This window comes from Paenibacillus sp. J22P51 (assembly GCF_059692215.1).
The window spans coordinates 403700-461370 of sequence record NZ_JCAUAZ010000004.1 but is presented as its reverse complement, the minus strand read 5'-3'; the positions used below and the strand labels follow the sequence as shown (position 1 = coordinate 461370).

Here is a 57671-nt window from a genome sequence, read left to right as displayed (position 1 = left end):
TCGGCATCATCAGAGGCTAAATACAAATAGGCTTTGGCGATGTCCTGCGGCTGGCCAAGACGACGTAAGGGTACCTTCTCCACCATGGCTTGCAGTACCTTTTCTGGAACCTTGGCTACCATGCCGGTTTCAATATATCCCGGTGCGACGGCATTGACGGTAACACCCTTAAAGCCTAGCTCCTTGGCCCAGGTTTTGGTCATCCCGATGACTCCCGCCTTCGTTGCTGCGTAGTTCGTCTGACCGATGTTCCCGTTAACTCCGACAATAGAGGAGGTATTAATGATTTTGCCTTTCCCTTTTTGGACCATGTGCGGCGCTGCATATTTCGTACAGTAAAATACACCGTTCAGGTTCACGTCAATGACTTGATGCCACTGCTCGAGTGTCATTTTACTTAGCATGCTGTCGCGTGTAATGCCAGCGTTGTTGATTAGGATATCCAGCGTGCCGAACTGCTCAACCACGATGCTGACCATCCGCTCCACACTTTCCGCGTCGCTAACGTCGACCTTTACGAAGATCGCCCGCTCCGCACCAGAAGCTTCTCGCAGCTCCTTCAGCACTTCGGCCCCAGCTGTCTCATCGTAATCGGCTATAGCAACGAAGGCGCCTTCCAAGACGAATAACCGAGCTGTCTCACGACCGATCCCGTTAGCCCCTCCGGTAATTAATGCGACCTTATCCTTTAGTCTCATCGTTAAATCTCCTCCACCGTTTGTCTGAGCACTTCTGATTAGTGTCTTTCTGAGCCGAGTAAAAACCGCTCCACCTGCTGAGTTAATGATGGCAAAGCATCCACTAACGGTGAATGGCCGCAGTTCTCCAATACCACGAGCTCGGCGCGCGGGCTTAGATCTTCCATAATCTCGCGTGTCATCGACTCCGGAATGACAAGATCATTTGCCCCCCAAAGGACGAGAACAGGTGCTTCAATCCGCGGCACGTCCCCGCTTCCGGTTGCAGCTTCATTATCAATGCTGCTGATATTGAACGTATTTAAGCCATGATAAATATCAGCCAGATTGCATTGGGTCAAAATATCGTCCACATACTGCTCAAACTGCTCCTCAGCAGGTTTATTCAAGTTATAAACCGAAACATCAAACAACCAGCGCATGAAGGCCCGATCCTGCCGCTCTCCGGCACCAGAAATGAGCTTCGTCCGCGAAAGCGCGCTAATTTCATCAAATGTACGAAGCCGTCTCGTAAGATCAGGATTACCGTCAGCGCCCTCTGCATAAAACGGATATCCGCGCGTAGACATCGAGGAGAGTAATATCAAATGCTCCACCTGCTCCGGGTAATCCGCCGCAAACTTCATGGCAACTCCGCCGCCGGTGGACCAGCCCATCATGGCAAATTTCCTCAGAGAAAGCGCGTCAACAAATTGCTTAACCACGTCTGCATAATCGGGAAGGCCTTGGATGGGTTTATGATACGTAGAAATACCAAATCCAGGAAGATCGATAGCAACAAGATGAAGCTGAGGATCTAGGCTCTCCAGCAATACATCCCAATGCTTGGACGAGTTCATATTCCCGTGAACCAAAAGCAGCGTTGGCCCGGCACCTTCACTTCGTCTCTCACGATAACCGACGGTTTCACCGTTCGGAAGCTCCAAGCTTTTTAATACAACATCAGCCATTTACCCATTCCTCCCTTAACCCCATTGAATAGCCGTAGCGCCCCACGCATAACCGATACCGGCACTCACGAGCATGACACGATCACCGTTTTTAATTTTACCTTGCTCCACGCCCAGCTCTAAACTTAAAATTTGATCAAGCTGACCAACATGACCATAATCCTGCAGATAAACCGATTGCTCCTCTGTCAGCCCTATTTCCTGAAGTACAAAGTCATGAGCCGATTTCTTCATATGCAAAATGGCCAAATAGTCAATGTCGGACAGCTGCCAACCGCTCTTCTCCGCTGCCCTGCGAATCACTTCAACAAAACGTGCCATCGACGTACCGTCGAGACGCTGTTTCATCCCCTCGGGATCCGGCACATCCAAATAAAGTCCCTGTCCCTGACTCAGCAAATTGCTGGTTAACGGCGTCCTCGTCCCGCCAACAGGTACAATGACATCCTCCGCAAAAGCACCGTCGGTTATCAAATGACTGTCCAGCACGACATTGCTTGCGTGCCCTTTACGCAGCAGCATAGCGCCGCCGCCGGCAGCTAAATTAAACATAAACCGCGTTCGCGGGTTCTGATAATCGATAAGATCGACGTTCCGATATCCCCCGGCGAGCAGCACCGTACGGATGGATGCATCCGTCAACATTAAACTTTTTGCCACTTTAAGGGCCATGATCGTGGTTCCACAGCGAAGGGCAGCATCGAACGCCCAAGCGTTCACCGCACCAACTTCGTGTTGCAGCTTGAGTGCGGCTGTCCACACCGGATACTCCTTGTGCTCTTCACCGATATAAATGACCAGATCGATTTCCTTCGGATCGATTTCCGCTTTCCTGATCGCTTCCCGGGCAGCATGGATGCCCATTTCACAGCTGTGGTCATCCGGACCGGGAACACGCTTTTGTCGGATGCCGAGCTTATGCTCCACTACATCTTCGGGAAGCCCAGAAGCCTCGGCAATATCCTTAGCGGTCATAATCGATTGAGGCAGATACATACCTGTACTTAAAATACCTATGCTTTCATTTGAACCACTCATTCCACTTACTCACCCTTTTCTTAATGCCTGCTCGATATAGTCGAATGCTTCCTGCATGGTGCCGACCACAATTTCATCCTGATCCTGCACATGCGTAATGCGAATACGCCAACGACGCTCTTCAGGCAGCTCCTCTTCGCCTATGGAGCTGAATCGGAGTACAAAGGAGCTCACCATATTGGGCTCTAATGCCATTTTTTCTCCACCCGCCTTTCGAGTACTGGAGATCGCCATTTCATCCACCACATCTTGATCGTACCGGCAATACCTAGTGGAAACACCATGACAATAAGGATATATAGTAAGCCGAAGAAAATAATCCAACGGTCAAAGATAGCATACGTCTTGGCGAGGTTCGACAGTCCGTTATGGGCTAGCTCGATAATCGCTGAGCCGATGAGACCGCCGTACAGCGTGCCTACCCCACCGATAATCGTCATCAGCAGTGCGTCTAAAGTTATATCCGTAGCGAACACAGACGTATTTACAAAACGCAGCGTCACTGCATACATGGATCCTGCTAGTGCAGCCACCATACCGGCAACGACACTGGCAATCACCTTGTAGTGCACAAGATTAAAACCTAGCGAGCGTGTCCGCTGCTCATTCTCGCGGATCGCTTGCAGCACACGACCAAGTGGTGATACCGTGAAACGGCGCATCAGAAAGAACACAATAATCAGCACCGCAAGAGCAAGCCAATAAAAAGTGCGCCGGTCCATTAGGAGGTCAGGGATTGAGAAGGTAAAGCCCTCCCCGCCTTTCGTGAGCGTACGCCATTTCTCTGCAGCTACTTGAAACAAGCCTGCAAAGGCGAGCGTGAGCATCGCGTAATAGTGGCTTTTTAACCGAAGCGACAGCATCCCAACCAAATAACTGATGACAGCTGCAACCAAGAGGCCAATAAGAACGGCTAGCAGCAGTACCCCGATGGAATGGCCGTAATTATGCATCATAATACCGACGGCATAGGCCCCAATACCAAAAAACATGGCATGACCGAAAGATACAATTCCCGTGTAGCCCAGCAAAAGATCATAACTGATAGCAAATATCCCGAAAATAAAAATTTTCGTTACGAGGATCATCGCACTGCGCGAGTCGTTGATGAGCGGGTACAAGGCTAAAACAATACATAGCAGCCCGTATACAGAAATAGAGCCGGAAAAGCGTTTATTAAGTAGCGTTAGCATCCTCTCACCCTTTCGATCCGAGCAGACCGGATGGCTTGACCAAAAGCACAAGGACCATCAGCAGCATATTGACAGCAAGTGACAAGTCAGGAACATAATAAGCCATTAATGACCCTGTCAGCCCTACGATAACGGAAGCAAGTGCTGAGCCGTTAATATTTCCCATTCCACCAATAACAACGACGATAAACGCGAGAATCGCGAACTGCATGCCCATCTCTGCAAACACAATTCCAGAGTATGGTGCGAGCAGTACGCCCCCAAGGGCAGCCATCGCCGCTCCCAGCATGAATACCGCTGTAAACACGCGATGAATAGGAATGCCAAGAGCCTGCACCATTTCTTTGTTCTGTACACCGGCACGTACAATGAGACCGAGCCTCGTACGGTTCATCAGCAGTTGAAGTCCTAGCAGTACAAGGAAACCTACGCCAATAATAAATAACCTATATTTGATAAAAATGACGCCGCCTAAGCTCCAGCTGCCGTCAAGTAGCTTCGGTACAGGAGCAGCGATTGGATTTGGCCCCCACACGACCTTTAACAGCTCACTTAAGACAAGCATAACGCCGAGCGTGACGAGAATTTGCTGAACATGGTTGCCATACACAGGTCGAATGACGATACGTTCCATCACGAGGCCGAGAACAAGACCGGTGACGATCGCCCCGATGATAGCCAGTATAAAGCTGCCCGTGCGAGCAAATAACCAGACTCCGGAATAAGCTCCCCATGCAAATAAACCGCCATGTCCAAAATTAAGAACATCCATCAGTCCGAAAATCAAGGTTAGTCCAGCCGCCAGCAGGAATACGAGCATGCCGGTTGCGAGACCGTTAACGAGCAAGTTTGTTATTGTAGCCATAAGGATACGGCCTCCTCTGTAATGGGTCCCCAAAAAGTGTCCGGATAACACAGGTAAAGCCATCCTTGCTTCTTTGGGGTGGGATTTTAGGCAATCCCCAGAAACCGTTTGCGGGTTTCCGGGTCTTCCCTGAGCTCCTTCATCCGCCCGCCCAGGACGATTCGGCCTTCATCCACGATATAGTAGCGGTCCCCGATTCGGCTGGCCATGAAAAAGTTTTGCTCGACCAGGAGTACCGTCGTTTTCTTCTTTATTTGTTCGATTGACTGCATTAGCTTCTCAACCACGATGGGCGCAAGCCCCTTACTCGGCTCGTCAATCAAAAGCAGCTCATTCTCGCCGACATAAGCTCTAGCAATTGCCAGCATCTGTTTCTGCCCGCCGCTAAGATGACCGCTTTTGCGTTGCCAGAACGTCCGCAGGTCAGGAAAAAGCTCTAAAATCCATTCTTGGCGCTGCATCGCCGCGTCGTGTTGGACCCGCATCGCAACCTTCATATTCTCTTGGACGGTCAAATCAGCGAAAATGCCCTGATCTTCCGGCACATAGCCGATCCCCTTTCGGGCGATTGCGTACGTAGGCAATTTCTCAATACGTTCTCCCTTGAAGGTAATGCTGCCTTGGGAAATCGAATTTAAACCCATGATCGATCGGAGTGTTGTCGTCTTGCCGGCACCGTTACGCCCCAATAATACGGTAATCTCCCCCGGCGTTACTTCCAGTGTAATGCCTTGTAAAATGTGATACTGACCAATAAAAGTTTGGATGCCTTCGACTTTAAGAAGCGTCATCGTAAAAGCCCCCTAAGTAAGCGGATTGGACCAATTCATTGTTCATGATCTCTTGCGGTGAACCGTCCGCAAGCAGTTTGCCGTTAAACAGAACCGTCAACGAATCGGATAGATCGAGGACCATTTCCATCTTGTGCTCAATCAGTACAATCGAGCGATCGCCACGTTCTTTGATGCCGCGTATGACTTCTAAGATCGCAGGCACCTCTTCCATGGAAATGCCGGCTGTCGGCTCATCAAGCAGCAGCAGTTCAGCATTCAGAGCAAGCAGCATTGCAATCTCTAGCTTGCGCTTTTCTCCATGTGCCAGCATGCGTGCCGACGTGCCAGCCACATCGGACAACAACACGGTATGCAGCAGCTCTTTGGCTTCTTCTTCAAGACGACGGTAAGCACTGAAATGGCGGAAAAAGTTGTACCGAATGCCTTCTCGAGACTGGACGGCTAACCGGACATTTTCCAAAGCTGTCAGATTCGGAAATACGTTCGTAATTTGAAAGGACCGCCCGATGCCTAGCCGGGTTCTCGCATGCGGAGATAGCTGAGTCACATCCTCCCCGTTGAACCACACCGTTCCCCGGGTTGGCTTCAGCTCGCCGCTCAGTAAATTGAAAAAGGTCGTCTTCCCCGCTCCATTCGGCCCAATAATGGATTTAAAATGCCGGGGTGGCACCATAAGGTCCACCCCGTTCACCGCCGTATGTCCGCCGAACGCGATCGTCAGATCACGGGTTTCGAGAATCGGCTTCATTCGCACTCGCCCCTTGCTGGTTATCCTTATTTTTTATTACGAATCGGCGGAGCCGTTTCATCCATCTTCATTTCACGCAAAAGCTCAGGTACCGGATAATCGAAGCCATCTTTTTTTACCAGCTTGATCGCGTACATTGACTGCAGGGCCTGATGATCCTCTGCGCGGAACTTCATCGTTCCCTTTGGTGTTTCGAAGGACATGCCTTCCATCGCTTTGATGATCGTGTCGCTATTCATGTCGAAGCCTGCCTTCTTCACAGCTTCGGCAATAGCGAGCGCAGCGGACATGCCGCCCGGCGTAAACAGATCCGGAACTTCGTTGTTAAAACGCTTCTTGTTTTCATCGATCAACCATTTATTGATCTCATTATTAGGAAGCGTGTTGTAGTAGACGGAGAATCCTTCCATGCCGACTAGATCATTCATGGTTTTAAGCGCTACGATGTCGGGTGCTCCCGTGGAAATCTTGATGCCGCTAGCTTGTACTTTCATGTCCTGCAGCTGCTTCCATGGCGAGTTGGCGCCTGCCCACACAACGAACAGGTAGTCCGGCTTCGCTTCTAAGATTTTCTGAATGTTTGGTGTAAAATCAGTCGCTGTTGCACCTGGATATTGCTCCGTTACGAAGTTTGCGCCCAGCTTAACTGCCGCTTCCTTAAACGCCGCAATGCCATCTCGGCCGAAAGCGCTGTCCGGAGCAAGTGTAGCGATCTTCACGCCCGGCTTCGCAATGGCTGCTGCACCTGCCACAGCGTCCTGCGAGGAGTTGCGTCCTGTGCGGAAGATATATTTATTCCAGCTGGCTCCTGTAATACTGTCTGCCACCGCAGGTTCAACGACCATGACCTTCTTATACTCCAGCGCAAGAGGCAGAACAGCCAACGTATCGCCTGAACTGGATGATCCGACAAGGAAATCCACCTTATCCTTTTCAAGCAATTTTGTCGCTTTCTGTACCGCGACGTCCGGCTTCGTTTCCGTATCTTCTACAATGATTTGAATCGGGTGGCCATCGAGTACTTTCGTCCCTTTGGTTACGTAGTCTATTCCCATTTCAAACCCGCGAGTGGTCTGCTTCCCATAGCTTTCTAGTGCGCCTGTCATCGAAGCCAGTACCCCGATTTTGATAGGCGTTTTATTTGCGGGAGCGCTTTCAACTGGAGCTTTTGTAGCTGCCGTTGTTGCGGCTGCTGACGGTGACGCTGAGTTATTGCTGTTCGTTGTACTCGAGCATGCAGATGATAGAAGCAGTATGGTTGTTATCAGCGCTACACTTCCGCTGCGTCCCCATTTTTTTGTTGGCATGAAGAGAATCCCCCTCTTAGTTTAGAATGACTTCATCATAATCGGGTAGGGTTACAAATCAGTTACATCGAATTCCGACAACTGTTTATACAACTCCTGCGTAGCAGGCATTGGTTCAATCCCCATCTCTTCTACTAGAGCATGCTGGCATTTGTGATACCATCTAGCCGCCTGTCGGCGGTTCCCAAGCCTGAGGTGACACTGCATGAGGAGACGGTACGCCTCTTCCCAGCAGGAATCCTTCTGGACGATTGCTTCACACCAGTGGATGGCGCGATCATAGGATTCCGCTTTCAGCTGCAGTCGAGCCAGCCGCTCTGCTCCGCGCAGATAAAGCACCAACAATCGTTCACGCTCTTCAATGCACCAATCTTCGTAACGGCGGTCGGGCATATAGTCACCCTTGTACAGCTCAAGCCCTTTTTCTAATAGCGCCATGGCTTTAGCCGGATCCGAGTCCTCCAGGCCGCCTTTAAGGAACGCTTCGAATTCGATGGTGTCCAGCTCAAAGCCGGACGCCAGGTTGAGCCCATACGACGACCCATGCCGTTGGATAAAAAAAGGATTTGTACGAACACGCCGATGCGGCTCTAGCGCTGTATTGAGCGCGTTTAGCATCACTTTGAAATCCCGAGCAGCGGATTTGTCGTCGGACTGCGGGTATAAATGTGCTAGAATCGCTTCCTTGGGAAGCAACTGCTGGCGCTTCACAACTAGCAGCTGGAATAGCTCTTTGGCTTTCCCGCGCTGCCAATCCTTCTCTTCGAGTTCCCGGTCACCCAGCCTTACGCGGAAGCCTCCCAGTGTTTCGATGTGAAGGGTGTATCCCGGATGGTACGTCATATGCTCCATCCCCATACTCGTCAGCAGATGGGTGACATACCCGCTCTCGATCCTTTGCTTCTGCGCTTCAATGAGCAGCGGCGCCAAATGTTGTACATCCCTCGGGCCGAATAACGTACGTCTCTCGATAAGTGCATCGTACTCTCCGCCTTGCAGCATCTGGAGAAAGCGTTCCATCACATCGTGGAAGCGCTCATCCTGTTCGGTGCGGTAAGCAAGCATCGCTTGCCACAACAGCGCAATCGTCAGACCGTAACTATCGCCGCATAGCATGAACCGATCGTGACATTCCATGAACACCGTTGCCGCTTCCTCCCAGCGGTAAGCATAGAAAGAAGCAATCCCGCGGGATATGCGGATATAGGACGATAACCACTCATCGTTCACCTTCTCTGTCTCGGCTAGCGCCTCTTCGCCGAACTGAGCGGCAAGCTCGAAGGCTCCTTCACGGCCGTAGAGCAGGGCGAGACCCATGAGCGGCTCTGCCTTGCCGCGCGACACATCGAGCTGTTCCATCATTTCCTGGGCAGCGCGATAACATTTCACGGCAACAGTAGGATCATATTTCTGTAAAAGCTGCGCCGCATGGCCCATGCGCATCCAGCCGACAGCTTCCACGAAAGGAGCATGCAGTCGAATTCCGACCATCATTCCGGCTTCGGCCAATTGTTTCGCGACTTCCGGTTGACCTTGCATGGACGCAATAAGAGAAAGCAGCAGTTCAATCTCTCGGTGTGAGCGGGGAAGCTGAGAAGCAACAGATCTGCTTCGCTGCTGTACAATTCGTTCGGCCAATCGCTTAGCTTGCTTCAAGCGCCCCGTACGTAAATGCATCCGCGCTTCCAACCAGTCTTCATGGAAATCCGTGAGGTAGCGCCGACATTTATTAAACCAATCTTCGGCTTCCACCGCGCGCCCAGAGTTTATTAAATTTTCCGCCATCAGCCCATATAGGCGTACGCGGTGAGTATCCTCGGCATGGGCCGAAGCCTCAAGCAGATCAATAGAGCGTTCCAGCAGCTTTTGTGCTCTCCCGGGCTGGATGGTATCGAGATAAACGCGAACCTGCCCCTCAAGTGCCAGGGACTGGCCAATCGGGTCTGATGCTGCAGCTGCCAGCTTCTCCGCTTGTGCATAACAGCTCATGGCTTGCTCGTACATGCAGCGGTAGCGGTGAACGTCCCCTTCATAAATCCATAGCACAGCCCTCGCATTCTTCTCGGCTATCGGTGTTCGCCGGATGCGATCCATCAATGCTTCCAATTGGCCCGTTTCCATCAGCGTACGGCCGTGCATCTCCAGCATACGGGCCGCTTCTCCAGGATCGCCCGCCGCAGCGAACAGATTCATCGCTTGGCCGTACTGACCGGTCGCAGCCAAATACGCCGCAGCCAAATGAGCGAACCGGACGTATTCCGTATGCATTTTTTTAAATTGTCCCTGCAAAAAGTCCCGAAATAACGAATGATATCGAAATAATCCGTCTCCCTGATGCGTTAAAAACAGGCTTTGGCTGCATAGTTTGGCAAGAAGCTGATAAGAATCATCCCGCTCTAGGATTTGGTTGCAGGCATCAGCTGTGAGCTCCTCCAGCAAACTGGTTTGCAGCATAAACCACCCTATATCCGGTGTCTGCTTCTGAAACACTTCTAGGGCCAAAAAACGGAATAAATCATCCATAGTCTCGGCTTCGTCCGCCAATAAGGCTTTGACACCGCTACCAGTTAAAAGTAAGCGCTGCCATATTAGCTGAATGGCAATTGCCCAGCCTTCGGTCCTGCGATATATGAGCTGCGCCTCTTCAGGCTGCAGTGGGTAGTCATAGTAATCCGTAAAAAGCACCTCGATCTCTTCTTCGGAAAACACGAGGTCTTGCTCAGTAATCTCCAGCAGATCACCGTGGACTTTCATCGCTGCGAGCAGCTCCCAATCTGGACGGTTACGGCTTAATAAAACCATATGGATCCCCATAGGGATATGTTTCAAGGCGTATTGCATAAAAGCATCTACACCTTCGCAGTGCTGAATGAGGTGATAGTCATCCAGTACAAGCGTAAGCTCACCAGGTATCGTCGCAAGTTCATTCAGGAAAGCATCGAATAGTCGATGTAATTCTGTATCGCGTACATAATACTCACCCTGAGCCAACAGATTCAACAGCTCTTCCCCAAATGCGGGAAATTGCCCGCGAACGGCATGTGCGATGTAGGTTAGAAACAAATACAGATCATCGTCATGCTCGCTGATGCTGTACCAACAATAAGGGGATGACATCTCACGCATAAATGAGGCGACAGCCGTGCTTTTCCCATAACCCGGGCCGGAATGGACTAAGGTTAAAGGATGATCGTTCAGCCGCTTTAGTTTCTTGGTAAGAGCGGATCGTTTCAACATATGCGACTTTACCCTATGCGGAGTCAACTTCGTCTTGAGCACGATGCTTGTCTTCATCACCGCACCCCTTTCCCCTAAAGTCATGATTCGTTTCCATATTGTAACATAGTTGCTATTATTCGACTCTTATCAATTTTACCTACCGCTGTTTTCGGTAGTTCCACCATAAACAGAACTCTTTTAGGTACCTTATATCTACCGATGGAAGCAGAGCAGTATGCAATCAATTCGTCCTGCGTTACGGTACAGCCTTCAGCCATTACAACTGCTGCGGAGACAGCTTCTCCCCATTTCTCATCGGGAACTCCAACGACAGCTGCGTCACTAATGGCTGGATGCTGCCGGAGCTGATGCTCGACCTCAAGCGGGTAGACGTTCTCTCCACCGCTGATAATCATGTCTTTTTTGCGACCAATAATATAGTAAAAGCCATCGATGTCCCGTTTGCCGAGATCTCCCGTTTTTAGCCATCCGTCTGGACTCAACACTTCAACCGTTGCTTCCGGACGATTCCAGTAGGAGTGAAAGACATGTCCGCCACGCAGCCAAATCTCGCCTACCTCACCGATAGATACCTCACAACCCTCATCATCAGCCAGCAAGACGTCATTGTAAAGCATTGGGCGCCCTACGGAGCCACGCTTCTGCACTGCGTCCTGAGGGTCGATATAAAAGTTATTTGGACCAGCCTCGGTTAACCCATAACCCTCCTTGAAGGAGAGCCCCTTCGCCTCGAAGGCTTGATATACAGGAAGCGGGCAAGGAGCCCCCCCTGAGAGGAACGTATGCATTGTTGGAAATACCGCGTCTGTAAATGCGGGTAATTGTATCAGCATATGGTACATCGTAGGGACAAGCAGCGCGATCGTGCACTTCTCTCGGTTGAGCAGCTCTAACGTATGATCAGCATCGAATTGCCCAACAACGACAACGGTTCCCCCCGCATGCAAAACCGGCAGCGACAATGCGTTCAGCCCGCCGGTATGAAACATCGGCATATAGGTTGGTGTCACATCGCTTGCAGTCAAATTCCATGTGACTACGGTGTTCGCCGCATTCCAAAAAATAGACCGGTGACTAAGGACTACACCCTTCGGTTTGCCTGTGGTTCCCCCCGTATAAATCATCACATAGGGATCTTCAGGATTTACATCCATCGCTAAGTGATGGGTGATATCCTTCCCCTGGTCGTCTTCCTTTGTGCCGGCTTCGATATCCAGCGTCGCCGCAATGAATTCAAACGGCGCGTCATCTGATTTATCGAGAGGTAGAACCGCCATTGCTTGAGAAACCTGAAGTTCAGCGGCTAATGCGGCAAATCGGCTGTGAACGCCTAACACCTTGGGCGTGCAATCATCCAAAATACTGGCGAGTTCAGGAGGGGCTAAGCGCCAATTAAGCGGAACAAGCACTGCGCCGAGCAAACGGCATGCAAATAGCCATTCAAAATAAGCAACATGATTGGGAGCAAGCAGCGCGAGTCGATCTCCACGACAAATACCATGGGTTTGAAGCTTTACGGCCAGCCTTTTCACCATGGTGTTCAATTCGCTGTACGTAAAGCGCTCTCCCGTTTCTCCTTCAACTACTGCAATATGGTCTGGTGTAAGGAGGCAGCGTTTCTCCCACCAATTAACAATGTATTCTACCATGATGACATTCCTCCTGCTTGCTGCGTATGCAGCACCTTAACCTGTTTACTCTAAGTAAACAGGTTAAGGGTTACAAACGAGTTACACAGCTGCTGCCGCTAAACTTTTGTTCCAAGTTGTCTTGCGGTTTTATCCTCGCTCCACCAACATCGCAACGCCTTGTCCGCCGCCAATACATAACGCAGCCACACCCAGCTTGCCATCTCTCTTCTCCAGCTCATGCAGCAGCGTAACCAGAATGCGCGCTCCGCTTGCTCCAATCGGGTGTCCAAGGGCAATCGATCCGCCATTAACATTTAATTTCTCTTGGTCAACACCTAACTCCCGACCAACGGCTAAAGACTGCGAAGCAAAAGCTTCATTCAGCTCAAATAAATCAACACTGTCTAAGGAAACCCCTGTTTTACTGAGAAGTTTACGGACGGCATCAACAGGCCCCATGCCCATCATAGATGGATCTAAGGCTGCATTCGCATATCCCTTGATTCGAGCTAAAGGCTTTAACCCAAGCTCATTAGCTTTATCTGCAGACATGACAACCAGAGCTGCGGCTCCGTCATTAATGCCCGAAGCGTTACCAGCTGTAACCGTGCCTTCTTTTTTGAAAGCTGGACGAAGCTTGCCAAGCAACTCAGCCGTCGTACCTGCACGTGGAAACTCATCCTGCGCGAATAACACCGGATCACCTTTTCTTTGCGGGATGGCTACCGGCACAATTTCATCCTTGAATCTACTCGATGCGATGGCTTGTTTTGCCTTCTGCTGGCTCCACACAGCAAATTCATCCTGTTCTGTACGTGTAAGACGATGATGCTCCGCGATATTCTCAGCCGTAATTCCCATATGGATATCACACATTGCGCACCATAATCCATCCCGAATCATGGAATCCACCATAGTACTATCGCCCAATCGCAAGCCCGTACGTGCACCTGGCAGGAGGTAAGGGGCTTGTGTCATATTTTCCATACCGCCCGCTACTACGATCTCCGCATCTCCAAGGCTTACTGACTGTGCAGCAAGCATGACGGACTTCAGGCCTGAGCCGCACACTTTGTTAATCGTCAAGGCAGGAACGAATTGCGAATACCCCGCCTTGATCCAAGCCTGCCTGGCTGGGTTCTGCCCAAGCCCGGCCTGAAGTACGTTACCCATAATGACTTCATCTACTTGACTGTCAGTCAGATTAGCTCTCCTCAGAGCCTCTTGGATGACCGTACTGCCGAGCTGAGGAGCAGATATATCCGCCAGCGCGCCTTGAAAGCTGCCAATAGCTGTACGGACTGCACTAACAATAACCACTTCTCTATTCATAACGATCCCCTTTGCTCATCTGTAGATCACTTTGTAGAAGAGGGCTAATCGTAAATTGCGCCTCGGTATTGGCAACAACCTCTTCCATCGTAGCTCCCGGCTGAATGCTGGTTAACATCATGCCGCTTTCTGTAAAATCAAAAACAGCTAAATCCGTGATCAGACGATTCACCACACCTTTGCCTGTCAGAGGCAGGGTGCATGCCTTTTTAACCTTAGACTCCCCTGATTTATTCACATGCTCCATGATGACAATGATCCGTTTGGCACCATTGACCAAGTCCATAGCGCCGCCCATCCCCTTTACCATTTTCCCGGGAATCATCCAGTTGGCAAGGTCACCATTCTCCGCTACCTCCATACCGCCAAGAATCGCCAAATCAATATGGCCGCCTCGGATCATAGCGAACGATTCTGCGCTGTCAAAAAAAGAAGCGCCCGCCACAGCCGTTACCGTTTCCTTTCCCGCATTAATCAAATCTGGATCTTCTTCCCCCACATAAGGGTAGGCGCCGATGCCCAAAAGCCCATTTTCCGATTGCAGCATTACCGTCATTTCCGGGGGAATATAATTGGCGACCATCGTAGGCAGGCCAATGCCTAAATTCACATACATGCCCTCTTTAATTTCCTCAACGGCGCACTTTATTATGGTTAAACGGTCATTTTTCATACCGACACCTCCTTACTGCGAACTGTCAGACGCTCGATCCGTTTTTCATAGGACGCACCCTTCACAATCCGCTGTACATAAATACCTGGCGTATGAATTTCGTCCGGATTCAGTTCACCTAACTGTACAATTTCTTCTACCTCAACGATCGTCACTTTCCCGGCTGTTGCAGCCAGCGGATTAAAGTTACGCGAGGTTTTGCGGAAAACGAGATTACCAAGTGGGTCAGCTTTCCACGCTTTGATTAAGGCAAAATCGCCAACAATCCCTTTTTCCAGCAGGTAGGTACGTCCATCAAATACTTTGTGCTCTTTGCCTTCTGCAACCAAAGTGCCTACGCCTGAAGCTGTATAAAACCCTGGAATACCCGCACCGCCAGCGCGAATTCTCTCGGCAAGCGTTCCTTGAGGAACCAGCTCCACCTCGAGCTCCCCGCTTAAGAATTGCTGCTCAAATGTTTTGTTCTCACCCACGTAAGAGGAAATCATTTTCTTAATTTGTTTGTTGGCTAGCAGAAGTCCAAGGCCACAATCATCAACCCCGCAATTGTTACTAACTACACATAAATCTTTGGTTCCTTGCGCTCTAAGCGCCGCAATCAAATTCTCTGGAATTCCGCAAAGCCCAAAACCGCCAACGATTAACATGGCTCCGTCGCGTATATCCGCTACAGCTTCTTCTATAGAAGAACATATTTTGCTCATGCTGATTCATCTCCTCTTCCTATCCCTAGGTTGATTATCTGTCTCTACTGTGCCGTGTATCCGCCGTCGATTAACAGTGACGCTCCCGTTACACCGCGCAATTTATCACTAGCAATTAACATCGCGTAATCAGCAATTTCCTCTACTGCCAGAAGGCGTCTTTGTGGAACCAATGGGTAAATGACTTCTTCCAGAACACTTTCCAGAGGAACATTGCGTGTTTTGGCTAAATCCTGCAGCTGCCCTCTCACAAGAGGTGTATCTACATAACCCGGACATAGTGCGTTCACCGTAATGCCGTGGGCAGCACCTTCGAGTGCCGCTACCTTCGTTAAGCCAATCAATCCATGCTTCGCGCTGTTATAGGCAGCTTTGCCTGCAAATCCAATGACACCGTTGATCGAAGCCATATTAATGATCCGGCCAAAACCTTGATCCTTCATTATCGGGAAAGCATGCTTGATGCCGATAAAAGCACCTGTCAGCATAACCTGGAGCATGAAATTGAACTTCTCCACGGGGAATTCTTCGATGGGAGCCACGTGCTGCAGCCCCGCATTATTCACGAGAATGTCTAACCGCTGATACGTTTGAACGACGGTTTCAATCGCTTGGGCGAATTGCGGCTCCTGTGTAACATCGCATGTAATTCCTATGGCTTCATAGCCTTCTTGCTGTAAGTTATGCGCAGCCAGATTCGCTTGCTCCCCATTAATGTCGGAAATGACCACCTTGGCTCCCTCTCGTGCATAAGTGCGAGCGATCTCAAGACCGATACCGCTAGCAGCTCCCGTAATCAAAGCGACTCTATTTTCCAAGAATCTTGTCATTGCGCTTACCTCCAGCTTTCACTTTTAAAAAATCGATAATAGAATTGCGAGCGCTAATACAGTTACTGTTTTGATAACCGTAATGGCAAAGATATCCTTGTAGGATTGTCGATGTGTAAGTCCTGTAATAGCAAGGAGCGTAATGACGGCACCATTATGAGGAAGTGTATCCATTCCTCCTGATGCCATAGAAGCAATTCTGTGTAATAGCTCCGGACTAATTCCTGCTGCGTTTGCTGCTTCTAAATATTGTTTACCCATGACCTCTAAAGCGATGGACAGACCTCCAGATGCGGACCCTGTTACACCCGCCAAGACATTCACAGAAATAGCTTCAGAAATAAGCGGATGAGAACTTAAGCCTAAAATCCAACCCTGAATAGCTTTGAAGCCTGGCAATGTTTTCACCACATTACCGAAGCCTACTTCTGACGCTGTGTTGAAAATAGCTAGCAGCGCTCCCATCGCCGCAGCCGTTAAGCCTGCCGCCAATTTGCTATGTACAACGCGTGCATTAATACAAATCGCAGATAGAATCCCGATGAGCAGGGCCACGATCAATGCCCAGGATGACGAAACTGTTTTCACATTCGCGATATTAAACGTTTTCAAAAGTTCTGCAGAGTACCAGTTGTTTACCGTCAAGAAGCCTCTGCTAAGCAAATAGTTAAATACCAAAACCAGTACAAGCGGGATGATCGACACCCAAAGTTTCGGATATTTCTGATCGTCTAAAATTTCAGGCTCATTCTTATGTCCTTGACCATAACCTTCACCCGCAGCTTCCGCTTGCTTCCGCCGGCGCTCCAACCAGAACAGCCCTAACCCAAATACGAGCAGACCGCCGATAATACCAAGGATTGGAGCTGCATAGGAATCTGTTCCGAAATAGGTTGTAGGTATAATGTTCTGAATTTGCGGCGTACCTGGAAGCGCATCCATGGTGAAAGTGAAAGCACCCAAGGCGATCGTACCAGGTATCAATCTCTTCGGAATATTCGCTTCACGGAAGATCGACACCGCGAAGGGATATACTGCAAACGCTACCACGAATAATGAAACACCACCATACGTCAGGATGCCGCAGGCAAGAACAACAGAAAGCATGGCTCTTTTGGATCCCAGTGCTTTCACTAATGATTGGGCAATAGACGATGCCGCACCGTTCAATTCCATGACCTTACCAAACACGGCGCCTAACAAGAAAATAGGGAAAAAGTTCTTCACATAATTGGCTGCATTTAACATATACACTTCTGTATAGCTCGGCATTAAGGCAATACCCGAGATCAATACGGCCAGCAAGGTGAAAATAGGCGCGAACACGATAACAGGGTAACCTCTGTAAGCAAAAAACATCAGAAGGCCTAGGGATAATACAATCGCTACGATTTCAATAAACATAGTTCGGTCTCCTTTATGATCACATCTAAAGCGCTTTCACATTATGGAATTGTGACGAAATTGGTAACGTTCCATTTAGTTCTAGTTTACATGCAGATTCGCAAGAGGTAAAATTCATATTTGGAATCACATTGATGAAAAAAAGCTATAGGTCGGGGATGATCCTTTGGATTTACGCCAGTTACATTACCTGCTTGAGATTGCAAAACATTTGAACTTTACCAAAGCCGCTGAAGCCCTGCACCTTACCCAACCAACCCTCAGTAAAATGGTGAAAAATATAGAAGAGGAGCTTGGCGCCACTTTATTTGACCGTTCTGGGAAGTATGTTCAATTGACAGACTCGGGACAGGCCGCCGTACAGCAGATTCAAATCATCGTGCAGGCTGTCCATGACCTTCATCTCGTACTAGATGATGTGGCTAACCTAAAAAAAGGAACCATTACCATCGGGTTGCCCCCGGTAGTCGGCTCCGTTTTCTTTACGCGTGTCATAGCGAAGTTCCAAACGATACATCCAAGTATACACTTTCAAATTGTCGAAGATGGCGCTAAAAATGTGGAAGGCCTTGTACATAACCGTAAGGTGGATCTTGGTGTTGTCGTAGGACCTGTGGACATTTCTAACTTTGAAACCATGCCTTTTATCTATCAAAAATTAGCTCTGATTATCCATCGTGAACATCCACTAGCTAAGCAATCGAGCGTGTCCCTCTTGCAGCTTAGAAATGAACCCTTCATCTTGTTTCCAAGCGGCTATGCAGTCAGAAATCATGTGATTCATGCCTGTCGAACCGTTGGATTCGACCCCTCCATTGTTTATGAAAGCTCGCAGTGGGACCTTTTGGCCGAAATGGTTGCATCGAATGCAGGCATATCCATCATTCCTGAGACCATTTGCAATAAAATTACCTGTCCTGAGGTACTCACTTTGCCTCTAACGGAGCCCTCTATTCCTTGGAATTTAGTTATCATTTGGCCTAAGGATCACTATGTATCTTATGCCATGCGTGAGTTTCTTACGTTCAGCCAGCAGCTTTCGGCGAATGAGCCTTAAACGATGAAAAAACCACCCCCAAGTAGCTCATCTACTTGGGGGCAGCCCTATATGGCAATACTCCAATAACATATAGGAATATTGCCACATTCTACTTAGAACATTACATATACGCTTGCTTCATTTATTTCTTAAAAGTTGCGTACCAATCGTTTACTTCTTTATAGCTTGTGTCTCCGCCTGAGGATTTGAATTTTGCTTGGAAGGCTTCGATTCCCGTCATAAGTTCAGCACCAAAGATTAGCTTCGTTGTGTAGTCTCCAACCATCGTGTTCAATTGTGCATTATTCTTCGAGAACTCAGGTAAGTAAGGAGCAAAACCTAACGGATCTGGGATTCTAGTATTCGCTGGTTGAAGGGTATTCAAGAAGTTCCAACCATCGAATAAACGCATATCTTTACGTACACGTGCTTGCCAATAAGTCGGGTAGAGTTTATCGTCTGTTCCCATCAAGAAGTTATTAGCTTGATTCCGCTCGTCTGTAAAGATTGGTTGAATCGGCGTATAAGCACCATCTTTTAACGTGAAATGCTTATTTTCCTCACCAATTGCCATCGTTCTGAAGGTATTTTTCTCAAGCTTGGCGTTCATCCATTTGATCGCATCTTCAGGATGTTTGGAAGCTTTAGGGATAAAAGTGATACGGTCGAAACCTTGTGAAGCACCTAGACCAATTTTACCGTCTTTTCCTTTTAATGCTGGAATATAGTTAGCTTTAGCTGTAGGAATATTCTTGGTCAACGCATCCATAATCGTAGGGATATCAGCCCAATGAATCATAATCATGCCTGCTTTTCCGCTTGTGAATTTCTCTTTAGCTGTAGCATCTTTATTAGCTGCAAACTCTTTATCGAGCAAGCCCTGTTTGAATAGATCAGCAGTAAAGTTCACATAGTCTTTGTATCCTGGATCTAGAATTCGAGGGGTTAACTTGCCGTTCAAATCATTCCAAATATTCGGTATTCCGAACGCCCCGATAATATTAGGAATAAGCGGAGCATCTCCTTTTACTGTAAATGGAATGTTTTTATCTCCGTTTCCTCCAGGATCTTTCTCTTTGAAGGCTTTAAGAACAGCAACAAGCTCGTCTGTCGTTGTTGGCGCTTTCATTCCTACTTTATCAAGCCAATCTTGACGAATGAACAGACTCTCGCCTACTGTTGGGATCGTTGTAGTTGGTAACGCGTAAATTTTCCCGTCTACTTTTGCTGCTTCGAAGGCAGCAGGAGCTATCGCTGCTTTAATATTAGGTCCATATTTGTCAATCAGCGGACCTAAATCCGTTAAAGCACCTTTTTTCGCATAATCGGCATATAACGCTTTGAAGTCTGTTCCACCGACAGTTGTAACGGCATCATAGGGTTCACCGGAAGCAATTAATATGTTCAACTTGTCTTGCGGCTTGTCCTGTGGCAGCATATCATATTGCACTTTATACTCTGTTGCTTGTTCCAAGAATTTCGCTACCGGATATGTGTTATAGTCATCCTTTTGCCAAATTTGAAGCGATTTCAATTCTGGCTTTGGACCAGCTGATGCTGTTGCTACTGGAGCCGTTGTGTTGGCTGCAGCTGGAGCTGCACTGCTTTTTGTGTCAGTACCATTCGAACATGCGACGAGAGAAGTTACAGATAAGCTTGCTGCAACCGTTAGCATCATCATATTTTTGTGTTTTTTGAACATGTGTGAACCTCCCTAGTAATTATGTTTAATATATCATTAAACCCTTGATGTTAGCATCAAGGGCATTAATGCAAATTCACCCTTTTACTGATCCAATAAGTACGCCTTTGACAAAATGCTTTTGCAAATACGGATACACAAGCAACATCGGGATGATCGAAGCAATAACGGTTGCAGCCCGAATACCCTCCGGTGATACGTTCATCATATCGTCAACACTTTTGTTCACAGCACTAGAGCTGTCTGCATCCATCACAATATCACGCAAGTAGAGCTGCAACGGCTTAAGACCGGCGTCATTGATGTAAAGCATCGGATTGAAAAAGTCATTCCAGAAGTAGACCGCATAGAAAAGAGCAATTGTCGCAATAACTGGAACACTTAGAGGAATAACAATTCGAAATAGAATCGTAAAATTACGAGCACCATCCATTTTGGCGGATTCTTCAAGTGCCTCAGGCAAGGATTCATAATAACTTTTGATAACTAACATATTGAACACACTAATCAATGCAGGCAGCATTAGCGACCATAAGCTATTGATTAAATGCAGTTTCTTCATCAGTAAGTAATTCGGAATAATTCCGCCATTGAACATCATTGTGAAAATAAATAGAACCATAATAATAGAAATACCTGGAAGATGCCTTTTGGACAATGGAAACGCGGTTAGTACCGTTACTACAATCGCAAGTACCGTACCTACAACTGTAATTAGTAGAGATATCCCGATCGAGTGAAGGAACTGACTAGAGGACACTACATATTTCATCGTATCTAGCTGGAAGCCGACAGGGAAAATCCCTACTTTTCCGGATACAACAGCTGATTCGTCACTTATTGCTTTGGATAAAATATTTGCTAATGGCAGCAATGTCGCTAAGCCGCAGAGCAGTAGAACGAGATAGATACAGATGTCAAAAGTCCAATCGCTAAGTGTTTTTTTATGCATGTTCTACACCTCCTACCATATGCTTCGCTTAATCAGCTTTTTACTAAGTTCATTACCGCCAACGATGAGAATAAAGCCAACAAGAGAGTTGAACAACCCGACCGCTGTACTAAAGCTGTAATCCTGTTGACCAAGCCCCTGACGATAAACGAACGTACCGATTACATCGCCGGAAGAATAGACGACTGAATTGTACATTGTCAGAATCTGTTCCGTTCCCGCTTCAAGTAGGTATCCCATGCGTAAAATTAAGATCAGCACGATCGTCGGTATAATACCTGGCAACGTAATGTGGAGCATTTGTCTAATTCGGCCTGCACCATCGATAGAAGCAGCTTCATACTGTTCCTGCTCAATTCCTGCAATGGCTGCGATAAAGATAATGGCGTTCCAGCCTGATTCTTTCCAACCTGCTGTAAATACGACTACACTTCGGAAGAAGTGATTGTCCAAGAAGAAGGAAATCGGCGTACCACCGAACCACTCAATTACATTGTTTACTAGACCGCCTGATGGAGACAGGATATTAATAAATAACCCGGATATGATGACCCATGATAAGAAATGCGGGAGAAAGATAATCGTTTGAATTGTCTTCTTGAAGAACGCCTTCCGAACCTCATTTAGGAACAGCGCAATGATGATCGGTATCGGGAAAAGAAGCACAATTTTGTAAATACTGATCAACAACGTATTTACGAAAACCTGATAAAACTCCTCCGAATGAATGAGCTTCTCGAATTGATCCAGCCCCACCCACTTACTTCCTGTAAAACCATCGAATATATTGAAGTCTTGAAATGCGATGATAATCCCATACATAGGTGCATATTTGAATAAAAACAGAAATAATATCCCCGGCACTAATAATAGGTATAAATCATAATTGGTGATAATCAGCTTCCATCTGCCAGTACCTTTTGTCTTGGGCTTGACGTGAGCTGTTTTTTGTTCAAGCTCTGTTAGGCTAACACTCATGAATGGCTCACCTCCGTGTTCTTATAGGATAATTATATAGGTCACCAGAGGCGACTTGTAGATGGTAATATTTCTGTTTCTGGTGCAATCTTATGGTATTTAACAAAAAAAGCCGACCTCACTTAAGAGGCGGCTTGTCTTATGACGATGCTATAAATACGTTGAGATCATTATTGATAAGTTGCTTGCTTATAAATGACAACATTCTGATCGCTCAGCGCGCTATGAAGCGCAACGATCGAAACGTCCTGTACGGAGCACGCGTCGTCCGTCGCAATGGAAGCCGCAATACCTGCAGCTTGCCCCAGCGCGTAACAAGTCGCTTGTACGCGCATGGAGGACATCGCCACATGCGTCGCCGAAATCGATCTTCCCGCTACCAGCAGGTTATCCAGCTGCTCAGTCACCATGCATCGGTAAGGAATGTCATAGCCATCTACCTTGCGCTCATCTGTCGTTTTCTTGCCATCAGGACTATGGATGTCGATTTCGTAGTTCGTTTGTGCAACCACGTCAGCAAAGCGAGTTCCACGCACAACGTCTTGCTCCGTTAGTGTATAGAGACCTTGAATTTGATTCGTTTCCCGGACGCCGACTTGATTTGGGACATGCGAGAGCGCGTAAGTTGCAAATCCGTTCCGCTGTAAGTAATTGACGACGGAAAACACCTGTCTCAATGCCTCAGTTTCCGCAAAGTTGACGTCTTCGATTTTAGCCCCATTGCCTTTGACACGCGTCATATTCACAAGCAGTGTGCCCTCATTGTTCTGTTCCCAATATAACCGACGCCCTTGGGGTAAATCCGATATCTCTTCGTAGTGATAACAGCCTTCAGGCAAAATTTGCTTCACTGGCTGGCCTGTATTTTGCATCATAAACATCAAGGTCATTGGCTGGGTCATGCCGTCTTCATCTCTTCCCGACGTGTAGGGTACCCCCGCATCTAGTGCGGCTCTTGCGTCTCCCGTACAGTCGATGAACTGCTTGCCTTCGAAAGCTTTCAATCCTTCACGCGTCGATACGATGACTGCCTTCACGCGTCTGTCTTCCTTCACAGTGCCGATAAACTCCGCATGATAGATAACCTGTACCCATTCCTTCTTCATTTTCTCGTTTAAATATTGTCTCAGCACGAAAGGCGAATATTGCGGGGCAATCGACACGTCGTGATCCTTTGGCAAATGATCAGCCAGTACTTCCGCAATCATCTCCCGGTAAATCCCGGTTACATTGCCAATCGGCATAAAAATACTAACGTTTCCGAGCGTCCCCATGCCGCCCAATTGGCCCGATTTTTCCAATAAAATGACTTTCTTCCCTAATCTCGCCGCGCTAATGGCAGCCGCCGTTCCGGCTGGCCCCCCGCCAATGACAACGACATCTGCCGAATCGTACGTTTCGATCTGTCTCTGAAAATCATAAGTTTGGGATTGCTGGTTACTCATTGTCATCCTTCTTTCGTTTCTGTATTTATCAAGCAATTACATCCCAACCTCTTGCTGCTTCGCCCAAGCTTTGAAAAATTTCTCTCGCTCTTCAATCTCCACATCCGCAACCTGTCGGACATAATCCAGATCCTCACCGAACAATTCGGGCGTCCACTTGCGACCGAAGGCAGCATGCGTCACTTCGTCGGCCCAGTCGTAATCCTGGAACCGCGCCATCAACGGGTGTTTGGCATCGTCACGGCAGAACTCGTACTCGGCGATTTTGCCGGGACGCTTCATCGCCTTTTCCTCAAAACCAATGCTCAATAGCGCATATCGCTGAGCGGGTAGCTTTCCGATAATTGGATCATAGCCGCCTACATATTGCCGCAACGACATCCAATCCACCCCTTCTGCCTCGAGCGCCGCCTGACCAAACAACGCATGCCGCACTTCGTCCCACAGATGCCGGGCCAAATCCTGGTAAAACTCCCATGGCATAAGCTTCAGGTCATAAATGACGCTCGCCAGATTTTCCACAGCAGACATTTCCTCTTGTCTGGCCTTCATCATTTCGATCAATCGGATTTTCACTGGATCATCAGGCAGGTTCGGTATGGCAGTACGTCCCATTGCAGGTGGTCCCATCCTTTTCGCATCCCGTACGGCCTGTTTCGGCATCTCATAGACTTTGCCGGACCGCCATCTGGCGGGGACATGCGTGGAGGTGCCCTGCTCACCGCTAATGCCTCCGGCTGCCTCTAAATAGCCCGTGATTCTGCTTTCGAATTCCACCGCCAGCTCCAAGGATTCCCCTTCTCGCTGCAACGCTTGAATCATGCCTTCCCCCCACTCGATCTGTTCGCGCAAATCGGAGGAAAGAGCTTTTAGCAGGCGAACCGTCGGATAATCGACAAGCTGCTGGGTATCCGTCATATGTTGCGTATACGCTTTCAGTAAAGCTGGTTTCATCACCCTGTACACACCGACAAGCAGCTCCAGATCGCTCTCCGCATGTATTAACTCTTCAAAAAGCAAAGTAAGTGTTACGTTCGGCTCTTTTTGCAAAAGCATGGGAGAAGTTCTCAATTCTAGAATTCGACGACGGAGGGAACCCGCCGCCTCTGCGTCCTCATAAAGATGCTTGCCTAGCGCTGCCTTAAGATGCCAGTGGGCTCTCGCTGGAAGCTGTCCAGCTGCTAGACGGAACAACTGCTCATGGATATACCTGTATCTTCGCAACACCTTCGAATTCTGCTCTACACTGTAAACTCCAGTACCGAAAGGATTTGAAATGCCTGCATACGAGATCATAATGGCCTCCCTGAGTTTGAAGTAGTATGGTATATGGCACCATTATAGGTGGAGAAAGCGTCATTTGGCTTTATCAAAAAACGCAATAAATTTATCAAAACGTCTTTTTCATTGTTCATGTCTCATATGACTTGGCGGACATCCGAAGCGGAGTTTATACATTTTTGAAAAATGATGCACACTCGAAAACCCACAACTGTCGGCAATGCTTTGAAGCGACATCGAGGTGCCTCGTAACAAGTCAGTCGCATAATTAAGCCTCAGCTTAAGCAAATATTGATGGGGTGCAATACCGAATTGATTTCGGAATATCATGGAGAAATAAGAGCGGGACATAAACGCTTTACGGGCCATTTCTTCCACAGAAAGCGGCTCCGACAGCCGATACTGCATGTAAGCAGGCACCCAATGTAAGGAGGTTGAGCTTTTGTGTTCAGAGCTGTCTAGAGACGTATATTCTTTAAATAATTCCAGTATGATTTCTGCTGCATGCACATGTGCTTGAAGTAGATCGAGTACATTTTTTCGGTTCCAGTGCTCGATGATTTGCTGAAAGACATTTGCCATCCACTCGTTTCTGGAAGACTTAAAAACAACAGGCACAGCAATATCCGCAAAAGTCGCTAGGTTAGGCTGCATATTTGCCAATACAGGGTTAGGGCCAAGCTCAACCGGCACAATCATTGGCGGCCGCTCCAGCTCCCCACATCCAGACGGGAGCAGCCCGAAGTGGAGCGCCAAGATTGTCAAAGGCGACGCCGATTCGATCTGATGCAGAATACCAGGTTGAATAAAACTGAACTGCCCGGGCTTCAAAATATGCCTATTCGCTTCAATAGATAATTCTGCTGAACCATCTTGCACGTAAAGCAGCAAATAATCAGTAATGATTCTCGCGTGCGTATTCCACTGTTTAAAATGCAACTGATCGGCGTAAATAATGTGCGGTCTCAAATCTTGATTAAGGATTGATTCAGCTACCAATTCATTTCCTTCCCTCCGCTTTTATTGCCAAATATGAAGACGTTTCTTGGAAACGAAGAGCATTCCTAATCGATCGAGGAATGCTCTGGGAGCTAGCTGCTTGATTCTGTTATTTGCCGTTGGCATTGAAATCTTGCTGTAATCGTGGTTCCTTCTCCAAGCTGGGATTGTATACTCAGCCCGTAGGCTTCACCAGAGAACAAACGAATTCTTTCATTGACATTGTACAAGCCATAAGAGCTGCCAGAACCATCTATTCGCATGGCCGGCCTAGGTTCTGTAAGCAGGGTTTGCGCAAAATTAGGATCCATTCCAATGCCATCATCGGACACGGATAAAATGAGTTCATCCCCTTCTATTGATGCGCGAATGGTAATTTTACCTGTCTTTCCTTTGGATTTCCTTATACCGTGAAGAAGGGCATTTTCTACAATGGGCTGCAAGGTGAGCTTGGGGATTACACATGACTCTAGAGAAATTCTAGCTTCTTCAACATTCTCTATTTCAGCCCCCCCTGCTAACTCAAACTCGAATTCAAAGCTTTTGGGAAAACGCGTCTGTTGAATTTCCAAGTACACCTTCGCAAGCTCCAGTTCATCCGTAACGGTAACGACATCTTTCCCCTTATTCAAGCTAAGTCGGAAATACTTCGCTAGACCATCAATCATTTGGCTAATATCATGGGCCTTATGTCCTATAGCAATCCAGTTAATCGTATCTAAGGTATTGTAAAGGAAATGCGGATTAATCTGCGCTTGTAGGGCACGAAGTTGTGCCTCGCGCTCCTGCACCTTCGATCTATAGGTTTCCTCCATTAAATCCTTAACGCGATGGATAAGATGATCGACACTTTTCTCCAGAAGATTAAAGTCCCCCTCCGAGGTGTTAATCCTCTCATCCAATCCCGCCACACCTTCACGCTTAATCACCTTAATGACGGTTTGCACGCGACGGTTCATCCCACGAACGATAAACGCGACTAAAATGAAAACAAGAATCAGAAATAGCACCGTCACTCCCGTCAATGTTGCAACGCTGGAGAGTTGGTTTAGCGTATTCGCACGCGAGCTAATCCCTTGCTTAGGCACCTCAGCGACAAGCTTCCAGCCAGTGGCATTTATCGTTGTAAATACGACATATTTGGATTCATCCATATCGACAATCGGCGATACGCCTTCTTTACTGCCCGCAATAGCTTGCAAAACCGCTTCGGATTTCAGTTGAGTCCCTAATAAGGATTTATCCTTATTAAAAGCTATGTAGCCGTCTGGCGAAACCATGTACACATGCTGATCCTTGTCAAACGTGATACTGGACACTGTGTTCTCCAGTGTCTTGGCATCCACATCAATCGATAAAAAGCCTGATAAGGCATCATAATGCTCCGGATCCCGAAGGATACGAATGCCAGAGAAAATATAGGTGTCTTCTCTGTCTATAATGTCTATGAAATTCTCATTATACGCGCCTGTCCAGACTATTTTCCCTCTTGCATTCACAACATCAGAGTACCAAGGACGGTTCTTGAGCGTATCCATCGTAAAAAAGTTTATTTTTTCATGAGAGAATAGCTTCGACTCATTCACATATATCCGAACACGAAACACATTCGCATTTGTCTGGATATTATCAATTAAATAACGCATTTCTTTTAACGCATCGATTTGTTCGCTGTAGGAGGACGAGTTATTTAAATACTCCACTAGCTTGGGATTCGTAAACAACGTATTCGACGTATCCCGCAAGTAATCGAACTGATGATCTAAATTAATCTCAGCCTGCTTCAACGTTTGAAGCATCGAACGCGTCACTTCTTCTTCCAGAATGTGCGAGTATCGCTGGGAATAGGCATATAGAAAAATGGAAGCTGGAAGTATAATTAACACCACATAGGCGATCAGCCAAAGCCTTGCTGCAAGAACGCTTTTGAAAATCATCGTAATAAACGTCCAGCTTCTGTTCTTGAAATGCATGATTGGCCCTACTCTCTTTACATGACTTGTTCGCGGAAGGAGCTCGGCGTATATCCCGTATATTTCTTGAATATTTTGCTAAAATAGCTAGGATCCGAATACCCCACCGCATAGCACACTTCATAGAACTTATTGGCTGGATCCTTCAAAAGCGCTTTCGCTTGATCCACGCGAACCTTAGTCATATATTCGTTAATGGTTTCCCCTGTTTCTTGTTTAAAAAGCAAACACAAATACGTCGTAGACAGGAACACTTCCGTCGCAATATCCCCTACTTGCAGGTTCTCCGCAAAACGATTATCTATGATAGCTCGAGTACGTTCGATCACATTTTTGGATTTGCCATTTCGCTTCTCACCAATTCGAACACATACCTCAAGTAAATACGCTTCTACAAGAGTGCGTAAAGCACCTAATGTTTCTTGCTGAAACACTTTGGACAGCAGCTCGTTCTCTTTGCTTTCGAGATCCTGCTTCTGTACATGCAGTTCCAACAGGATTCGGCTGGCTAGAAGCAGCAACTGTAGACTGATGTTTCGTCCATAAGCAATTCCATCTGTCCGATTACGCGATAACGCAATGTAAATATCAAGCAAATCTTCTTGCACTTTCTGGGTATCTGCTGACTTCAGGGATGAGACCATACGCTCTTGCTGCGTAGCATCAAAGCGATACACGCTTTCCTTTTCTTGTTCCAAATTATCCATGGAAATGATCTGATTTTTGCCAAGAAACCATCGTTGGTCAGCGGCTTCCTTCGCTTGCGAGTATGATTGCGGCAAGCTAGCAAGTCTGGAAATCCGTTCGCCTACACCGATCGTAACACTGATTTTCAAATAACTATGAAGGCTTTCGCGCACTTCCTCCGCCAAGGTGAACAGTAAGCTCTCCTGATCATCTTCCTGGTCCATGCGAAGAATGCCAACGAATTCGCCGATCTGATTTTCAAACACGTAGCCGCCAATATCTCGTTCAATCAGCTCCTGCACAATATTCAGAACCGAATAGGAAAGCAGCTGTTGATCTCTCTCGGAACGAGTTTGCGCTACTTCGGTTGCATCATCGATACGAATAGCAATAACCCAATAGGCTCCCTCTACCGGCAGGTTCAATCCAAGGAAATCGATACGATCCTGCACGCGCGTTGGGTAGATAACCCCTTCCCGAATCAGAGACATGAGGAATTTCTCCCGCAGCAATGGCATGCTCTGAATGAGCTTGACCTGCATGTCTTCAATGTGCTTGCGCTCCTGCAGCTCTTCATTTAGAGCGCTTACTAATCGTTCGATCACAATCTCTAGCTCACTCAAATTGACTGGCTTAAACATATAATCAACCGCTTTAACTTTCAGCGCAGATTTCAAATACTCAGCATCATCATGACCGCTGACGAACACAATTTTGATATGAGGAAACCGTTCGCTTAATTGATTGGACATCTGAATCCCATCCATATTAGGCATTCGTACGTCCGTTAGCACGATATCCGGCTTCTCACGCTCAATCACCTCTAGTGCGACGTCACCGTCATCCGCCTCACCTACAACCTCAATCCCGTAGGCCTTCCAGTCAAAATAATTACTCAACCCAAAACGAACTGTCGGTTCATCGTCCACAATGACAAGTTTATACATCTGGCGTCGGCCTCCCTAGTAGCAGTTCTCTTCATTATAGCTTGGAAAAAGAGATCGGACATAGGAGGATCTTATGATTTCTGGTGCAATCTTATGGTTGCATCGGGAAGAACAGGAAGCTGGTCTTAGGTAGAGATTGCCGCCGTTGTAAGACCTACGTGAAATTCGCCTTGAATGCGAATATGTTCAAAAGGTAAGGTCGGATTGGCAATCCGCCACAGCATACGGTCAGCTGCACGGTATCCCGTTTGGGCAATGGGCAGAAGCGGGCGAGTGAATTCGGGCAGCGTATCGAGCTGCTCATTCAAGAAACCGACCAAAGAAATATCGTCCGGGATTTGTAAGTTGAGCTCATTGCAAACGTCATGGACGATAGGTACTTCATGATCAATGCCACAAATGATGGCACTGGGTTTATGATGTGTGATTTGGGTCTCGAGTTGCTTGTGCCACTGCATGTCGGTGTCACGGGGGCCTATGCAGTGCTCGGAAGGTGTAATCGTGATGCCAGATGCTTGCATAGCGAAGTTGAAAGCCTGCCAACGCAAGATAGATCCTCGCTGCATGTGGATATCGCCTACATACATGATGCGCTCATGTCCTTGACTTCGCAGATAGGCTACCGCTTGGCAAGTCGCTTCATATACATCCCAGATGACACTATCGATTTTCACCCCGGATGGTGGAAAGCTTAGCAGAATTCGGGGAATGGGCAGGTTAAAAAGCACCGTTTCCCACGCCTGGGGCAAGATACTCGGCGCGATGAAAACGCCGTCCGCATATTGCACCCCTTTTTCCTCCAGCCAGTCGGCCATCTTGTCTTGCTTCATGCGCTGTGGCAGCATGAGCAGTTCGATGCGATGACCGAAGGAGAAGAAGCGATCTTGCAGCCCTTGCAGCAGCAGGCGGTTATATGATACGGATTCTGCTGTCTGTACGAGCAAGAAGCGCATCCGTTCATTCGGATACGGAGCAATATGATCCAGCCTTAAGCTGCGGATCTGATCCATCGTGTAATAGCCGAGCTTCTCGGCTGTCTGGACGATGAGCTGGCGGGTCGCTTCCGACATGCCGTGCTTGCCTTTCAGCGCCTTATTCACGGTTTGCTCGGTTAAGCCAAGCTCCAATGCGATGGTTTTCATGGTGACTGCTTTGCGGGTTGGCATGAGGAAGGTAACACCTCCTGGTTGTTGCGAAAAGGATACTGGATACAGGATTCTATATAATTTTAATGGATTGTACATGATTCATTTTCACTATATCACGCTTACTTTTTAGATGAAACAAAAATTAAACTAGCCCCTTCTAAGCAGCGATTTATAATGAAGACAAAGATACTAGGAGGAAGATTCGAATGACAAACTCGACTACTAACAACTTAACCGTAACCATACCCGCTCAAAAGCTTTCTGTAAGTCACACCCCTGACGTCGTCGTTGTTGGCGGCGGTGCCACAGGTATCGCAGCCGCAATTGCTGCAGCACGTAATGGTGCCAGTACACTCTTAATTGAGCAACGGGGCTATCTAGGCGGTATGGGAACTGCTGCATTGGTACCTGCCTTTTGCCCATATACAGATGGAGAGAAGCCTGTCATTCGAGGCATTGGTCTGGATTTGCTTGAGAAAATGAAGCATGCGGCAGGACCGGATTTTCTTAACCGTTATGAAGAGCTTTTGGACTGGGTCCCCATTGATGTTGAAACGCTCAAACGCGTCTATGATGCCGAAGTATTAGCGAGCGGCGCACAAATTCTGTTCCATACTGTTGCTGATCAAGTGCTGCTCGATGGCGATAGAATCAGCGGCCTTGTCATCACCAATAAATCAGGCCGCTCGGTCGTGCAAGCCAAGTTGTACATCGATGCATCTGGGGATGCGGATCTTGCTGCTTTGGCCGGCGTTCCTTTTCAAGTTGGCGGTGAAAATGGCGAGCTGCAGCCAGGTACGATGTGCTATGTCGTGACGGGTGCAGATAAGGAGCGCTTTGAGCAATATATCGCTGAAACCGGTCAGCATAAGCAGCTTGAAGATCTCGTGACTTTAGCACAGCAAAACGGGGAGCTGCCAGAAGGACGAAAACGCATCTCAGGTATGGCCTGGATTTCGAACTCGGTGGTTGGCTTTAACTTTGGTCATATCTTCAATATTGATGGAACGAAAGCGGAAGATTTGACGCGAGCTGCGATCGAAGGCCGCCAGTTGATTGAAACACAGATTCGTTTCCTTAAAAAATACGTGCCTGGCTTCGAAAACATATTCCTCGTGCATTCCGGCGACCAAATCGGTATTCGTGAAACACGCCGCATTCAAGGCGATTATACACTTGTTGTGGAAGATTTCCTCACGATGCGTACCTTTGAGGACGATATTGCGCGCAATTCCTACTTTATTGATATCCATTTGGCGAATGCCGGCGCAACGATGACCATCAAGCATCTGCCAAAAGGAAAATCCCACGGCGTCCCTTATCGTTGTATGCTTCCGCAAGGCAAGTCGAACCTCATCGTTGCAGGACGATCCGTATCGTCTGATCGCCCAGTTCAGGGTTCGCTTCGCGTGATGCCAAACTGCTTTGCGATGGGTGAAGCTGCAGGGGTTGCTGCTTCGATGGCTAGCGCCTTCGGTGTTGGCTTCCGCGAGGTGTCCATTCCTGAACTGCAGCGCAAGTTGATCGAGCAAGGCGCTTACCTTGGGGATAACCCTGGTCTCGCAGATGCAGACCGTGAGGTTGCTGTCGGGACTGTTAAATTTGATGTAGAAAATTAATGGTAAGGAGACTCCCTAGCATGTTAATGAAATGGGCAGGAAAAACGTGGGGAACCCTCGGTGACAGCATTACTGAAGCTGGCGGCTATCAGCCGCTTGTTCAGGAAGCGCTAGGCTTCGCGAGCGTGATTAACTATGGCAAAAGCGGCTGTCCCATGACAGCTGGGGGCGATCGAGACTACGGTGCGACGACACATGTTGGTCGGACGATCGACACTTCCTTGGATTGTGTTACCATCTTCGCAGGGGTGAATGATTTTCGTCTGGATAAGTCGATCGGGGAGTTGGGAAGTAGGGATATGTTTACGTTTCATGGCGCCTATGCCACGTTAATCGAGGACATATTGACGAAAAATCCAACGTGCCGCCTAAGCCTGTGGACACCGCTTCAGCGGGACAAAGATCAATATGACATTTTCTACGTTAATGCTGCTGGGTATCGTCTCATCGACTACGTTGAAGCAATTCAGCAGATTGGCCAGCGGTACGGGCTGCCAGTACTGAATCTGTACGCAGAAAGTGGATTGAATAAGCTGACGCTGCCTCACTTCACCTCGGATGGTCTGCATCCGAATGAGGCTGGCTATCGCCGTGTTGCCGATATGGTTGTACCGTTTTTGTTGCGTTTATAATGGGCATGGGAACAGCCGCCTACTGGGTTTCGATCTAGGGGTGGCTGAAGTTCTGGTGCGCGGGGCGGAGGTTGGACAGGTTTTCGAAATTCAACCTTTCATGACATATTCTGTCGTCTCCGCTGATATTAGCTGCATAATTTCCAGTTATTTCAATAAAATCGTGATTTCCCGAGAAATTAACTGGAGATTGTCCATTTATTCTATATTAGCGAGTAAACTTTCGCCTGCTAAAGTATATTTAACGATACGCTGCCCCTTCCCCCGAAGGAAGGAGTGAGCATGCCTTTCGAGCAAAGCTTCTTGAGCATCATCACGGCTGTTCGATGATCAATGTCAAAATGCAGCTCCACATCCTTCGGTCGAATCGGCTCAGCAAGTTGAACGGCAAGCCTAAGGTCTTCCTTTTCAGCCATGCGGGCGCGTTGGACAGGCGTTGGACTTGCTTGATATCTCGCTAATACCATACGAAGCAAGGCAATGCACAGCTCTGGCCGTTGCTCTACATCGTCATAGGCGAAGGAAATCACCTGATATCCCATCGCTTGAAGAAACGTCTCGCGGTTCATTTCATTGCAGAACTTCTGCCGATCAATGTCACGAACATGCGAGGCGTACCCTTTTATTTCTATAAGCAGTTTCACATAACCCGGCAACCACGCCAAATCCGCAAAATAGGAGCGCCCACGCCAATCGAGCACCTCATATTCGGGGTGAAGATCCTCAAAGTTCCCACGTAAAACCCACCATATTTGCTTCAAAAAGAGCGATTCCGCATGCCCATGGCCTCTCTCCAATCTGCCTCGCCGCTCCCCACTCCTAGTATTCAAATGTGTTCGGATAAACGCTTCATGTGCTTCCACAATATTCATGCTCTCATCCCCTTCTTGTAAAATAGAAAAACGCCCCGCATCCACTCAATTGAATGGAAACGGGACGTTCTTCGTCACTTAGTAGCCCTGTATCTAATTTCGCTCCATTCGCACGTTTTATGAGAATAGATGGAAAATCTACAGGTAATGACGGTAAAAACACGGATATCGCATTCAAACACGATAATTAACTTCATATTTTCCATCTAATCAAATAATATCGCGATTTCCCAGGAAATTAGCTGATCTTTTTCCATTTATCGCGTGACGATCAACTAACTACAAGAAATATTACTGACTCAAATCCTTACCCTTCAAATCATAGCGCTTGTAGTGCTGATAATGTGCCTTGTACAAGTCGCCGTTTTTTGCGGGAGAGTAAGTCAGGAACAGCTGCTTCTAAGTTTTAAGTTTTCTTGGCACCACTACTACTTCAATTTGTAGCTAACGAACGCAAGTTGCTGGCTATCCGGTGACCAGGAGTTGACGTTAATCGTTCCTTGCCCGCCAAACAGTGACACTAAAGTCCGAGATGGACCTCCCTCACTTGCCATCAATCGGATTTCAACCTCTTTATTCGGGGGATGTGCATTAGGCTGGACATCTCCCTTACGATAAGCGATAAAAGCAACCGTATTCCCGTCTGGAGCTACGTGTGGGAACCAATTATTACTTTCATCCTCTGTCATTTGCGTCTGCTCACTGCCGTCCGTGTTCATCCTCCACACCTGCATCAGACCGGATCGCGTCGAATTAAACCAGATATGTTGACCATCCGGAGAGTACTCGGGACCATCATCCAGCCCTGGGACATCTGTTAGCTGTCGCTCCACACCGCCTTGAACTGGAATCGTGTAAATGTTGTACACGTCATTCCGCTCCGCACAATAAGCTAATTCACGTCCATCTGGCGATCAGCCATGAAGATAGCTTGGGGCCATCGGCGTAATCAAGGCAGGATGTCCACCAGCTAACGAAAGGATATAAATACGTGACTGCCCATCCTCTTCCGTATGATGACTAACCGCAATCTGTGCATTGTCAGGGGACAGCACGTGGTCATTATTGCACCAATTCGCATAGCCGGAGTCGATCACCGTGCTCTCACCTGTAGCAATCTCGTAGGCATAGAGCAAGCCTCTCCGATTATAAATGAGACGGCGGCCATCTCTCGTCCAGTTCGGCGCCTCAATTAAATCATCGAATTCAGCCAATACTTGACGTTCCCCTGTGCCCACATCCACAATTTCAAGAAAGCTGATCACATGCCGCTCTTCATGCTTGCGTGGCTTATGCAACGTATTCATTGGCTACACCGTCCTTTTAATCTCATCATACTCACTCGTTAAAAGTACTGTCAAATCTGACCAACATACGCAACATCCCCCACCGCAACTACTTAACTCTACGTAACTAAGTGAACAAATAGTGCCTTCTTGTCGCCCAACCTCGCCTCCCTTATACTTACAGCAACAAGTGTTGATGAGAGGATGAGTGCAGCAAATGAAATACAGAGACATGGGACGCAGTGGGTTAAAAGTAAGTGAACTCGCCTTAGGAAGCTGGCTTACCTACGGAACAGCTGCCGAGCAAAAAGCCGCGGATGCTTGTATCGCGAAGGCTTTTGACTGCGGCATTAATTTCTTCGATACCGCGAATGCATATAATCGTGGCGAAGGCGAGAAAGCGATGGGCGCCGCGCTAAAGGGGTATGATCGCTCGAGCTATGTGCTCTCGACGAAGGTGTATTTCCCGATGGGTGATGGCCCGAACGAACGCGGATTGTCCCGCAAGCACATTATGGAGCAATGTGATGCGAGCCTAAAACGACTTGGTGTCGACTACATTGACATCTATTTCTGCCATCGCTATGACAATCACACGCCACTGGAGGAAACGCTTCGAGCGCTGGACGATTTGGTCACGCAAGGCAAAATCGTTTACCCCGCTGTCAGCGAGTGGAACGGCGCTCAAATTACCGAAGCAGCTAGCATTGCTGAGCGACTTCGTCTACATCCGCTGATTTCGAATCAGCCGATCTATAATATGTTTGAGCGCTATATCGAGCGCGAGGTTCTTCCTGTATCTGAGCAAAAAGGGCTCGGTCAGGTCGTCTTTTCACCGCTTGCACAAGGTATTCTGACTGGCAAATATAAGCTAGGACAGCCACTCCCAGCAGATAGTCGTGCTGCGAACAACTCCGTCAATGGCGTCATCAACAGCTATCTCAATGACCGAGTCCTACAGACGGTTCATGAACTCGAGCAGGTTGCTCAAGGATTGGACATCTCTATCGCTCAGCTCGCTATCGCATGGGTTCTTCGTCAACCTGGCGTAAGCTCCGCACTGATTGGTGCAACAAAGCCTGAACAGATCGAAGAGAATGTGAAGGCTGTGAACGTTGAGCTGGAAGCAGAATCATTGGAACAGATCGAAACTATATTAAAGCGCGTAGCGGACTTCTCGCCTGCACGCTAATAGACAAAGGACAGAGCTCACTGAGCTCTGTCCTTTTTTCCCGTCAAACCATCCTTAACTCACGTTCACTCTTACCGTTTTCTTAAAGAATCCAATCCCGTAAGAGATATCTAGATACGTTACCCCGCTTGGCACCATGTAGGTCGCTCTCAAGTAATAGTCATTGCTGCTCGCCTCTGTCACCGTGACTTTACTCTGGCTGCCCGTATTTGTCGTGATGACAACCTGACCGGTTTCGACTAAACTCTCGTTGAAATTAAGCGGTGCTTTCAGTCGAATGCCGATGGTGCTTCCAGCCGCAGCCGAGGTAAGCTCCGAGCTGAATGTGGAATTGAATGCTTTGATCTCCAAATCATCCGCCGCGGAGTACGCGAGGGAGTCATTCCATGCCGTGTTAAAAGCAACCCAACCCTCCGTGTACCCATAGGCTGCTGTAGGGGAGAATGGATAGGCCGTTTCCTTCGGCGCGCCATCTAGGACTCCGGGCACACTCATCAGATGACCATAGCCGCCATTATAGAAGCTAAACCAGCCTTTATCCACGCCTGCAATTTCGGTAGCCGCATCATAACTGAAGTGTCTGCCAAAAGGATTGCGTCCAAACACATCGTCGATCTGTGCAATGCCAATCTGTTCTAGTCTATCCTTCATGGTGGTATTCGTCAGCACTCTTCGTGCCGCGTAAGCCGAAGCTAAGAAGCCTGCAGGACTGCCCGGTTCGTTATACGTGGTCAATCCACCCGTCCATTGATCCAGCGTTCCCGTACCATCCGATGGATCGGCATATTTCCTTAGATCCCAGAGATTATTCGAACGTTTGATCATGAGATCCGACCAAGCATTAATTTTAGCGGATAGTCCTGGCGGGGCAAGGCTTGGATACACTTCTTGGAAATATGCCAGTGCTTCCATTGTAATATGCTCGCTCATGCGCTGCCCTTTGGTATTGGCGGGATTATTCAAATCAACATTGTTAATTAACCATAGACAATTGTTATACGCCGCATCAAAATATGCCTGATAATTGGCCAGACCGTCGCGCTTTGCAACTTCATACATGAGCAGATTCGGTACGATGGCATACCCAGGCGGTTGCGAACCTTTTACCCCTCCGATGACCGACTGTGTCGCGAATAGATTGTTATCGCTGGATCCTCCAACATCGTACCATTGCATATTGGAATTGGGATTCGACCACTGCTGGATCGTAAAGTCCCTGATTTGCGTATAAAAGCTGCTGCTGACATAATTGCTGATCTGCGGATAAATATAGAGGAAATACGGGAGCTGGCCTTTGACCAGCGCATGCAGATCTTTGGCGTTATTCGTTTTTAGGTCGTAATATCGCTGTGCCGCGAATTTCATGAGCCAAATAATATCGGGTTCATTTTGCACACGAAGCTCTGGATATTGACTGGTTGAAAGATTAGAAATGCCGTATGGCATCCTATCATAAGCACTTGGGTTAGCCATATATTGTAGCACCAAGGAGTTCAATTCAAAAGAAAACTGAGCACTGTCACGCCACGCATACCCGACGTTGCCACCCACATCAAACGTATCTTGACGGGATTGATCCATAAAGCGAAGGGCTGGAAGAATCGAAACTCGCTGCATCCAATACTTCCCTATCGCGAAATTGTAGGAATTTTGCCCGCTGCTTTGCACATAGTACTCACCAATGCTTGAGGGATTGAAGCTGGTGAAGTCAGCAATATTCCCATTGACCGAGCCGGTGAAGACGGTGCTGTTATCGGAAGCTTTTTTGATATAAAAAGGCGTGCCATTCGCTACATTCGTGACTGTTGCCCGCTTCGGTTTGTCAAGATCGTACCCGCTCTGATTGACGAAAATCGCAATCGTCGTCGTATCTGACCCCGAGCCCGGCGGTGAGGTAGGCTCTGCCGCGTCAGCTGTCGCTTCAAATTTCACTGCATTCGCACGCGTATTGCCTGATTTTACTTTCAGCGATACAGAGAGCGCCGCATCGACAGTCGCACTGACGGTAGCAATTTTGTTCCACATATTCGGATTGAGGGTCTGATTCACTGACTTCACCCACGTTCCGTTCAAAGAGGTGATCGTATAATCGGCACTAGTCGTATTATTGCTGCTCGGATACCAAACATACACATTGTAATTCCCCGTTGCTGGGGCGTACTGGCTCCATGTTGCTGTGCTGTTCGCTGTCGTCGAATATCTGGAAGCGGTTCCATTATAGCCCGTAAGTGAACTATTCAGCCAAGTGCCGGTCTCCGTGTAACCCGCATCTCCATTCATAATTATGATCGGCGCAACTGTCGTCCCATCGTCAACAACAATCGAGTCAAAGCTAGCGCTCTGACCATATGTACGAAGTCCTACTGCCCCTTGAGCGATGGAGGTGTCGGTAACGGAGATTTTGGCCGTTGCCATATCGTCCAGATAACCTTTCAGTGCTGATCCGTTCACTTCTAGCTTCAACGTGTACCACGTATTCAAATCCATCGCGAATCCATATGTACCCAGGAGTGTGAATGTTCCTCCGCTTTTGCGATAGAGCTGCAACCCACTAGTTCCGTGGATTCGGAGTAAATAATAATTATTGGCATCCATATAGCGAGCAATAACACCTGATGCACCAGTAGCATTCATCGTATTCAGCTTCATACTAGCTGAAACCGAATAATTCACCCAGCTCGTACTTCCCGTATACGCAACTCCTTCTGCCGTTGAACCCGTATTCGACTGTTTGTACGTGTACGTCCCATCCGTTACAACGGACCACGTTCCACTTGAAGCCGTCCAGCCTGCAGCATTCCCGTCTTCGAAATTGTCATTAAGGATCGAAGCGGCATGCGCCCCCTTACCTGTTGGAAAAACTCCGAGGATTAACGTAACTAAGCTGATCAATACGAGATAAGCATTCACCTTTCTACTAAATATTGTCATAATCTTACACCTCCTATAGGCTAGTAATCCCTTCTCCACCTAGTCATATGATGATTTTGCGCGATTGAATACGCTTGTCGAAATAAAAAAAGCTGAACAAGGATTCCTCCTCGCTCAACCATTTGTCTCCCTTTTTTTCCTTGCATACACATAGAAATAATACGAATACGGATTGGCTTCATCTGTTATTCCTTGTAGGGCGGAAATCTCATCCCACTCCATAAAGTCAACCTCTGGAAAGTAGGTATCTCCATCAAATTCATGATCGATTTTGGTCATATAAAGCTTGTCCGCATACGGTAAAAATAGACGATATATCTCTTCTCCGCCAAAAATGAAGATCTCTTCTTCTTCAGCGCACATCTCGAATATGTCCTGGGCGGAATGAGCGACCTCACACCCCTCAGCCGAAAAGCTTGTATCTCTTGTCAGGATGATATTTCGTCTCCCAGGCAACGCTTTTCCGATAGATTCGAAATTCCTTCTCCCTAAAATGATCGAATGACCCATCGTCGTTTTCTTCACATACTGCCACTCTTTCGGCAATCTCCACGGTAGATCATTATTTTTACCGATCACTCGATTCTTGTCCATCGCCACTATTACAGAAATTGTCAAAGATATCACAACCTTAACTCTTTTTCTTCCTACACTTGCAATTTCATCATGATTCCAGCTATCGTTTGTCCTACTTGATTCGTTTTCTTCTCTATTTGATAGGGCTTAAAACCTAGCTTTGTATATAATATCAATGCTCGGGTATTCACATTATGGCAAACAAGATGTAATTCCTCTACCCTCAGCTCATCCTTCGCTTTCGCAATCATCGTTCGGATTAAGTGTTCTGCCGCTCCCTTACCCCGGGCTTCTGGAGACACAATGACATTGCCAAGCCAACAACGTTCATCTGCCACATACCCATAAATGTTCGCATACCCAAGCACCTGCCCGTTCTCATCCGCCACGACTGTTTGTTTCAGTCTATTTTGGGTTGACTCCACAAGTTGTTCAGAAGTAAGGGGGTATTGTAGCAGCGGTGACATAAAATACAGCTCTTCCGCATTACGCGGAAAGGAACTAATCGTCTTGTAATCGTCCGTACTTGCAGGTCTACATGTATACATAACCATCCCTCCCTTAAAAAGCGAACAAATTATAAGATAACCTCTTCAACAGTAAGATCATGCTTTATGTGATATTCATGGATAGTTTGATCGTCTTGATCTTTAAAATACATAACAAAGTGATCAACCACAGGAAAGGCTTCATCATTCCCTGCCTTCCAGTAGACGAATAATTGCGTTCTGAGAGAACCATTCATTAACCCTTGGAAATCAACATTAACGTTGCCCATTTCAGGAACCGAATAGGTTGAGATTATTTTATCATCATACTGCCAAACAGGCATTTCTGAATTCGAAGAACTTGTAATCTCTCTATAGTTTTGGCCAAGATCATTAACAATGTTGTGTTCGAATTGACCAATATTAACGTATGCAAACGTTAGCGGCAGTAATTCATTATAAATAAGAACTGTCCTCGAATAGACAATCCAGTCCACTTTAGCCCCTAACGCTTCACTAACAAAACGTAACGGTACCATAGTTCGATTATTTACAATCTCCGAGGGAAGCTCTAGCTTTACTGCTGCCCCATTTACAATCGCATTCGAATCACCCACAGAAAGAACAACAGTCTTATTTTCTTTTGTTGCTGTTACTGTATAGGTATCTTGATTCCATTCAACCTTTGCCCCAAGTGCTTCAAAGATAACTCTTAGCGGGATTAAAGTACTACCATTTTTCATAACAGGAAGTTGTTCATTCTCAAAATTCATTAATTTTCCGTTTAACTTCACTTTCATAGGTATACGTTCTGGTTCTTTGGGAGTAGGGGGCGTACCATTTGGAATGCCACTATTTGTCGAGTACACACCTTTTTGAATTGGGTTTAAAAAGGCATTAGATATAGTCCTAAAATTATTTTCAACTAAACTTTTTGTTCTAATTGCATTCGCTAAGATTTCACCACGATAATCAAGTTTCGATATTTCATCATTTGTTAGCCCTTTAGAGATAAGAAGGCTGTCATTTTCCTTCTTAGTATAGGAGAGTGAACTATCCTGTGCCAGCGATACTTGGGAGAACAGAAACAATTGAATCAGTCCACATATCATCATTTTCTTCATCCGGTCTCACTCCCTTCTTCCTACTAGTGGACTGTCCCTATAAAGGAGACAAACAATTCTTTCTTCTTGTGGTATTCAGGAGAATCTGAAGGTAACAAGCCACACGCAAATTCTATTTCAACTTTTCTGCCAAATAGAACCTTTCGTGACTGTTTAAAACCACAGTCTTTGCAGCTGAAGCCGCATCCGTCCTGCGTGTTTTTCCATTGACTTTCAAAAGCGTTTAAAGCTCTATACTTTGCGAAGCCCTCTGTTATCCATGGTGAGAACGGCGCGAGCACAACAAATATCGTAGAAATGACAACTAAAGTTATAACGTATTTTTTCAAAGTATGCACCCCATTACTTTATTTTGCACTGTAAAGTATTCGAGCACGAACAATGTCTATTGGTTCATTAATAGGTATTTCCAGGAAATATGTTAACTGCCACTTTTGAGTTTTTTGAGCTTGCTGGCTTGTAGGCTTGTCCCAAGGTGGGTACACACGTATTCCCCGTTTACCGCCTTCACCCATATTTGAAACGATATTGTGGTGTAATAAAACACTTTTAGGAAATACAAAATGGCCAAAATGATTACCTTTGCGTGTACTAATAACGAAAAAATCGACTGGATCTGAGACGTCATACGGTTGGGTCGTTCCATCCCCACTCCTTTGCCATAATGTCACAAATTGGCCGACCTTTGTAGGTGTAATTTTAGCAACACGAAATCTAACAGACAGAAAATTCAAATGAAATAAATAGGCCCCATATTCAGCGTTTTGCTCTTCCACGCGTAGTTGAGAGCAAACAAATCCGCACTTGGTATAGACAAGTTCCCTCGTGGCAAGTAGGTCACTATGTAGTGTGTCTGTGAATGTATCCAAACTGGTCATTCCTTTCTCCGTTAACCTAATTAACGCACCTTGCTTTACAATTTCGTGAGGAATGCCATTGTTTCCTTTTTTTGTAATTCCCACTTCTATCAACGACTACAGATTGTCATGACTCCGATGACATATTTAGTCGTTTTTCTTACGACAAAATTAGAGTATCCGTGTCGAGAAACAGGAAATATATGGGTCTATTTGAGCAGGACTATAAGCACTTACTAGCATTATGAAATCTAGTATTTAATTGTAAATATACCATTGGTTAAATAGATGGGTTGGTTTTATACTCTAACTTGCAGGAGGTTTCCTATTGAAAAACTACACCTCGAAGATTACTAGAGTTTTACTAGCAACGAGTTTAACCGCAGGACTTTTTACAACAGCAACAACTGCATTCGCAGCAGGATCCGACTACTCAGAGGCACTAGAAGCACCGCCGGTAGATTTTAATATTGTAGATGATGACCGTTTGGCAAAAGGGTTGATGGACAGAGGGCTATTAAGTAAGACGGCTACACCTGAACAAATCTCTAAGGCTGTCAAATCGTATGTTTCCGCAAAGAACAATAAAACGGCTCCAACCAAAGTAGACAAACAACAAAATGAGATCGATAAAAGATCAAAGGAGTTTATTGCGAAGCAAAAGGTTGAACTTTTATCGAAGCTGAACAAAGGCCATCAGGACTTGAAGAATGGTCAACCCAATGTACCAGTTCCAAATGCCCAACAAGATTCCTACAATGGTTCTGTACGTGAGGATAAAGTACTTGTTCTTTTGACGGAATTCTCGGACTTTAAACATAACAATGTCATACAAGAACCTGGGTACATGTACGCCAACGATTTTAACCGTGAACATTATGAGAAGCTCATGTTTGGCGATACTGATTTTACCTTATTTGATGGTTCTAAGATCAAAACCTTCAAACAATACTATGAAGAACAGTCTGGTGGCAGCTATACGGTAGATGGCTATGTCTCAAATTGGTTAACCGTTCCAGGCAAAGCCGTGGAATATGGTGATGACAGCCCTGCAGGAGGACATGATAACCTAACCCCTAAAGGACCTCGGGATCTTGTGAAGGATGCACTGAATGCAGCGGTTGCAACCGGCCTCAATTTAGCTGACTATGACAAGTTCGATTTATATGATTTGGATGGCGATGGCGATCAAAATGAACCCGACGGTCTCGTCGACCACCTTATGATTATTCATGCGGGTTCGGGCCAAGAAGCTGGCGGAGGCCAATTAGGCGATAATGCCATTTGGTCGCATCGTTGGACACTAAATGGTGTGTACGGGATTCCGGGTACAACGGCTGGGGTTAGCTATTGGGGTGGCCGAATGGCAGCTTATGACTATACGATTCAGCCTGAAGATGGTGCTGTTGGCGTATTTGCTCATGAGTACGGTCATGACTTAGGGTTACCGGATGAATATGATACGCAATATTCCGGTCAAGGTGAGCCCGTTGCATCTTGGTCCATCATGAGTGGCGGCAGCTGGAACGGCAAGATCGCTGGTACAACGCCTAGCTCTTTTTCACCTCAAAATAAAGAGTTCTTCCAGAAAACCATGGGCGGCAACTGGGCCAATGTGACTGAAATTGATGCTTCAGACATTACGAAATTAGGTAAGGCTGCCATCATTGATCAGAGTGTTACGAAGTCGAAAAACCCAGGTATCGTCAAAGTGACTTTGCCGGATAAAGCCGTGGCAGGTATTCAACCTGCATTCGGAGCTAAGTACTATTACAGCACGAAGGGCGATAACCTTCATACCACACTATCAACGCCTGAGTTTGATTTATCCCAAGCTCAAACGGCTACATTTGATTTTAAAACCCTCTATGATGTTGAGTTTGATTATGACTACTTAACGGTTACAGCTTCAACCTATAATGAACAAGTTACCCTCGACATCATTGGTGACAATGACACGAACGGTAACGCTACCGCAGAAACTACAAATGGAGCTTGGGTAGACAAGTCCTATGATTTAAGCCAATTTGCCGGTAAAAAAGTGACCCTCCACTTTGACTACGTCACGGATGGTGGACTCGCATTGAATGGTTTTGCAATGGATAATGCGAAATTAACTGTAAATGGTCAAGTCGTATTCACAGATGATGCTGAAGGCGCTCCTAAATTTAACTTAGACGGCTTCGTCGTCTCGAATGGTATTGAATTTAAGAAGCACTATTACTACCTCGAATGGAGAAACTACGCGGGATCCGATAAAGCTTTGGAATTCAGCCGTGGTGTCAAATATAATACCGGACTTGTCGTTTGGTATGCCGATGATAGTTATTTGGACAACTGGACCGGTATCCACCCAGGACAAGGCTTCCTTGGCGTCGTAGATTCTCACGCTGATGCTTTGGTATTCAAGAAGGATGGACAGGATTCCGTCGCGCAAACGACACGTTATCAAGTAGCGGATGCTGCCTTCTCTTTGGACAAAACACCATCCTGGTACATTAACAACCCAACGAGAGGCGAATATAATTATAAATCCATGAAAGGTGTCGAGGAATTCTCCGATGCCAACAGCTATATGAATACATTAATCCCTGATGCCGGACGTCTAGTTCCGAATTACGGATTAAAGTTCAGAGTCGTTGGCGAAGCCAAGGATAATTCTGCTGGATTAGTTTGGATCCATAAGTAAGGTTAAATAATAGAAGGAGCCCGCATTTTGCGAGGCTCCTTTTTATGGTTTTATAATCACTTCATACTTTTATTGTACAAGCTCTACAACCACTAATGTCCATATAGAAAGGCATGGAACTGTTAATACCAGTGTTTTGCCGCGATCGGTATCTTCCACTACGAATTGAGCTTGCTGCGGCCTACCCATCTCGTCATCCGGAGTCGAAATAAAGACCGTCTTCACATCCGACTCCAGCAAAATGGTTACGGAAAAATCATCCTGCGGAGTAGGTCTTTCCTTCCCCGTATTCCAATAATCGTCTGCCACGCCACAGAGGTTAATTAGATTAACCACTTTCAGTCCCGGCTTTTCTTTGACTAACGTCCAAACCTTGTTCGCTTCACCGTAAGTGCTGTATGATCCCTTCTCGAATACATATTCAAGATTGTCGCCATCCACATGTGTCATTGAAACATCCCTTAATACAGGATCAAACAGGACTGTCGCATACCGGATAATGAAATCGTAGTAATGCCGAATCTCACGAAAGAAGGCATCTGACAACGAAGAGTAATCGACATAATATCCTTGCGTTAATACACCCTTGTTCTCGCCCAACAGTAAATGGTAGCCACCGTTCGCTGAGATCACGGCTGTTAGAATTAATGCAGCATAATTAGCTCGTTCTACCGATGTCTCCCCTGTCTCCATGAAAGGCTTTAAATAAGCTGCTAAAATGACCGGCTTGCCCCCACCGTATTGCTGCCCCCAACGTAGGATTTGTACGATATGATGATACCGCTCATAAGGCTTCCAAACCTCGATATAAATAACATCCTGTTCAGCGCGCGCAACCGTGTCAACCGGCCAATTCCCCACATTATTGAAGATGAGGCATAAGTCGTCTGTACTTTGCCCAAGCAGCTTACGCGTGTTATTGATCAGCACTGGGAATTGTTCATCCAGCCTGACAATCTTATTCTCGTTAGTTAGCTTTGAAATGGCTATTTTCGGTGAACCATAGGTATCCATGTGAATACCGTCAAATTGCAGCTCCTCAATCGTTCGCTTATACTGCTCAATAATATGGTGATGCCACGGTGATTCCTCTGCTATATTCATTAAATAAAAAATGTGAATAAAGTCGAGAACCTTGCCGTTGCCGCCATAAAGGGCCCAATCAGGGTGTTGCTCATAAAACTCTCGACTTGCCGCATACACAGCGCCATAAGCAATGGCCTTCATGCCAAAGCTATGACACAAGGCAATCTTCTCTTGAATCACCTTCCGACTGGACACCTTGCCCATTAAATCGGAATAAACATCCACCGTTGCTACCAGATCATCATGACGATACATCCAATCGTAGAATTGTACGAGGTTGATGTGAAGCTTGGTCATCTGCTTGACATCTTCGCTGTCACCAGCCTCTTTCGGGTGAAAATCGCTTAGAAATCCATACCTTGGCGATTGTCTCCAGTTCGTAACCACATCGAAGGAGGAAGAACACACCTGGAGCCATTCATCATCTAGATATAAATGAACATCAACACCATAGCCTTTAAAATCAACATCCTTAGGGCTAATCATCAACTGGATGGTTTGCTGTCCAGGACCTGATCTTCCAATTTTTTCACAATAGACTTCAATCTCCAGGTGCAAATCATAAATTTTCGCTACCAATTCAACCTGCCCGTCATCCACCGCAAAAGGGAGATCTAACTCCACGGCAATGGTGATCGGTTGATTTCTCAGGAACTGTGCTTTTACCGGATAGACATCATGTACGTGTGGCTTCACTCTTCTCATCCCTTCAGTGCACCTGCCGTGATGCCTTTAATAAAATATTTTTGGAAAATAAGAAACGCAAGTACAGCTGGAGTAAGTCCGATCACCGCAGCTGCGGCCATTAAATTCCATTGTGCGCCATATTTTTGAAAAAAAATGGAGATGGCTAGGGGTACGGTATGCATCGTCTGACTTTGCAAGAAAAAGACAGCCTGACCGTAATTGTTCCATATCCCAAGTCCCGATAAAATCACGACAGCAGCGGTCACCGGCTTAACGAAATGAAAGGTTATGCGCCAAAACGCTGTAAAATAAGTGCATCCATCCATAATCGCAGACTCCTCAACCTCTCTAGGAAGCTGCTTAATAAAGCTAGCGTAAAGAAAGACAGATAACGGCAAAGCAGTAGCTGCAGTAAGAAGAATCATCGCCCAATGCGTATTAATGCCGCCAATCGATTTCATCAAGGTATAGAGAGGAACCGTAATAATAATTGCGGGAATCATCATACAGAGCAAGAGCAGCTGAAATACGATCCGATTGAATCGGCTGTTAAAACGGGCAATGGAATAGCCAGCCGCACTTGCGAATAGGACAATAATAGCCACAGAGCCTACGGTAATGATCAGCGAATTTATTATGGCGTTGCCAATTTTGGATGTTTTCCAAGCGTTCACATAATTAGCAAAATGAAAATCCGGCAGCAAGATGTTACCATCGAAGAAGCTGCTAGACGGCGTGTTCAGCGATAAATACAGCAGTGCGTAGAATGGAATGAGCGATAAGAGAGCCATGAGCGTTACGACGATATATTTACCTAGCCTAAGTATTGAGTTTCGCATCGCCTTCTCCTCACATCTCAATCTCTCTGGATTTCGTTAAACGCATGAAGATGAACACAGGAATCACAATCATGACAAATAAAATTAACGCCACAGCCGTTGAATACCCCGTGAAGCTGCCATACAGCATCCGCAAAATATAAATACTTAAAGATTCCGTGCTGTAACCGGGTCCTCCGTCTGTTAAGGCGACAATAATTTCGAATACGCTCAAGGAGCCTATGATATTCGTTACGACGTTGATTTGGATAGCAGGGTACAACAGTGGAATGGTGATAGAGCGTAGGGTGGCAAAGTAGCCAGCTCCATCGATTTTACTGGATTCATATAACTCTGCTGGTATGGATTGCAGCCCTGCCAGATAAATAATCATCGTCATGCCAACAAACTGCCAGACGTTGACCAGCACGAGTACCTTCAGCGCAGATGAACTATCGCCAAGCCAATTCGTGTTCATAAATCCTAGGTTCATATTCTCCAAAATATGATAGAGGAAGCCTCGTCTCGGCTGTAAAATGAAATACCAGACATACCCCATAATTAATGGGCTGATGACAGCCGGCAAATATACGATGGCTCTAACTACGCCCTTCCCCTTAAAATTCCGATCCAAGATAAGCGCATACACGAGTCCGAAAATATTTAGCAGCGGCGCACTTCCGAGCGCAAAAAAAAGTGTATTGTACAGATCGTGCTTGGCCCTGTCGTCATGGAAAAAATCGACGAAATTTTGCAGCCCGACAAATTTGGCTTGGGAGACACCGTTCCAGTTCGTTAAGCTAATTCCTATCCCCTGTGTGAGTGGGTATATGAAGAACATTGCGAATAATAGGATGGCAGGTACTGCCATAAATTTGTGCAGATTGGTATTAATGGCGCGCAAGAGATACATTGCAATCCTCTCCTAAACCCGAATGTATGAACGACTATTTGAAAAAGGGAAGAGATCGGTGATCCTTCCCTTTTCGCAAGTTCATTTGTTTACTTGGAAGCTTTCCAGCCTTTATCCCATGTGTCCTTGTAGGTCTTAGCGAACTCAGCTGGTGTCTTATATTTGCCGGCAATCAATTCTTGCACCATACGGCCTACATCATCACCTGAGAAGCCGGAAGGGGTATCTGTGAAGGCAATGTTTACACCTGTTTTCAATGCTTGCGTTGCTTGATCTTGCAGCGGGCCCCAATCAGCTTTCACATCGGTGAAGGCGGAAGGCGATTTAATCGCTTCACTGTATGATTTTAAATTTTCCGCTTTGAAGAGGAAATCAAGGAATTTCTTAGCCTCTTCCGGATGCTTGGACGCAGAAGTGATCGCGTATTTGGAATCCTCGGCGGATAATACGACTGGCTTGCCTCCATCTTGTAAAGCTGGGAATGGGCTGAAGCCAATATTTTTGGCGAAATCCGGATTAATTTTGAGCAGATCACCCAGTACCCACATGCCTTGGCTGAACATAGCTGCTTTTCCGGCAACAAAATCCTCTTTTTCATTGTCATAGGTAGCCGTCAATGCATCCGCATTGATCAACCCTTCACTCTTGAGCTCCATGATGCGAGCAGCGAACGTTTCCATACTGCCGCCCGGAGCATCAAACTCCAGCTTAGCTGCATCGTTATTAATGAACGCTTTGCGTGATTCATACACACCATATTTCTGCTTGATGATGCCGTGAGCCATAAATTCAATTAAATGACCCATCGACCATGCTTCTTTACCAGGTAAGAACATCGGTACGACGCCTTTTTTCTTTTCTTTGATTGTTTTCAGGTTCGTTTTGAAGTCAGCCCATGTGAGCGCTTCCTTTAATCCTAATTCAGAGAAGATTTGCTTGTTATAGAATATACCACCCATCGTTACAGTTGCTGCTGCGGAGAATTGCTTGCCCGTTTTAATATCCGTATTCAAATCCTTGACAGCCGGCAGGACTCTAGACCAGAAAGCGGCGTTCGATAAATCAAGGTATTTTCCTTGATCAATGTAATCTTGGCTAACTACCGTGGTAATATCAGGTACATCACCAGAAGCGAACTTGATTTTGATCACATTGCTGGCATCCTTCTGATATTCCTGCTCTACTTTGATACCTGGATTCTCTGTTTGAAACTTGGCGATCATTTGATTAACTAAATCTACCGTTTCTACTTTACCTGTCAAAAACTTCAGCGTGACAACTTCCTTCGGTTTCTCTGTTGGCTTTTCTGTTGCTTTGGCCGGTTCGCTGCTAATGGCAGCAGTTGGCTTTACTTCTTCTTTGGTTCCGCAACCTGCGGCAATACCCAATATAACTGAGAAACACATGACCATGGATAGAGTTCTGTTCAACACGTTGTTTCCTCCCTTTTCGCTTATATATAAGAAAACTTTGTAAACAGTTCTTTCTATTTCATCTTACTTTCAATCTAATCATTCGTTAAGACCTGAATTTTCTTGATTGGAGTGCGGTTTTTTTAGAAGTGCTGATGTTACTGAACCTGATGTGATATATTGGGCATGTAGGGAGGTTATGGAATGAAGAAATGGAGCATTAAGTTCAAGCTGCTAATAATGACTGGCCTTTTAATTCTACTATCCGTGATCCTGGTTTCTTTCGTCTCCTATCATCAGTACACCAAAGACTTCGAGAATCAGTCCACCGAAAGGGTTCAGCAGATCATCGAGCAAGCTTCTCTGAACATAGACAATTATCTCGACGATTTATCGCGTCTTTCAGTCGCCCCCTACCGAAATTCGGCTGTGATGGCTGCACTGGAAACCACACAACCCGATTCGGAAATAGAACAACTCAAGAAGACTCGCACGATTGAAGATTTTCTGGATGAGATTATGATCATTCCAAGAAATGATATTCTGACTGTATTTGTACTAACGGATACGGCATACTCGAGCGGCAGGGTGCAGACCAACATCGATTCAAAGGTCGATTTCCACAAATTCGATTGGTATAAGGAAGCGCTTTCAACTCAAGAATCTATCTTCGTCCCCGCGCATATGCAACAAATTATTAAGAATCCGAAGAATAAGGTCTTTTCAATTGTAAGACAGCTTCGCAGCACCAAGGATACAGAGAAAATTATCGGTATTATTAAGGTTGATGCGAATTACAGCGGTATTGAAGCCATTGGCAATAAAGTGAACATGGGCAGTAAAGGCGGGCTTTTCATAGTGGATGCAGATAATAATCTTATTTTTTCTAATGTCAAAGGCGGTTATGAGCTGGATCTATATCAAACCATGCAGAAAACCAGCCAGTCCAAGACGACGATCCGTTTGGATAATGAGAACTATCTGCTGAACGCGACTCCCATTTCACGAGCTAATTGGACTGTTGTTGCCGTAAACTCCCTTGCCGAGCTCAATCACAATGCCATCAAAACAAGAAATATCGCTTTTTTAATGGCGATTATTAGCTCCTTTCTCGCTATTCTCGTCTATTTCTTCTTTATCAAAAGATATCTCAATCCGCTGCTAACCATCGTGAAGCTGATGAAAGAAATCGAGCATGGTAATTTATTTGTCACCTTTCCTAACCAAAGATATGATGAGATAGGCTACCTAGGGTCCTCGTTTAATGGGATGGTTCACCGTATTCAAGTGATGCTTGAAGAGAACACAAAGCTTGTCAGCGAAGTGTATGAAGCAAATTTCCTGCAAAAGGAAGCGCAAATCAAAGCATTGTTCAACCAGATTAGGCCGCATTTTATTTTCAACACACTCAATATGATCTCCCTTCTGATGCAGAGTGGCAAAGAGGAGCAAGCCGTAGATCAAATCAATAAGCTTAGTTCCCTCCTAAGGGGGATGACAACCTGGGATAAAGAAATCACGATTGGGCAGGAAATTAGCTTACTAGAAGCTTACCTTAGCATTCAAAGCAGTAGATTCGATGGAAGGCTTGCATACACAATCACCATTGCTAATTCGCTTAACGGTTATTATATTCCTGCGCTTCTCCTGCAACCTGCGGTTGAGAATGCCGTTATTCACGGGTGCGAGATGAAAAAAGAGAAAACGATCATACACATATATAGTGATGAAGACGATACTAATCTTTATTTCTATGTTCGCGATAATGGAAAAGGGATAGATGCCGATAAGCTGGTTAAGCTGCGGGAACGTGTGGAATCGTTGGTTTATAACGAGGATCTCCAAGGTTTACATCATAGTGCAGGTACAGGAGTCGGTCTTATCAATGTGAATAAGCGGATCAAGCTGAAGTATGGAACGGAGTATGGTTTGAAGATTGATAGTACGCCCGAAGTAGGCACATGCATCACTATCATTTTACCCAAATTAGACGTCAGAGAGGAGAAGCAGCATGTATAAAATGCTCGTTGTCGACGATGAGTCGCTTACTAGAGATTATCTGAAGCTAACGATTCCGAAGATCAATGCCCAATGGGAGGTCGTGCATGTCGCCTCAGATGGCAAGGAAGCGCTCGAGCTTCTTGATCAACATGCTGTTGATTTAATTCTCACCGATATTAAAATGCCCGTCATGGACGGACTCACTTTATGTAAAATCATCTCTCAAAAGTCTCCTCGACCGAGAACGATCATCCTATCAGGCCATGATGAGTTTAGCTTTGCTAGGGAAGCCATTACTTATGGTGTTAATGAATATGTACTGAAGCCCATTGTAAAAGATGAGCTCCGCGTCGTTCTTGAACGTATTACGCAAGATTTGGATAAAGAGAAAAGTCAGCTCCTTACCCAACATTCGATGCGTATACTCTCTGAGGATTCCAAAAACCATGTAGTCAAAAATTTCCTGAAGGCAGTCATTGAAGACAGTAATGCGGAGATCAAAGTACTCTACCCGCTTCTCTTCCGTCTGAAAGTGAGCTTAATCGAGTCTGAAGGTAATCTGATGATCCTCTCTTTGGATGAAGATATGATCCTTAGGAAATCTATTCCATATGCCGATATTCCTGTATTTAAATATATTTTGCAGCAGATTGCGACGGAAATTGTGGAGGAAGGGCGTGTGTTCTACGATTCGGAGGAAAATACAATTGTACTTGTAACGGGTGAGAACCAAGATGATCTGATTGAACAATGCCGAGCCCTTCATGCTAAAGCAGCTGACGCTCTCTATAAGAGTACGGGGATTACGATCACCGGTACTATTGGTACCTGTGTGAACGATGTACTTCGCTTGAACTCTTCTTATCGCAAAGCGCACAAGATGCTCATGAGCCGTCTGTTATATGGCGGTAACTCCTGCTTCTCCTTCAGCGGTGAGAGTAAGGATCTGCCCTCCATTCTAGAACTGGATAAAACGATGATGGCCATTCAATCCGGATTGCTTGATCGTAATGTGACGAACTACATGGTTTCGGTCAGGCATTATGCCGAGCTTATGGACAGTTACCAGCTTCCCGTTGTTTACCGGTATGGCGTTCATTTAATTAAATCCATAGCATCCATGAATCCTAACTTCACAGATGAAGGGATACAAGCGGCTCAGACGATCCTTAGGAAGCTGGAAAGCTTCACTCTTAAGGAACCATCTAAGGAAGAAGTGCTGCTTATCTTTTATGAAATTCTCAAATCCTTCAACCTGCATGCTATGCCAAGGCCCAATAACGAGAACGAGCACGACCTTGTAGCTAAGGCTAAGGAATACATCTATTCGCACTACTCGGAGCCCATCTCTCTGGCCATAATCGCAGATACAATAGGCGTTTCGGCTAGTTACTTGAGCAATGTTTTTCATAAAAGCGTGAACGAATCTTATATTAAATTTCTAACTCGAGTGCGCATGGAGCAAGCCGCCAAGCTGCTGAGAGCAAGACCTGCTGAGAAAATTGTAGAAGTCTCGGATAAAGTAGGATACGTAAGTGTCAAGCATTTCTCCCATGTATTCAAGCAGCACTTCCACATGCCACCTGGAGAGTATCAAGAAAAGCAAGCCGCCGCGTTAAAAGCCTGAGAAAACCGTCAGGGAAGATTTCCCTGGCGGTTCCTGAATTTATCCGACTCAGGGATTTGCAATCCTTGTATTTCTCTTTCACCAATTCAAGGCGACATGCAATCTTCAAATATCTCCATTTCTCTCCATTTATCTTCCATTTCTTCGGTTGTCAACACCGTAGGTGTCTGCTACTCTTTGGATAATAAGTAAAAGACAACTAAAATGGAAAAGGGGCAATCCCCATGTTGAGTCGGAGTGTCATGTTAACGGATACACAGCGTTTTTTACTTCGGAATGTCTCCATCATTGTGCTCGGTCTCTTCATTAATCAAATGCTGCAAACAGGGGGAAGTATTGTTCTAGCTCGTGTACTGGACGATCCAACCAAATTCGGTCAAGTGAATCTCTTGCTGCAAATTTTCGGTATGGCCTCCTTATTTCTCAATGTCGGATTTAACTCCTCCTTGATTTATACGTTTTCAAGAAAACCGGCGCAAGCGATTCAAACTAATTTCCGCGTTGCTTTGTTCGGAAGCTCTCTATTCGGACTCGTCTTCGGGATAATCGTAGCTTCTTTGGCGCCATTCCTAGCCAATTTTTATCATCTGCCTGAGCTAAAAGGAGCCCTGATCCTAAGCTCGATCATGTTCATGTTCAACTCGATCATCAACATAGGCGTCGCGTCCTTCTCTGGCAATCGTGATTTCGGCGTTCAAGCCTTCTTCATGGTGATCACCACAACCCTTGCTACCTCGGGTACAGTACTAGGCGTCTTATGGCCCATCGGCAAGTTGAACCTTTTAGAAAATATATCGGTATGGATGAGCGTGGGAGCGATCCTGACTGCTCTTTTTATTGCTTGGAAAGTTGAACGTGTGCATAAGCCGAAATGGCTCGGGGGCATCCCCATGCAAGAGGTACGGACCATGATGGCGTATGGTCTCCCTTCCTGGGCAGGGAACATAGCCAAGGCGTTTCAACAGCCATTTCTAGTCATGATGGTCGGTTCCAGTTCAGTTGTCGCTGTCGGTTATTTATCAAATGGATTTCGGATAACAGGATTTATCGGTATCATTACATGGGCGTTCATGATCGTCACATTCCCATTCGTAGCTGAGAGCTCTCAGGATTTAAAAGAAAGCAGGAATCGTGGGACGAGCTGTATCCGGTATAATAATATATTCCTATACCCGCTGACATCGCTCATCTGTCTATTTCCAGATCAAATCAACGGTTTTCTATTCGGGGATAGCTTCACAACAGGAGACTCCGCCGCGTATATTCGGTTGATGGCTTTAGGCGTCTTATTCTCCTCCGTGGGTCGGCTTGGCGGGAGTATTCTTGCAGGAATCGGAAAAACGAGAGCGAACTTCTGGGTCATGATCGTGGCTGGAATTTTCGTCGTTGCGATCGTGCCTTTCATTGCGGCTGAAAGTCCCGTCTTAGCAGTATGGATATATACGGGGGGCTGGGCAGTCTCCGCACTCGCGATGATTGGATTTTTCTACTATGAAAAATTTCCGCTTGATTGGTGGAAGGCTTATGGCGAGCCACTTCTACCCACAATAGGGATGATGGCCGTCATGGAACTTGGGGTGTTTGCCAAAGCTTGGTACCCCGTATTCATCGGCGCCGGTCTATTAGGTCTACTGATTCTAACGATCGTGATTGAAAAGCGTACCAGAACGGATGTACATATGCCAGAAGCCCGCCAAATGTAGGCTTGGCAGCAGAAAAAGCACTTCTAAGGCAGACGTACTGCCTTGAAGTGCTTTTTGTATTTGACAGACATGCTCCCCTTATATGGAGTACGCATATTTGTTGTTCGCTGTGATGTCGGCTAGGGCAGGATTCTGCTCTTTCACCAATATCCGATCCAGAATCAATTGTTCAAAATATGCAAACCCGCTGTCCCGTACGCGAGGGCGTGGGAGTGTTATTTTCACATCGAGGGCGATCTGGCCTTCTTCGATAGAGTGGGAAAGATAAAGTAAGTCCACCGCCTCAACTGGCAGTTGGCTTACCCCTCAAGTCTTTGTTCAAAGGAGTTCAGATGCTTGCTCACAGTTTAGATGGAAAACTTACAGTTAAATTTGGCGAATCCCCTGTGTTTTGAAGAATAGATGGAAAAAGTCCAGTTATTTTAACAGAAATTTAAGGAATCGGGCTAGAAGAAGAAAAATAACTGTAGAAAATACAGCTAGTTCAATAAACGTGTGGATTACGGCTCAAATAGATGGAGAAATCCAGTTAAAATAGAATAAACCAACCACCTCAGTTGGCAGTTGGCAGTTGGCTTTGAGCATTGGTACGGATTGTCAGGTCCCGCAAAAGGTTTGATACCCACAGGCTGATGGCTCAGGCAAAGCGGCATACTCAGTCTGATCATCGGTGTGCGCGTAGGGGGTGGCTAGCACAGCTAGCAGTCGCTCCATCACGCTATAGTCGCTATGTTCCACCGCGGCCTCCAGCGCTTCCTCAACGCGGTGGTTGCGCGGGATGATCGCAGGATTGCTGCTGCGCATCAACTGCTGCGAGGCAGCTTGGTTTTCCTGATGCCTGCCTTGTCTTGTCAGCCATTGCTCCTGCCATGCAGCAAATTCCGGCGTGCCAAACATGACATTGTCCTCCAGCTTATCAAAAGTTAATGCTACGAACGTATTTGTATAATCTGCACTATTCTTCTCCATTAAGCTAAGTAGACCTTCAATCAACGCGTGATCCTCTTCCTCTTCGCCAAAAATCCCTAGCTTCGCTCTCATTCCCGTAAGCCAATCTTGGTGATAGGTCTTGGAAAAATCGGAAAGTGCACCCTCAGCTAATTTGATTGCTTGTTCTTCCTCGGGATGCAGCAGCGGCAAAAGGGTCTCCGCAAATCTCGCGAGGTTCCACACGGCAATTCTCGGCTGATTGCCATAGGCGTAGCGGCCATGCGTATCAATGGAACTGAACACAGTTGCTGGGTCATAGGCATCCATGAAAGCGCAAGGTCCATAATCAATGGTTTCGCCGCTAATGGCCATATTATCGGTGTTCATCACGCCGTGAATAAAGCCAACGAGCTGCCATTTGGCAATGAGATTAGCCTGGCGTTTGATCACTTCCTGCAGGAAGTGAAGGTAGCGGTTCTCACTCCCACTCTCACTCCCACTTCCACTTGCTTCAACTTCCGGATAATGTCTTTGAATTGTGTAATCCGCAAGCGCTTTGATATCCTCGCCTGTGCCATATTGTGCAGCATATTGGAAAGTACCCACTCGGATATGACTAGCAGCAATACGTGTCAGAACTGCGCCCGGTTGCACGGTTTCGCGGTAAATAGGATCACCAGTTGTCACCACCGCTAGACTGCGAGTGGTAGGAATACCAAGCCCGATCATCGCTTCGCTGATGATATATTCGCGCAGCATGGGTCCGAGTGCTGCACGACCATCGCCTCGACGTGAGTAGGGTGTTCTGCCCGAGCCCTTCAATTGAATATCCAAACGCTCACCCGAAGGTGTGATCTGTTCGCCAAGCAGGATTGCACGGCCATCGCCAAGCATATTAAAGTGTCCGAATTGATGCGCCGCATAGGCTTGCGCAAGCGGTATCGAACCTTCGGGTATATGGTTGCCTGCAAGCGTTGCAACACCCTCATCGTTTTGTAACGCTTCGGCGTTTAAGCCTAGGGTTGCTGCCAATGGAACATTAAGTACTACCAACTTCGGTGCCCGTCCAGGGGTAGGGTTCACTTTGGTAAAGAAAGATTCCGGCAAACGTGCATAGCTGTTATCAAAGTTCCATCCTGTATGTTTAACTGTTTGGTTTTCTGTCATTGGATCTCCTTTTCTTTCATCAGTAATATCTTAGTTTTTTCTTTTACATAATACACCTATATTATACCCTTTCCACATTGCTGACACCTTGTTATTTCGTATTTCACCTGTTATTCATCTTATTTTTTAAAGAAAAAAGAGCCTACGCATGGTAGGCTCCAATTGGAACGAAAACTTATTCTTCTTCGTAAATGACAACTGATTTGGTCTCATCTTCCCATTTAACCGTTGCTTTCAAAGATTCGCTAATGAAACGAACCGGCACTACTGTATTACCTTCCACGATGGTCGCAGGAACTTCCAAAGTAACTTCTTTACCATCTACAAAAGCCTTCGTGCTGTCAATGAATAGCTTCACACTTACACCATCGCGTGTAACTGTTACCGAACGCTCTACTGCGTCCCACTTCACTTCAGCTTTTAACGCCTCAGAAATGGCGCGGAATGGCACCAATGTGCTGCCATCTTTAATGAATGGATTCACTTCTAAAGTTGGCTCTTCA

47 protein-coding genes (2 of these 47 running past the window's edge) are annotated in these 57671 nt (G+C 46.6%); 8 read left to right on the top strand and 39 right to left on the bottom strand.

Annotation, left to right across the window (positions count from 1 at the left end):
- The 16 genes from fabG to AC58QC_RS12810 all read right to left on the bottom strand — a co-directional run.
- On the bottom strand, positions 1-698 hold the 5' portion of the coding sequence (gene fabG, locus AC58QC_RS12885) for a 3-oxoacyl-ACP reductase FabG (RefSeq protein ID WP_497415543.1). Its footprint begins 49 nt before the window's first position; 698 of the gene's 747 nt are visible here — the first part of the coding sequence; it begins with the start codon at positions 696-698; its stop codon lies beyond the left edge, outside the window.
- A gap of 38 nt (positions 699-736) precedes the next feature.
- On the bottom strand, positions 737-1648 hold the full coding sequence (phaZ, locus tag AC58QC_RS12880) for an intracellular short-chain-length polyhydroxyalkanoate depolymerase (protein WP_497415542.1): 912 nt from the start codon (positions 1646-1648) through the stop codon (positions 737-739).
- A gap of 15 nt (positions 1649-1663) precedes the next feature.
- On the bottom strand, positions 1664-2686 hold the full coding sequence (locus AC58QC_RS12875) for a 3-oxoacyl-ACP synthase (protein ID WP_497415541.1): 1023 nt from the start codon (positions 2684-2686) through the stop codon (positions 1664-1666).
- 9 nt (positions 2687-2695) lie between these two features.
- Positions 2696-2881, bottom strand: coding sequence for a hypothetical protein (locus tag AC58QC_RS12870; RefSeq protein WP_497415540.1), 186 nt, complete (start codon positions 2879-2881; stop codon positions 2696-2698).
- Positions 2872-3879: a branched-chain amino acid ABC transporter permease gene (locus AC58QC_RS12865; protein WP_497415539.1), complete on the bottom strand. Its 1008-nt coding sequence runs from the start codon at positions 3877-3879 to the stop codon at positions 2872-2874. Before AC58QC_RS12865 ends, AC58QC_RS12870 begins: the two co-directional genes overlap by 10 nt.
- 4 nt (positions 3880-3883) lie before the next feature.
- Positions 3884-4744: a branched-chain amino acid ABC transporter permease gene (locus tag AC58QC_RS12860; protein WP_497415538.1), complete on the bottom strand. Its 861-nt coding sequence runs from the start codon at positions 4742-4744 to the stop codon at positions 3884-3886.
- Between the two features lie 86 nt (positions 4745-4830).
- Positions 4831-5535 (bottom strand): ABC transporter ATP-binding protein, encoded by a 705-nt coding sequence (locus AC58QC_RS12855; protein ID WP_497415537.1) that lies wholly within the window; start codon positions 5533-5535, stop codon positions 4831-4833.
- Positions 5522-6286 (bottom strand): ABC transporter ATP-binding protein, encoded by a 765-nt coding sequence (locus AC58QC_RS12850; protein WP_497415536.1) that lies wholly within the window; start codon positions 6284-6286, stop codon positions 5522-5524. Before AC58QC_RS12850 ends, AC58QC_RS12855 begins: the two co-directional genes overlap by 14 nt.
- A gap of 26 nt (positions 6287-6312) precedes the next feature.
- On the bottom strand, positions 6313-7593 hold the full coding sequence (locus AC58QC_RS12845) for a substrate-binding domain-containing protein (protein WP_497415535.1): 1281 nt from the start codon (positions 7591-7593) through the stop codon (positions 6313-6315).
- A gap of 51 nt (positions 7594-7644) precedes the next feature.
- Entirely contained in the window at positions 7645-10887 is a 3243-nt protein-coding gene (locus AC58QC_RS12840; RefSeq protein WP_497415534.1) for an ATP-binding protein, read from the bottom strand.
- 23 nt (positions 10888-10910) lie between these two features.
- Positions 10911-12482, bottom strand: coding sequence for an acyl-CoA synthetase (locus AC58QC_RS12835; RefSeq protein ID WP_497415533.1), 1572 nt, complete (start codon positions 12480-12482; stop codon positions 10911-10913).
- A 129-nt stretch (positions 12483-12611) separates the two neighbouring features.
- Positions 12612-13796, bottom strand: coding sequence for an acetyl-CoA C-acetyltransferase (locus AC58QC_RS12830; RefSeq protein ID WP_497415532.1), 1185 nt, complete (start codon positions 13794-13796; stop codon positions 12612-12614).
- Positions 13789-14469: a 3-oxoacid CoA-transferase subunit B gene (locus AC58QC_RS12825; RefSeq protein ID WP_497415531.1), complete on the bottom strand. Its 681-nt coding sequence runs from the start codon at positions 14467-14469 to the stop codon at positions 13789-13791. The genes AC58QC_RS12830 and AC58QC_RS12825 overlap by 8 nt, the downstream gene beginning before the upstream one ends.
- Complete coding sequence (locus AC58QC_RS12820) at positions 14466-15173, bottom strand: CoA transferase subunit A (protein WP_497415530.1); 708 nt, start codon at positions 15171-15173, stop codon at positions 14466-14468. Before AC58QC_RS12820 ends, AC58QC_RS12825 begins: the two co-directional genes overlap by 4 nt.
- A gap of 44 nt (positions 15174-15217) precedes the next feature.
- Positions 15218-16003: a 3-hydroxybutyrate dehydrogenase gene (locus AC58QC_RS12815; RefSeq protein ID WP_497415529.1), complete on the bottom strand. Its 786-nt coding sequence runs from the start codon at positions 16001-16003 to the stop codon at positions 15218-15220.
- Positions 16004-16027: 24 nt separating this feature from the next.
- The gene (locus AC58QC_RS12810; protein ID WP_497415528.1) at positions 16028-17407 is read right to left on the bottom strand and encodes a GntP family permease; all 1380 of its coding nucleotides are present in this window, start codon (positions 17405-17407) and stop codon (positions 16028-16030) included.
- 166 nt (positions 17408-17573) lie between these two features.
- Here AC58QC_RS12810 and AC58QC_RS12805 point away from each other — a divergent pair, with 166 nt between their 5' ends.
- Positions 17574-18464, top strand: coding sequence for a LysR family transcriptional regulator (locus AC58QC_RS12805; RefSeq protein WP_497415527.1), 891 nt, complete (start codon positions 17574-17576; stop codon positions 18462-18464).
- Positions 18465-18588: 124 nt separating this feature from the next.
- Here the strand turns inward: AC58QC_RS12805 and AC58QC_RS12800 are convergent, their stop codons facing one another.
- The 9 genes from AC58QC_RS12800 to AC58QC_RS12760 all read right to left on the bottom strand — a co-directional run bounded on the left by AC58QC_RS12800 (position 18589) and on the right by AC58QC_RS12760 (position 30576).
- Positions 18589-20148: an extracellular solute-binding protein gene (locus AC58QC_RS12800; protein WP_497415526.1), complete on the bottom strand. Its 1560-nt coding sequence runs from the start codon at positions 20146-20148 to the stop codon at positions 18589-18591.
- Between the two features lie 76 nt (positions 20149-20224).
- Positions 20225-21100 (bottom strand): carbohydrate ABC transporter permease, encoded by an 876-nt coding sequence (locus tag AC58QC_RS12795; RefSeq protein WP_497415525.1) that lies wholly within the window; start codon positions 21098-21100, stop codon positions 20225-20227.
- 12 nt (positions 21101-21112) lie between these two features.
- A complete protein-coding gene (locus AC58QC_RS12790) occupies positions 21113-22078 on the bottom strand; it encodes an ABC transporter permease (protein ID WP_497415524.1) in 966 nt (321 codons plus the stop codon).
- A 170-nt stretch (positions 22079-22248) separates the two neighbouring features.
- On the bottom strand, positions 22249-23523 hold the full coding sequence (locus AC58QC_RS12785) for an FAD-dependent oxidoreductase (protein ID WP_497415523.1): 1275 nt from the start codon (positions 23521-23523) through the stop codon (positions 22249-22251).
- Between the two features lie 36 nt (positions 23524-23559).
- On the bottom strand, positions 23560-24819 hold the full coding sequence (locus AC58QC_RS12780; RefSeq protein WP_497415522.1) for a hypothetical protein: 1260 nt from the start codon (positions 24817-24819) through the stop codon (positions 23560-23562).
- A 108-nt stretch (positions 24820-24927) separates the two neighbouring features.
- Positions 24928-25803, bottom strand: a complete 876-nt coding sequence (locus AC58QC_RS12775; protein ID WP_497415521.1) for a helix-turn-helix domain-containing protein — start codon at positions 25801-25803, stop codon at positions 24928-24930.
- Positions 25804-25895: 92 nt separating this feature from the next.
- Entirely contained in the window at positions 25896-27776 is a 1881-nt protein-coding gene (locus AC58QC_RS12770; RefSeq protein WP_497415520.1) for a sensor histidine kinase, read from the bottom strand.
- 17 nt (positions 27777-27793) lie between these two features.
- Positions 27794-29410 carry a response regulator gene (locus AC58QC_RS12765; RefSeq protein WP_497415519.1) on the bottom strand — a complete coding sequence of 539 codons (1617 nt, stop codon included), beginning with the start codon at positions 29408-29410 and terminating at the stop codon, positions 27794-27796.
- Between the two features lie 125 nt (positions 29411-29535).
- Positions 29536-30576 carry a LacI family DNA-binding transcriptional regulator gene (locus AC58QC_RS12760; RefSeq protein WP_497415518.1) on the bottom strand — a complete coding sequence of 347 codons (1041 nt, stop codon included), beginning with the start codon at positions 30574-30576 and terminating at the stop codon, positions 29536-29538.
- A gap of 188 nt (positions 30577-30764) precedes the next feature.
- On the opposite strand from AC58QC_RS12760, the gene AC58QC_RS12755 reads away from it, so the two are divergent.
- On the top strand, positions 30765-32177 hold the full coding sequence (locus AC58QC_RS12755; RefSeq protein ID WP_497415517.1) for an FAD-dependent oxidoreductase: 1413 nt from the start codon (positions 30765-30767) through the stop codon (positions 32175-32177).
- Positions 32178-32197: 20 nt separating this feature from the next.
- Positions 32198-32809 (top strand): SGNH/GDSL hydrolase family protein, encoded by a 612-nt coding sequence (locus AC58QC_RS12750; RefSeq protein ID WP_497415516.1) that lies wholly within the window; start codon positions 32198-32200, stop codon positions 32807-32809.
- 230 nt (positions 32810-33039) lie between these two features.
- Here the strand turns inward: AC58QC_RS12750 and AC58QC_RS12745 are convergent, their stop codons facing one another.
- From AC58QC_RS12745 to AC58QC_RS12735, 3 genes are all read right to left on the bottom strand, one after another.
- The gene (locus tag AC58QC_RS12745; RefSeq protein WP_497415515.1) at positions 33040-33681 is read right to left on the bottom strand and encodes a hypothetical protein; all 642 of its coding nucleotides are present in this window, start codon (positions 33679-33681) and stop codon (positions 33040-33042) included.
- Positions 33682-34109: 428 nt separating this feature from the next.
- Positions 34110-34550 (bottom strand): TolB family protein, encoded by a 441-nt coding sequence (locus AC58QC_RS12740; RefSeq protein ID WP_497415514.1) that lies wholly within the window; start codon positions 34548-34550, stop codon positions 34110-34112.
- Between the two features lie 45 nt (positions 34551-34595).
- Positions 34596-34988, bottom strand: coding sequence for a TolB family protein (locus AC58QC_RS12735; protein WP_497415513.1), 393 nt, complete (start codon positions 34986-34988; stop codon positions 34596-34598).
- Positions 34989-35184: 196 nt separating this feature from the next.
- On the opposite strand from AC58QC_RS12735, the gene AC58QC_RS12730 reads away from it, so the two are divergent.
- The gene (locus tag AC58QC_RS12730; RefSeq protein WP_497415512.1) at positions 35185-36159 is read left to right on the top strand and encodes an aldo/keto reductase family protein; all 975 of its coding nucleotides are present in this window, start codon (positions 35185-35187) and stop codon (positions 36157-36159) included.
- Between the two features lie 54 nt (positions 36160-36213).
- Here AC58QC_RS12730 and AC58QC_RS12725 read toward each other — a convergent pair whose 3' ends face one another.
- From AC58QC_RS12725 to AC58QC_RS12705, 5 genes are all read right to left on the bottom strand, one after another.
- Positions 36214-39090 carry a golvesin C-terminal-like domain-containing protein gene (locus tag AC58QC_RS12725; protein ID WP_497415511.1) on the bottom strand — a complete coding sequence of 959 codons (2877 nt, stop codon included), beginning with the start codon at positions 39088-39090 and terminating at the stop codon, positions 36214-36216.
- 114 nt (positions 39091-39204) lie between these two features.
- Entirely contained in the window at positions 39205-39708 is a 504-nt protein-coding gene (locus tag AC58QC_RS12720) for a dihydrofolate reductase (RefSeq protein WP_497415510.1), read from the bottom strand.
- Positions 39709-39737: 29 nt separating this feature from the next.
- The gene (locus AC58QC_RS12715; RefSeq protein ID WP_497415509.1) at positions 39738-40214 is read right to left on the bottom strand and encodes a GNAT family N-acetyltransferase; all 477 of its coding nucleotides are present in this window, start codon (positions 40212-40214) and stop codon (positions 39738-39740) included.
- 29 nt (positions 40215-40243) lie between these two features.
- Positions 40244-41278, bottom strand: a complete 1035-nt coding sequence (locus tag AC58QC_RS12710; RefSeq protein ID WP_497415508.1) for a copper amine oxidase N-terminal domain-containing protein — start codon at positions 41276-41278, stop codon at positions 40244-40246.
- A 347-nt stretch (positions 41279-41625) separates the two neighbouring features.
- A complete protein-coding gene (locus tag AC58QC_RS12705; protein ID WP_497415507.1) occupies positions 41626-42240 on the bottom strand; it encodes a MepB family protein in 615 nt (204 codons plus the stop codon).
- Between the two features lie 223 nt (positions 42241-42463).
- Here AC58QC_RS12705 and AC58QC_RS12700 point away from each other — a divergent pair, with 223 nt between their 5' ends.
- A complete protein-coding gene (locus tag AC58QC_RS12700) occupies positions 42464-44824 on the top strand; it encodes an immune inhibitor A domain-containing protein (RefSeq protein WP_497415506.1) in 2361 nt (786 codons plus the stop codon).
- Positions 44825-44893: 69 nt separating this feature from the next.
- Here AC58QC_RS12700 and AC58QC_RS12695 read toward each other — a convergent pair whose 3' ends face one another.
- The 4 genes from AC58QC_RS12695 to AC58QC_RS12680 form a co-directional block, all read right to left on the bottom strand.
- Positions 44894-46615: a glycoside hydrolase family 66 protein gene (locus tag AC58QC_RS12695; protein WP_497415505.1), complete on the bottom strand. Its 1722-nt coding sequence runs from the start codon at positions 46613-46615 to the stop codon at positions 44894-44896.
- Complete coding sequence (locus AC58QC_RS12690; protein WP_497415504.1) at positions 46612-47436, bottom strand: carbohydrate ABC transporter permease; 825 nt, start codon at positions 47434-47436, stop codon at positions 46612-46614. The genes AC58QC_RS12695 and AC58QC_RS12690 overlap by 4 nt, the downstream gene beginning before the upstream one ends.
- A gap of 10 nt (positions 47437-47446) precedes the next feature.
- Positions 47447-48328, bottom strand: a complete 882-nt coding sequence (locus AC58QC_RS12685) for a carbohydrate ABC transporter permease (RefSeq protein ID WP_497415503.1) — start codon at positions 48326-48328, stop codon at positions 47447-47449.
- 89 nt (positions 48329-48417) lie between these two features.
- Positions 48418-49761, bottom strand: a complete 1344-nt coding sequence (locus AC58QC_RS12680) for an ABC transporter substrate-binding protein (protein ID WP_497415502.1) — start codon at positions 49759-49761, stop codon at positions 48418-48420.
- Positions 49762-49944: 183 nt separating this feature from the next.
- On the opposite strand from AC58QC_RS12680, the gene AC58QC_RS12675 reads away from it, so the two are divergent.
- The 3 genes from AC58QC_RS12675 (at position 49945) to AC58QC_RS12665 (ending at position 55071) form a co-directional block, all read left to right on the top strand.
- The gene (locus AC58QC_RS12675; RefSeq protein ID WP_497415501.1) at positions 49945-51759 is read left to right on the top strand and encodes a cache domain-containing sensor histidine kinase; all 1815 of its coding nucleotides are present in this window, start codon (positions 49945-49947) and stop codon (positions 51757-51759) included.
- Positions 51752-53368 (top strand): response regulator transcription factor, encoded by a 1617-nt coding sequence (locus tag AC58QC_RS12670; RefSeq protein WP_497415500.1) that lies wholly within the window; start codon positions 51752-51754, stop codon positions 53366-53368. The genes AC58QC_RS12675 and AC58QC_RS12670 overlap by 8 nt, the downstream gene beginning before the upstream one ends.
- Before the next feature lie 224 nt (positions 53369-53592).
- Positions 53593-55071: an oligosaccharide flippase family protein gene (locus AC58QC_RS12665; protein WP_497415499.1), complete on the top strand. Its 1479-nt coding sequence runs from the start codon at positions 53593-53595 to the stop codon at positions 55069-55071.
- A 597-nt stretch (positions 55072-55668) separates the two neighbouring features.
- Here the strand turns inward: AC58QC_RS12665 and AC58QC_RS12660 are convergent.
- Positions 55669-57168 (bottom strand): protein adenylyltransferase SelO, encoded by a 1500-nt coding sequence (locus AC58QC_RS12660; protein ID WP_497415498.1) that lies wholly within the window; start codon positions 57166-57168, stop codon positions 55669-55671.
- Positions 57169-57343: 175 nt separating this feature from the next.
- Positions 57344-57671, bottom strand: the 3' end of a protein-coding gene (locus AC58QC_RS12655; protein ID WP_497415497.1) for a stalk domain-containing protein. It continues 524 nt past the right edge of the window; 328 of the gene's 852 nt are visible here — the last part of the coding sequence; its start codon lies off the right edge, out of view — the gene reads right to left on this strand; it ends in the stop codon at positions 57344-57346.

Excerpts from the sequence above, each read along its gene's own strand:
- AC58QC_RS12755 (WP_497415517.1), top strand. The coding sequence starts at position 30,765 with ATGACAAACTCGACTACTAACAACTTAACCGTAACCATACCCGCTCAA.
- AC58QC_RS12665 (WP_497415499.1), top strand. The coding sequence starts at position 53,593 with ATGTTGAGTCGGAGTGTCATGTTAACGGATACACAGCGTTTTTTACTT.
- AC58QC_RS12845 (WP_497415535.1), bottom strand. The coding sequence starts at position 7,593 with ATGCCAACAAAAAAATGGGGACGCAGCGGAAGTGTAGCGCTGATAACA.
- AC58QC_RS12770 (WP_497415520.1), bottom strand. The coding sequence starts at position 27,776 with ATGCATTTCAAGAACAGAAGCTGGACGTTTATTACGATGATTTTCAAA.
- AC58QC_RS12815 (WP_497415529.1), bottom strand. The coding sequence starts at position 16,003 with ATGACAAGATTCTTGGAAAATAGAGTCGCTTTGATTACGGGAGCTGCT.
- AC58QC_RS12795 (WP_497415525.1), bottom strand. The coding sequence starts at position 21,100 with ATGCATAAAAAAACACTTAGCGATTGGACTTTTGACATCTGTATCTAT.
- AC58QC_RS12865 (WP_497415539.1), bottom strand. The coding sequence starts at position 3,879 with ATGCTAACGCTACTTAATAAACGCTTTTCCGGCTCTATTTCTGTATAC.
- AC58QC_RS12860 (WP_497415538.1), bottom strand. The coding sequence starts at position 4,744 with ATGGCTACAATAACAAACTTGCTCGTTAACGGTCTCGCAACCGGCATG.
- AC58QC_RS12670 (WP_497415500.1), top strand. The coding sequence starts at position 51,752 with ATGTATAAAATGCTCGTTGTCGACGATGAGTCGCTTACTAGAGATTAT.
- AC58QC_RS12875 (WP_497415541.1), bottom strand. The coding sequence starts at position 2,686 with ATGAGTGGTTCAAATGAAAGCATAGGTATTTTAAGTACAGGTATGTAT.
- AC58QC_RS12725 (WP_497415511.1), bottom strand. The coding sequence starts at position 39,090 with ATGACAATATTTAGTAGAAAGGTGAATGCTTATCTCGTATTGATCAGC.
- AC58QC_RS12820 (WP_497415530.1), bottom strand. The coding sequence starts at position 15,173 with ATGAGCAAAATATGTTCTTCTATAGAAGAAGCTGTAGCGGATATACGC.
- AC58QC_RS12790 (WP_497415524.1), bottom strand. The coding sequence starts at position 22,078 with ATGAGTGTTAGCCTAACAGAGCTTGAACAAAAAACAGCTCACGTCAAG.
- AC58QC_RS12855 (WP_497415537.1), bottom strand. The coding sequence starts at position 5,535 with ATGACGCTTCTTAAAGTCGAAGGCATCCAAACTTTTATTGGTCAGTAT.
- AC58QC_RS12660 (WP_497415498.1), bottom strand. The coding sequence starts at position 57,168 with ATGACAGAAAACCAAACAGTTAAACATACAGGATGGAACTTTGATAAC.
- AC58QC_RS12825 (WP_497415531.1), bottom strand. The coding sequence starts at position 14,469 with ATGAAAAATGACCGTTTAACCATAATAAAGTGCGCCGTTGAGGAAATT.
- AC58QC_RS12735 (WP_497415513.1), bottom strand. The coding sequence starts at position 34,988 with ATGAATACGTTGCATAAGCCACGCAAGCATGAAGAGCGGCATGTGATC.
- AC58QC_RS12870 (WP_497415540.1), bottom strand. The coding sequence starts at position 2,881 with ATGGCATTAGAGCCCAATATGGTGAGCTCCTTTGTACTCCGATTCAGC.
- AC58QC_RS12850 (WP_497415536.1), bottom strand. The coding sequence starts at position 6,286 with ATGAAGCCGATTCTCGAAACCCGTGATCTGACGATCGCGTTCGGCGGA.
- AC58QC_RS12675 (WP_497415501.1), top strand. The coding sequence starts at position 49,945 with ATGAAGAAATGGAGCATTAAGTTCAAGCTGCTAATAATGACTGGCCTT.
- AC58QC_RS12690 (WP_497415504.1), bottom strand. The coding sequence starts at position 47,436 with ATGCGAAACTCAATACTTAGGCTAGGTAAATATATCGTCGTAACGCTC.
- AC58QC_RS12780 (WP_497415522.1), bottom strand. The coding sequence starts at position 24,819 with ATGATCTCGTATGCAGGCATTTCAAATCCTTTCGGTACTGGAGTTTAC.
- AC58QC_RS12685 (WP_497415503.1), bottom strand. The coding sequence starts at position 48,328 with ATGTATCTCTTGCGCGCCATTAATACCAATCTGCACAAATTTATGGCA.
- AC58QC_RS12710 (WP_497415508.1), bottom strand. The coding sequence starts at position 41,278 with ATGAAGAAAATGATGATATGTGGACTGATTCAATTGTTTCTGTTCTCC.
- AC58QC_RS12715 (WP_497415509.1), bottom strand. The coding sequence starts at position 40,214 with ATGTATACATGTAGACCTGCAAGTACGGACGATTACAAGACGATTAGT.
- AC58QC_RS12695 (WP_497415505.1), bottom strand. The coding sequence starts at position 46,615 with ATGAGAAGAGTGAAGCCACACGTACATGATGTCTATCCGGTAAAAGCA.
- AC58QC_RS12800 (WP_497415526.1), bottom strand. The coding sequence starts at position 20,148 with ATGTTCAAAAAACACAAAAATATGATGATGCTAACGGTTGCAGCAAGC.
- AC58QC_RS12750 (WP_497415516.1), top strand. The coding sequence starts at position 32,198 with ATGTTAATGAAATGGGCAGGAAAAACGTGGGGAACCCTCGGTGACAGC.
- AC58QC_RS12840 (WP_497415534.1), bottom strand. The coding sequence starts at position 10,887 with ATGAAGACAAGCATCGTGCTCAAGACGAAGTTGACTCCGCATAGGGTA.
- AC58QC_RS12810 (WP_497415528.1), bottom strand. The coding sequence starts at position 17,407 with ATGTTTATTGAAATCGTAGCGATTGTATTATCCCTAGGCCTTCTGATG.
- AC58QC_RS12765 (WP_497415519.1), bottom strand. The coding sequence starts at position 29,410 with ATGTATAAACTTGTCATTGTGGACGATGAACCGACAGTTCGTTTTGGG.
- AC58QC_RS12745 (WP_497415515.1), bottom strand. The coding sequence starts at position 33,681 with ATGAATATTGTGGAAGCACATGAAGCGTTTATCCGAACACATTTGAAT.
- AC58QC_RS12730 (WP_497415512.1), top strand. The coding sequence starts at position 35,185 with ATGAAATACAGAGACATGGGACGCAGTGGGTTAAAAGTAAGTGAACTC.
- AC58QC_RS12760 (WP_497415518.1), bottom strand. The coding sequence starts at position 30,576 with ATGCCAACCCGCAAAGCAGTCACCATGAAAACCATCGCATTGGAGCTT.
- AC58QC_RS12830 (WP_497415532.1), bottom strand. The coding sequence starts at position 13,796 with ATGAATAGAGAAGTGGTTATTGTTAGTGCAGTCCGTACAGCTATTGGC.
- phaZ (WP_497415542.1), bottom strand. The coding sequence starts at position 1,648 with ATGGCTGATGTTGTATTAAAAAGCTTGGAGCTTCCGAACGGTGAAACC.
- AC58QC_RS12835 (WP_497415533.1), bottom strand. The coding sequence starts at position 12,482 with ATGGTAGAATACATTGTTAATTGGTGGGAGAAACGCTGCCTCCTTACA.
- AC58QC_RS12785 (WP_497415523.1), bottom strand. The coding sequence starts at position 23,523 with ATGAGTAACCAGCAATCCCAAACTTATGATTTTCAGAGACAGATCGAA.